This is a genomic window from Micromonospora sp. DT4, from assembly GCF_049841675.1.
Taxonomy (GTDB): Bacteria; Actinomycetota; Actinomycetes; order Mycobacteriales; family Micromonosporaceae; genus Micromonospora.
The window spans coordinates 1-47,188 of the sequence record NZ_JBNCKT010000039.1 but is presented as its reverse complement, the minus strand read 5'-3'; the positions used below and the strand labels follow the sequence as shown (position 1 = coordinate 47,188).

General features: G+C 71.5%; 43 protein-coding genes, 1 tRNA gene and 2 pseudogenes. 15 read left to right on the top strand and 31 right to left on the bottom strand.

The window, feature by feature from the left end; translation table 11 throughout:
- Positions 1 to 79: 79 nt before the first annotated feature.
- A pseudogene (locus ACLQ24_RS14055) lies at positions 80 to 160 on the bottom strand (DJ-1/PfpI family protein); the annotation flags it as partial.
- A gap of 106 nt (positions 161 to 266) precedes the next feature.
- Between ACLQ24_RS14055 and rfaE2 the strand changes: the two are divergent.
- Together rfaE2 and ACLQ24_RS14045 are read left to right on the top strand one after the other, a co-directional pair.
- Positions 267 to 2,063: a D-glycero-beta-D-manno-heptose 1-phosphate adenylyltransferase gene (gene rfaE2 / locus ACLQ24_RS14050; protein ID WP_425891830.1), complete on the top strand. Its 1,797-nt coding sequence runs from the start codon at positions 267 to 269 to the stop codon at positions 2,061 to 2,063.
- The gene (locus ACLQ24_RS14045; protein ID WP_425891829.1) at positions 2,060 to 2,935 is read left to right on the top strand and encodes a glycosyltransferase; all 876 of its coding nucleotides are present in this window, start codon (positions 2,060 to 2,062) and stop codon (positions 2,933 to 2,935) included. The genes rfaE2 and ACLQ24_RS14045 overlap by 4 nt, the downstream gene beginning before the upstream one ends.
- Here ACLQ24_RS14045 and ACLQ24_RS14040 read toward each other — a convergent pair.
- From ACLQ24_RS14040 to ACLQ24_RS14030, 3 genes are read right to left on the bottom strand one after another with little or no spacing between them, the layout of a single operon-like run.
- Entirely contained in the window at positions 2,925 to 4,031 is a 1,107-nt protein-coding gene (locus ACLQ24_RS14040; protein WP_425891828.1) for a glycosyltransferase family 9 protein, read from the bottom strand. The genes ACLQ24_RS14045 and ACLQ24_RS14040 overlap by 11 nt on opposite strands.
- 8 nt (positions 4,032 to 4,039) lie before the next feature.
- Positions 4,040 to 4,588 carry an Hsp20/alpha crystallin family protein gene (locus tag ACLQ24_RS14035; protein ID WP_425891826.1) on the bottom strand — a complete coding sequence of 183 codons (549 nt, stop codon included), beginning with the start codon at positions 4,586 to 4,588 and terminating at the stop codon, positions 4,040 to 4,042.
- Entirely contained in the window at positions 4,585 to 5,085 is a 501-nt protein-coding gene (locus ACLQ24_RS14030; RefSeq protein ID WP_425891824.1) for a DUF2231 domain-containing protein, read from the bottom strand. Before ACLQ24_RS14030 ends, ACLQ24_RS14035 begins: the two co-directional genes overlap by 4 nt.
- Before the next feature lie 165 nt (positions 5,086 to 5,250).
- Here ACLQ24_RS14030 and ACLQ24_RS14025 point away from each other — a divergent pair, with 165 nt between their 5' ends.
- Genes ACLQ24_RS14025 through ACLQ24_RS14015 form a run of 3 tightly spaced genes read left to right on the top strand, consistent with a single transcriptional unit; the run spans position 5,251 to position 6,918 of the window.
- Positions 5,251 to 5,868, top strand: a complete 618-nt coding sequence (locus ACLQ24_RS14025; RefSeq protein WP_425891823.1) for a pyridoxamine 5'-phosphate oxidase family protein — start codon at positions 5,251 to 5,253, stop codon at positions 5,866 to 5,868.
- A 58-nt stretch (positions 5,869 to 5,926) separates the two neighbouring features.
- A complete protein-coding gene (locus tag ACLQ24_RS14020; RefSeq protein WP_425891821.1) occupies positions 5,927 to 6,571 on the top strand; it encodes a class I SAM-dependent DNA methyltransferase in 645 nt (214 codons plus the stop codon).
- Between the two features lie 29 nt (positions 6,572 to 6,600).
- Complete coding sequence (locus ACLQ24_RS14015) at positions 6,601 to 6,918, top strand: hypothetical protein (protein WP_425891820.1); 318 nt, start codon at positions 6,601 to 6,603, stop codon at positions 6,916 to 6,918.
- A gap of 181 nt (positions 6,919 to 7,099) precedes the next feature.
- On the opposite strand, the pseudogene ACLQ24_RS14010 reads toward ACLQ24_RS14015, so the two are convergent.
- The 4 genes and pseudogenes from ACLQ24_RS14010 to ACLQ24_RS13995 all read right to left on the bottom strand — a co-directional run.
- Positions 7,100 to 7,198, bottom strand: a pseudogene (locus tag ACLQ24_RS14010) (hypothetical protein); the annotation flags it as partial.
- 36 nt (positions 7,199 to 7,234) lie between these two features.
- Positions 7,235 to 7,378: a hypothetical protein gene (locus ACLQ24_RS14005; protein WP_425891839.1), complete on the bottom strand. Its 144-nt coding sequence runs from the start codon at positions 7,376 to 7,378 to the stop codon at positions 7,235 to 7,237.
- A gap of 37 nt (positions 7,379 to 7,415) precedes the next feature.
- Positions 7,416 to 10,415, bottom strand: coding sequence for a DEAD/DEAH box helicase (locus ACLQ24_RS14000; protein ID WP_425891819.1), 3,000 nt, complete (start codon positions 10,413 to 10,415; stop codon positions 7,416 to 7,418).
- A 614-nt stretch (positions 10,416 to 11,029) separates the two neighbouring features.
- Positions 11,030 to 11,103, bottom strand: a tRNA-Thr gene (locus ACLQ24_RS13995).
- A 146-nt stretch (positions 11,104 to 11,249) separates the two neighbouring features.
- Here ACLQ24_RS13995 and ACLQ24_RS13990 point away from each other — a divergent pair.
- Positions 11,250 to 12,986 carry a metallophosphoesterase family protein gene (locus ACLQ24_RS13990; RefSeq protein ID WP_425891817.1) on the top strand — a complete coding sequence of 579 codons (1,737 nt, stop codon included), beginning with the start codon at positions 11,250 to 11,252 and terminating at the stop codon, positions 12,984 to 12,986.
- A 151-nt stretch (positions 12,987 to 13,137) separates the two neighbouring features.
- On the opposite strand, the gene ACLQ24_RS13985 is transcribed toward ACLQ24_RS13990, so the two are convergent.
- The 6 genes from ACLQ24_RS13985 to tmk all read right to left on the bottom strand — a co-directional run bounded on the left by ACLQ24_RS13985 (position 13,138) and on the right by tmk (position 19,179).
- A complete protein-coding gene (locus ACLQ24_RS13985; RefSeq protein WP_425891816.1) occupies positions 13,138 to 13,977 on the bottom strand; it encodes a PSP1 domain-containing protein in 840 nt (279 codons plus the stop codon).
- Positions 13,978 to 14,362: 385 nt separating this feature from the next.
- Positions 14,363 to 15,043: a hypothetical protein gene (locus ACLQ24_RS13980; RefSeq protein ID WP_425891814.1), complete on the bottom strand. Its 681-nt coding sequence runs from the start codon at positions 15,041 to 15,043 to the stop codon at positions 14,363 to 14,365.
- Positions 15,043 to 15,348, bottom strand: coding sequence for a hypothetical protein (locus ACLQ24_RS13975; protein ID WP_425891812.1), 306 nt, complete (start codon positions 15,346 to 15,348; stop codon positions 15,043 to 15,045). Before ACLQ24_RS13975 ends, ACLQ24_RS13980 begins: the two co-directional genes overlap by 1 nt.
- 1 nt (position 15,349) lies before the next feature.
- Positions 15,350 to 15,679 carry a YbaB/EbfC family nucleoid-associated protein gene (locus ACLQ24_RS13970; RefSeq protein ID WP_425891810.1) on the bottom strand — a complete coding sequence of 110 codons (330 nt, stop codon included), beginning with the start codon at positions 15,677 to 15,679 and terminating at the stop codon, positions 15,350 to 15,352.
- Between the two features lie 123 nt (positions 15,680 to 15,802).
- Positions 15,803 to 17,089 carry a DNA polymerase III subunit delta' gene (locus ACLQ24_RS13965; protein ID WP_425891808.1) on the bottom strand — a complete coding sequence of 429 codons (1,287 nt, stop codon included), beginning with the start codon at positions 17,087 to 17,089 and terminating at the stop codon, positions 15,803 to 15,805.
- Positions 17,089 to 19,179, bottom strand: coding sequence for a dTMP kinase (gene tmk, locus ACLQ24_RS13960; protein WP_425891837.1), 2,091 nt, complete (start codon positions 19,177 to 19,179; stop codon positions 17,089 to 17,091). Before tmk ends, ACLQ24_RS13965 begins: the two co-directional genes overlap by 1 nt.
- A gap of 314 nt (positions 19,180 to 19,493) precedes the next feature.
- Between tmk and ACLQ24_RS13955 the strand changes: the two genes are divergently transcribed.
- The gene (locus tag ACLQ24_RS13955) at positions 19,494 to 20,699 is read left to right on the top strand and encodes an amino acid deaminase/aldolase (RefSeq protein WP_425891807.1); all 1,206 of its coding nucleotides are present in this window, start codon (positions 19,494 to 19,496) and stop codon (positions 20,697 to 20,699) included.
- Between the two features lie 31 nt (positions 20,700 to 20,730).
- Here ACLQ24_RS13955 and ACLQ24_RS13950 read toward each other — a convergent pair whose 3' ends face one another.
- The gene (locus ACLQ24_RS13950) at positions 20,731 to 21,339 is read right to left on the bottom strand and encodes a TetR family transcriptional regulator (protein ID WP_425891836.1); all 609 of its coding nucleotides are present in this window, start codon (positions 21,337 to 21,339) and stop codon (positions 20,731 to 20,733) included.
- 226 nt (positions 21,340 to 21,565) lie between these two features.
- Here ACLQ24_RS13950 and ACLQ24_RS13945 point away from each other — a divergent pair, with 226 nt between their 5' ends.
- Complete coding sequence (locus tag ACLQ24_RS13945; protein WP_425891806.1) at positions 21,566 to 22,882, top strand: D-arabinono-1,4-lactone oxidase; 1,317 nt, start codon at positions 21,566 to 21,568, stop codon at positions 22,880 to 22,882.
- A gap of 45 nt (positions 22,883 to 22,927) precedes the next feature.
- Here the strand turns inward: ACLQ24_RS13945 and ACLQ24_RS13940 are convergent, their stop codons facing one another.
- The 7 genes from ACLQ24_RS13940 to ACLQ24_RS13910 form a co-directional block, all read right to left on the bottom strand.
- A complete protein-coding gene (locus ACLQ24_RS13940) occupies positions 22,928 to 24,154 on the bottom strand; it encodes a CapA family protein (RefSeq protein WP_425891805.1) in 1,227 nt (408 codons plus the stop codon).
- An 80-nt stretch (positions 24,155 to 24,234) separates the two neighbouring features.
- The gene (gene topA, locus ACLQ24_RS13935) at positions 24,235 to 27,117 is read right to left on the bottom strand and encodes a type I DNA topoisomerase (protein ID WP_425891804.1); all 2,883 of its coding nucleotides are present in this window, start codon (positions 27,115 to 27,117) and stop codon (positions 24,235 to 24,237) included.
- 398 nt (positions 27,118 to 27,515) lie between these two features.
- The gene (locus ACLQ24_RS13930; protein WP_425891802.1) at positions 27,516 to 28,283 is read right to left on the bottom strand and encodes a hypothetical protein; all 768 of its coding nucleotides are present in this window, start codon (positions 28,281 to 28,283) and stop codon (positions 27,516 to 27,518) included.
- The gene (locus ACLQ24_RS13925) at positions 28,274 to 28,816 is read right to left on the bottom strand and encodes a hypothetical protein (RefSeq protein WP_425891801.1); all 543 of its coding nucleotides are present in this window, start codon (positions 28,814 to 28,816) and stop codon (positions 28,274 to 28,276) included. The genes ACLQ24_RS13930 and ACLQ24_RS13925 overlap by 10 nt, the downstream gene beginning before the upstream one ends.
- Before the next feature lie 101 nt (positions 28,817 to 28,917).
- Positions 28,918 to 31,266, bottom strand: coding sequence for a sodium-translocating pyrophosphatase (locus ACLQ24_RS13920; protein ID WP_425891800.1), 2,349 nt, complete (start codon positions 31,264 to 31,266; stop codon positions 28,918 to 28,920).
- Between the two features lie 321 nt (positions 31,267 to 31,587).
- Positions 31,588 to 32,025, bottom strand: coding sequence for an ATP-binding protein (locus ACLQ24_RS13915; protein ID WP_425891799.1), 438 nt, complete (start codon positions 32,023 to 32,025; stop codon positions 31,588 to 31,590).
- A complete protein-coding gene (locus ACLQ24_RS13910) occupies positions 32,022 to 32,378 on the bottom strand; it encodes an STAS domain-containing protein (RefSeq protein WP_425891797.1) in 357 nt (118 codons plus the stop codon). Before ACLQ24_RS13910 ends, ACLQ24_RS13915 begins: the two co-directional genes overlap by 4 nt.
- A gap of 140 nt (positions 32,379 to 32,518) precedes the next feature.
- Here ACLQ24_RS13910 and ACLQ24_RS13905 point away from each other — a divergent pair, with 140 nt between their 5' ends.
- From ACLQ24_RS13905 to ACLQ24_RS13895, 3 genes are all read left to right on the top strand, one after another.
- Positions 32,519 to 34,930 (top strand): DEAD/DEAH box helicase, encoded by a 2,412-nt coding sequence (locus tag ACLQ24_RS13905; RefSeq protein ID WP_425891795.1) that lies wholly within the window; start codon positions 32,519 to 32,521, stop codon positions 34,928 to 34,930.
- Positions 34,931 to 35,032: 102 nt separating this feature from the next.
- On the top strand, positions 35,033 to 35,236 hold the full coding sequence (locus ACLQ24_RS13900; RefSeq protein ID WP_425891793.1) for a hypothetical protein: 204 nt from the start codon (positions 35,033 to 35,035) through the stop codon (positions 35,234 to 35,236).
- Positions 35,237 to 35,466: 230 nt separating this feature from the next.
- A complete protein-coding gene (locus ACLQ24_RS13895; protein WP_425891791.1) occupies positions 35,467 to 36,045 on the top strand; it encodes a hypothetical protein in 579 nt (192 codons plus the stop codon).
- Between the two features lie 356 nt (positions 36,046 to 36,401).
- Here ACLQ24_RS13895 and ACLQ24_RS13890 read toward each other — a convergent pair whose 3' ends face one another.
- From ACLQ24_RS13890 to ACLQ24_RS13855, 8 genes are all read right to left on the bottom strand, one after another.
- Positions 36,402 to 36,779: an Rv3654c family TadE-like protein gene (locus ACLQ24_RS13890; protein ID WP_425891835.1), complete on the bottom strand. Its 378-nt coding sequence runs from the start codon at positions 36,777 to 36,779 to the stop codon at positions 36,402 to 36,404.
- A 113-nt stretch (positions 36,780 to 36,892) separates the two neighbouring features.
- Positions 36,893 to 37,270, bottom strand: a complete 378-nt coding sequence (locus tag ACLQ24_RS13885) for a TadE family type IV pilus minor pilin (protein ID WP_425891833.1) — start codon at positions 37,268 to 37,270, stop codon at positions 36,893 to 36,895.
- Between the two features lie 104 nt (positions 37,271 to 37,374).
- On the bottom strand, positions 37,375 to 37,542 hold the full coding sequence (locus tag ACLQ24_RS13880) for a DUF4244 domain-containing protein (protein WP_234584142.1): 168 nt from the start codon (positions 37,540 to 37,542) through the stop codon (positions 37,375 to 37,377).
- 22 nt (positions 37,543 to 37,564) lie between these two features.
- Positions 37,565 to 38,203, bottom strand: coding sequence for a type II secretion system F family protein (locus ACLQ24_RS13875; RefSeq protein ID WP_425891788.1), 639 nt, complete (start codon positions 38,201 to 38,203; stop codon positions 37,565 to 37,567).
- Complete coding sequence (locus ACLQ24_RS13870; RefSeq protein WP_425891786.1) at positions 38,203 to 39,384, bottom strand: hypothetical protein; 1,182 nt, start codon at positions 39,382 to 39,384, stop codon at positions 38,203 to 38,205. The genes ACLQ24_RS13875 and ACLQ24_RS13870 overlap by 1 nt, the downstream gene beginning before the upstream one ends.
- A complete protein-coding gene (locus tag ACLQ24_RS13865; RefSeq protein ID WP_425891784.1) occupies positions 39,357 to 40,568 on the bottom strand; it encodes a TadA family conjugal transfer-associated ATPase in 1,212 nt (403 codons plus the stop codon). The genes ACLQ24_RS13870 and ACLQ24_RS13865 overlap by 28 nt, the downstream gene beginning before the upstream one ends.
- Positions 40,565 to 41,665 (bottom strand): septum site-determining protein Ssd, encoded by a 1,101-nt coding sequence (ssd, locus tag ACLQ24_RS13860; protein ID WP_425891782.1) that lies wholly within the window; start codon positions 41,663 to 41,665, stop codon positions 40,565 to 40,567. Before ssd ends, ACLQ24_RS13865 begins: the two co-directional genes overlap by 4 nt.
- 222 nt (positions 41,666 to 41,887) lie before the next feature.
- A complete protein-coding gene (locus ACLQ24_RS13855; protein ID WP_425891781.1) occupies positions 41,888 to 42,079 on the bottom strand; it encodes a hypothetical protein in 192 nt (63 codons plus the stop codon).
- 174 nt (positions 42,080 to 42,253) lie between these two features.
- On the opposite strand from ACLQ24_RS13855, the gene ACLQ24_RS13850 reads away from it, so the two are divergent.
- Positions 42,254 to 42,559 (top strand): helix-turn-helix domain-containing protein, encoded by a 306-nt coding sequence (locus ACLQ24_RS13850; RefSeq protein ID WP_425891779.1) that lies wholly within the window; start codon positions 42,254 to 42,256, stop codon positions 42,557 to 42,559.
- A 193-nt stretch (positions 42,560 to 42,752) separates the two neighbouring features.
- On the opposite strand, the gene ACLQ24_RS13845 is transcribed toward ACLQ24_RS13850, so the two are convergent.
- Positions 42,753 to 44,054, bottom strand: coding sequence for an IS4 family transposase (locus ACLQ24_RS13845; RefSeq protein WP_425891778.1), 1,302 nt, complete (start codon positions 44,052 to 44,054; stop codon positions 42,753 to 42,755).
- A 341-nt stretch (positions 44,055 to 44,395) separates the two neighbouring features.
- Here ACLQ24_RS13845 and ACLQ24_RS13840 point away from each other — a divergent pair, with 341 nt between their 5' ends.
- The 3 genes from ACLQ24_RS13840 to ACLQ24_RS13830 form a co-directional block, all read left to right on the top strand.
- Positions 44,396 to 44,926: a hypothetical protein gene (locus ACLQ24_RS13840; protein WP_425891776.1), complete on the top strand. Its 531-nt coding sequence runs from the start codon at positions 44,396 to 44,398 to the stop codon at positions 44,924 to 44,926.
- Between the two features lie 815 nt (positions 44,927 to 45,741).
- Positions 45,742 to 46,356, top strand: a complete 615-nt coding sequence (locus ACLQ24_RS13835; RefSeq protein WP_425891774.1) for a hypothetical protein — start codon at positions 45,742 to 45,744, stop codon at positions 46,354 to 46,356.
- Positions 46,357 to 46,481: 125 nt separating this feature from the next.
- Positions 46,482 to 47,188, top strand: a 707-nt coding sequence (locus ACLQ24_RS13830) for an IS701 family transposase (protein WP_425891831.1), incomplete at its 3' end; no start/stop codon positions are given.

Sequence of the window (47,188 nt, the reverse complement as noted above, 5' to 3'; positions counted from 1 at the left end):
CACCATCGACATCGCCACCATCAAGATCTGGCTCCGCGACCTCGCCCGCGAAACCTGATCCACAAGACACGGCCTAGGGGGTGATCCGTCGGCCACGCACCCCGTCCGCCTCGACCAGCGTCCACGGGCCGTGGCAGATCACCCCGACCGGCTTGCCGGCCAGCTCGGCTGTCGCGCCGGCACCGCCCGACCGCCCGAAACACCCCACGAAGGGCATCACGTCGAGCCCAGGTTTGGCCGGAGGGCCGCTGGGGACCCGGGGAGGCATGGCAGGAGCAGCAGCGGAACAGCGCAGGCTCGCCACCGTCGTGGAGAGCTGGCTCGGGCGTCCAGTCCTGATCGTTGGTGACGCCATGCTGGACGAGTGGCGGTTCGCCGAGTCCGACCGGCTCTGCCGGGAGGCGCCCGCCCCGGTCCTGACCCTGCGCCGACGGATCTCCGCCGCCGGTGGGGCCGCGAACACCGCAGTCAACGTCGCCACCCTCGGCGGTCGGGCCGTACTGGTGGCGCCGGTCGGCGCCGACGTCGCCGGGGACGAACTGCACGACTGTCTGGACCGGGCCGGCGTCTGGGACCGTACCGTCAACCAACCCGGCAGACCCACCCCCGTGAAGCGGCGGATGCTGGCCGGCAACCAGATCCTGCTCCGAGAGGATTCCGGCGACCCGGACGACGCGCTCGACCCGGACGGCGTCACCCGGCTGCTCACGGCGCTGGAGTGCGCCACCGAGGAACTGCGCGCCGCCGCCGGCGGCGAGGCGCCGACGCTGGTGGTCTGCGACTACGGCCTGGGGGCGCTGCCCGCACCGGTCCGCGCGTGGCTGGTCGAGAACCGCGAGCGGTACGCCACAGTAGCGCTGGACGCCCACGACCTCGCCGACTGGCGGGGGCTCGCGCCGACCGTCGTCACCCCGAGCTTCGCCGAGGCCACCCGGCTGCTGGCCCGCGCCGGTGGCGTGACCCGCCCGACGTCCGGCGCCGACCTGCACCTGGAACACCCCGACAACGATCCGGCCGACGGGCCGTCCGAGCTGAGCGTCGGCGCCGCCCCGGGCGGGGCCCGCGCCGACGACCGACCCGGTCCGGTCGGGGAGCCCACCCCGGGCGAGGGTCGGGTGGCCCTCACCGGCGACGGCCTCAGCGTCACCGGCACCGGCGTCACCGTGAACACCGAGGCCGGAGCGGGCGTGGACCGGGCCGTGCTGGCCGAGTCGCGGCTGGCCGAGTTGCACGCCCACACCGGAGCCGACGTCGTCGCGGTGACCCTGGACACCGACGGCGCGGTGGTCGGCGGCGCGGACGGCGAGCGGCGGCGCAGCCACAGCACCCCGGTCCCGGCGAGCCACGCCGTGGGAGCGGGAGACGCGTACCTGGCGGCGATGACCCTGGCCCTGGCCGCCGCCGCGCCACTGCCCACCGCCGCGCAGCTCGCCCAGCTCGCGGCCACCATCACCGTGTCCGACACCGGCACCTGCGTGTGTCTGCGCGACGACCTGTTCGCCGCCCTCGACATGCCGCCGGAGGCCACCGGGCACCCGGCCGTGGTCGGCACCGAGGAGTTGGACGCGATCGTCGCCGAACACCGCGAGGCGGGACGGTCGGTGGTGTTCACCAACGGCTGCTTCGACGTGCTGCACCCCGGGCACGTGAGCTACCTGGAGCAGGCCCGCGCCCTGGGTGACCTGCTCATCGTGGCGGTCAATTCGGACGGCAGCGTACGCCGGCTCAAGGGTCCGGACCGGCCGGTCAACCCGGTAGAGGACCGTGGCGCCCTGCTCGCCGCGCTGTCCTGCGTGGACCACGTGGTGGTGTTCGAGGAGGACTCGCCCGCCGCCCTGATCGAGGCGGTCCGGCCGGACGTCTACGTCAAGGGCGGGGACTACCCGCCGGAGCTGGTCCCGGAAGCGCCGCTGGTGCGGCGGCTGGGGGGCCAGGTGCGCACCCTCGGGTACGTGCCGGACCGGTCCACCTCCGCGATCATCGAGCGGATCCGGTCACACGGTCAGGACCCGTCGTCGTACGCCTCCGACCCGTCGCTGAGCACCCGTACCCAGTCGTCGTGAACCGGCCCCTCACCCTCGGCACCCCGGCGGAGTTCCGTGCCGACCGGCTGGTCGACGTGCTGATCCCGACCCGTAACCGGCCCACCGAGCTGGCGGTCACCCTGGCCGGGCTCGCCGCCCAGGACGGGGTGCCCGGCTTCGGCGTGGTGGTCAGTGACCAGTCCGACGGCGACCCGGCGTACGCCCACCCCGCCGCGGCCACCATGGTCCGGGCGCTGCGGCACGCCGGCCACCCGGTGCTGCTGACCCGTCGGCTGCCGCGCCGGGGCCTGGCCGAGCACCGCGCTTACCTGCTCGCCGCGTCGGCCGCCCGGTACGTGCTCAACCTCGACGACGACGTCTGGCTGGAGCCCGGGGCGCTGCGCCGGCTGGTCACCGCGATCGACGAGCTGGGCTGCGGGTTCGTCGGCAACGGTGTGCACGGCCTGTCGTACACCGATGACGTACGGCCGGACACGCACGGGCACTACGAGGAGTGGACCGGGCCGCCCGTCCCGGAGCGGGTCCGCCCGGGCACCCTCGAATGGGATCGCGCGCGGATCCACTCGGCGGCCAACCTGCTGCACGTCACCGCCGAGGTGGAACTGCCGCCGGGTGGGTGGCGGGCGTACAAGGTGTCCTGGATCGGCGGGTGCGTGCTCTACGACCGGGCCAAGCTCCTCGACTCCGGTGGGTTCGACTTCTGGCGGCGGGTGCAGGAGAGGCACCAGGGCGAGGACGTGGCCGCCCAACTCGCGGTGCTGGCCCGTCACGGCGGGGCGGGCATCCTGCCCAGCGGTGCCTACCACCTGGAGACGCCCACCACTGTCACCGAGCGGGACGTGGAGGCGTGGGAGGTCGTCCTCGCCGACGAGAGCGCCCCTACGGGTTGAGCAGTTCGCGAGCCGCCTCCCGTACCTCGGCCACCGGCACGTCGGTGACGAACGAGTCGCGGTGCGGGCACTCGCCGTCGCCCGGCCGGTGCGGATAGATGCCCGGCGTGCAGTCCACGCCGCAGACCGGGCAGTGCACCGTCCAGGAGCTGATCGGCCGGTGCCGGCCCCGCAACGGCGTCGCCGTGTTGATCAGGTTGCCGACCCAGAAGATGCCCACCGTCGGGGTGCCCACCGCGGCGGCCAGGTGCAGTGGGCCGGTGTCGTTCGAGACGACAAGCGCGCAGTCGGCGTAGCAGCCGGCCAGGCCGCCGAGGCTGAGCGTGCCCACCTGCGGCCGGACCGGCACCCCCGCCGCCGCGACCACCCGGTCCACCACCTCCCGCTCGGAGGGCGTACCGGTCACCAGCACCTCGTAGCCGTCGTCGTGCAGCGCACGGGCTACCTCGGCGAACCGCTCGGCCGGCCAGCGACGCCGGGTGTCGCTGGCCCCGGGATGCAACGCCACCCGGGGTCGGTCCCCCGGACCGAGCACCTGCTCCGCCTCGGCCCGGTCCCCGTCGGTGACCGCCAGCGTCGGCACGATCGTGGTCGCCGGAGCGCCCACCAGGGCCACCGTCTCCAGATAGCGGATCACCTCGTGCTGGTAGTACACGTAACGGAGCCACCGGTCCAGCGGCGGCGCGTCCTCGGCGCGCAACCCGACAGTCACCCGGGCACCGAGGCGACTGATCAACGGGTTGGAGTTGGCGCCACCACCGTGAATCTGCACCGCCAGGTCGAAGCCCTCGTCACGGGCCGCCGCCGTGAAATCGTCCATCGTCGACGCCGACTCGTCTGCCTCCGACTCGCGGATGCCCGGGCCCGGCGGCACCACCAGCACCCGGTCCACCGGGCCGGGCCGGTCGCGCCAGAGCTTCGCGTGCCACGGCGCGCCGAGCAGCACGATCTCCGCCGAGGGGTACGCGGCACGCAGCGCGTCCAACGCCGGTAGCACGAAGATGAAGTCGCCGAGGGCGTTGGCGCGCAGCACCGCGATCCGCCGTACGTCGTCGACTCGCCCGCCCGTCGGGCCGAGCAGGGACGGGGTGACCACGCGGCCCGCTACGGCCGGTCGATCTCGCCGGCGGTGTCCGGGTGGTGCAGCTCCCGGTCCGCGGCGGGGTCGGCCGGCACCGGCGTACCCCCGGACAGGCCGCCGGAACGCGGCCCGGTGCGGCCGACGGTGATGGTGCGCGGCGCGGGTCGCGCCGCCCGGGGAAGCTGGACCCGCAGCAGCCCGTGGTCCATCACCGCGTCGATGCCCTCCGGGTCGACCCGCGACGGCAGGTCGACGCGGTACTCGAAACCGCGCGTCTCGAAACCGCCGGGGATGCCCTGGTCGGCGTTGACCTCCGCCTCGGAGCGTGCCCGCACGCACAGCTCACGATCGTCCAGCTCGACGGCGACCTCCTCCGGCGCGACGCCGGGCAGCCGCACGACGACCTGCCAGCCGTCGGCGGTCTCGGTCAGCTCGACGTCGGACGCCCCGGCCCGGCCGCCGACCAACCGGCTCAGCTCGGCGCGCAGCGACTGCAACTCGCCCATCGGGTCCCAGCCCTGCTGCCGGCTGCGCCATCCCCGGCCAAAACCGCCGGCCTGCTGCTCGCTCATCGCACGTCTCCGATCCGCCGGGTGGTGGGTCGCAGTGAGCTGGGCGCGTTGAGATCGGCGTCGCGGTCGACGCCCACACCGAGCCGGTCGACCAGCTCGCCACCGAGCCAGGCGCTGATGCCGAGAATCGCCACCGCAACGATCTCGATGGCGATCAGCGCGCCACCGGCGGCCCGCGAGTCCGCGTTGAGCCGGACCACCCACACGGCGGCGAAGAGCAGGATCACCACGAGGTTCGCGCCCGCGTGCAGCAGACCCACCCGCTTCGCACGGGTGCCGGTGGGAATCGCCAGCAGGTCGAACGAGCCGGCCGCCGCGGCGAGCAGGCCGCCGATCAACCCGACGGTGATGTTCCAGTACGCGACCTCGCCGAGGAAGTCGGGCCCGCCCACCGTGTCGATGATGTCGAAGAGCACGGCGGTGACCAGCAGCGCGACCGGGAACATGACCAGCATCGGATGGACTGGGTGACCCAGCACCTTGATTCGGCTCTCCATCTCCCGGCCTCCACTGGTCGGCGCTTCTGCGGACGGTACGTGCGGCGGGCGTGTCGGGTGAGGCCGTACCCCCGGCGGCCAGGGGCAAACCTCGATGGACACGCGGGCCTAGGCTGGCGACGGTGGCGCGCCCGCCACCCTGGTCAACGGCTCAGGGAGGATCACGTGACGGTGGAGATCACCACGCACGAGGAACTGCGGGAGCTACTCGGGACGCCGCACCCCCGGGCCGCCAACAAGGACCGCCCCCGCCTGCACGAGCGGGACCGGCAGTGGCTCGCCGCCGCGCCGTTCTGCCTGATGGCGACGGCCGGCGCGGACGGCAGTTGCGACGTCTCGCCCAAGGGCGACCCGGCCGGGTTCGCGCTGGTGCTCGACGACACGACCATCGCGCTGCCGGAGCGGCCGGGCAACAGGCGCGCGGACGGGTACCGCAACATCCTGGACAACCCGCACGTCGGGCTGCTCTTCCTGATTCCGGGCCGCACCGACACGCTGCGCATCAACGGGCGGGCCCGCCTGGTACGTGACGCGCCCTGGTTCGACGACATGGTGGTCAAGGGACACCGGCCGGTGCTGGCCGTCGTGGTGGAGATCGAGCAGATCTTCTACCACTGCGCGAAGGCATTCCTGCGATCCGCGCTGTGGCAGCCGGAGACCTGGCAGCCCGAGGTCCTGCCGTCCCGCGCCCGCCTGATCAAGGAGGTCGAGGCGCCCGCCGAGAGCCTGGAGGACCTGGAGAGGCACTACGGCCCGGAGTACGCCACGAAGATCTACGTCTAGACGGTCAGCTCGACCAGCCGGCCGGATTCGCGCTCATCGCAGCGTCTAACCTTCCCGCATGGACGCGGACGGCTGGGTGGCAGACACGCGCACTTCGTACGACACGGTGGCGGTCAGTTACGCGGACCTCGTCCGCGACTTTCTGGCGACCGCGCCCTATGAGCGGGCGGCGTTGGCGTTGTTCGCCGACCTGGTGCGCGCGGCGGGCGACGGTCCGGTCGTGGATGTGGGCTGCGGAACGGGCCGGATCACCGCGCACCTGCACGACCTGGGCCTCGCGGTCTTCGGGATCGATCTGTCTCCCGGAATGCTGGCGGTGGCGCGGCGCGATCACCCCCACCTCAGGTTCGAGGTCGGCTCGATGACCGACCTCGACCTGGCCGACGGCTCGGTGGCCGGCCTGATCGCCTGGTACTCGCTCATCCACATTCCCGACCAGCGGCTCGGTCAGGTTCTCGCGCACTTCCGTCGGGTGGTACGCCCGGGCGGCCCGCTGCTGGTCGGCTTCCACGTGGGTGACGGGACGACACTCAAGACCCAGGGGTACGGCGGGCATCCGATGAAGCTCCACGTGCATCGTCGCCGACCGGCCGAGGTCGCAGCCTGGCTGCGCGACAACGGATTCGCGGTCGAGGCCGAGATGACCGTGACCTCGCCCGAGAGCAAGCTCGGCGGAATCATCTTCGGCCGGCGGGAGCCCTGAGCCGACGCACTCGTTGGCGCGCGGACGCGGTGCTCTTCGGCACGAGCGCCGGCGCCGTGGTGGGCGCCCAGATCGCCAGCGGGACACCCCTGTCCGAGCTGTACGAGCGCCAGCGACAGGGCGTGCCCCACGAGACCGCACCCGCGCTGGGCGTGCTCAGCCTCCTGTGGCTCGCCCGGGCACAGATGTTCGCCCGCAGCCCCGAGCAGGCCGCCCGCCGCCTCGGCCGACTCGCCCTCTCGGCGCACATCGACGACCCGTCGCGGCAACGCCGGATCGCGGAGGCCCGGCGGGCTCACCATCAACGCGTGATCGCCGCCCCCGATCAGATTAGCGGCCGTGGATAGAATCGAGCCGTGGCTCGGGAATTCGATACTCAGCTCGCTGAGGAACTCGCCGACCCCACCGACCGTCGCACCTCGGCAAGCTGGGCACGGCCGTGGGGGCCGGCGCGCGTACCCTCAGCCGGCTGTTCCGGGAGCAGACCGGAATGTCGTTCCCGCACTGGCGGACGCAACTGCGGTTACATCACTCGCCGACGGTGCGGGCAGCTGCGGCCAGGGCCCGCCGCGAGCCGACGAGAACGACGAGCTTCTTAGCCCTGGTGATGGCGGTGTAGAGCAGGTTCACGGTCGTAGGTGGGCTCGCCGCCGGGTTGCAGCTTCAGCACGTCAGCGCCAACCGGACGGCCTGCTGCTGCTCCGGCGCCAGGTCGGTGCCGGTACGCGCCTTCAACCAGGTCAGTGCTCTGCCCCAGTCGACTTCGCGGAACTGCGCCATCCGGTCCGCACGATCGCCGAGCAGCATGCGGGGACGGGCGGGACGAGACAGCCATGGGCACGAGTCAGTCGAGCAGGCTGCGGATGTCGGCGGCGGTCAGTTCGGCGGAGGCGAACTCTCCGCCGTCGAGGACGCTGCTGAACAACTCGGCCTTCCTGGCTTGTAGCGCCATGACCTTCTCCTCAATGGTGTCCTTGGCGACCAGGCGGTAGACCATGACCTTCCGCGTCTGGCCAATGCGGTGAACACGGTCGACCGCCTGAGCTTCGGTCGCCGGGTTCCACCACGGGTCCAGCAGGATGCAGTAGTCGGCCTCGGTCAGGTTCAGCCCGAAGCCGCCCGACTTGAGGCTGACCAGAAAAGCCGGCGCCGTCCCGTTCTTGAAGTCGGCGATGACCTCCGCCCGCCGCCGTGTCTTGCCGTCGAGATAGCAGCAGGCGACACCGGCCTCATCGAGGCGTTGCCGGGCGGTGGTCAGGAAACGGGTGAACTGGCTGAAGATGAGAACCCGGTGCCCCTCGGCGGCGAGATTGGTCACCTGGTCGCAGAGCGCGTCGAGTTTCGTCGACGCGATGGCGTGGTGCTTCGGATCGACCAGGGTCAGGTCGAGGCTGGCCTGGCGCAGCAGAGTCAGCGAGCGGAAAATTTCAAAGCGGTTCTTCTGCATGTCGCCGAGCAGGCCGAGGACTTTCTGCCGTTCCCGCTGCAGATAGGTCTGGTACATCCGGCGATGCTTGGGGTTCAGATCCAGTTCGATGATCTGTTCCTGCTTGGCCGGCAGTTCGGTGACCACCTCAGCCTTGCGGCGGCGCAGCATGAGCGGGCGGATCCGGCGACGTAGTTGCGCGAGCCGCTCCTCGTCGTGTTCCTTCTCGATCGGCCGGCGGTAGTAGTCGGTGAAACGGTCGAGCCGGGGCAGCAGGCCGGGCGCGGTGATGGAGAGCAGGGCCCAGAGCTCAGCCAGGTTGTTCTCCATCGGTGTGCCGGTGATCGCGAGCTTGAAGGCTGCCGGCAACTGCTTCGCGCACCGGTACGTCTGCGACGCAGGGTTCTTGACGAACTGCGCCTCGTCGAGGATCAGTCCGGTCCACGGCAACGCCGTATAGTCGTCGTACTCGAGCCGGAGCAGGTTGTACGACGTGACCACGACGTGCGATCCGGTGATCGTTTGTTCCAGCGTGCCGGCCCGGCGCGCGCCGGTCTGACCGATGGCGGTGACGGTGAGATGCGGGGCGAAGCGCGCCGCCTCGTGAGCCCAGTTGCTGACGACACTGGCGGGGGCGACCACCAGGAACGGGGCACCGGCAGGCGCCTGTTCGACGGCGTGGCAGATCAGAGCCAACGCCTGCAACGTCTTACCCAGTCCCATGTCGTCGGCCAGCACGCCGCCGAGATCATGCCGGTGCAGGGTGGCGAGCCATCGGAAGCCTTCCAGCTGGTACGGCCGGAGAGTAGCGTCCAGCCCCACCGGTGGCGGGTCGGCGGGACCAGCCTTCGCGTCGCTGAGCGCGCGCACGGACTCCTGCCAGACCGCCGCCTGACCGGTGACCTCGCCCAGCTCAGACAACTCCTGCCACAGCCCCGCCTGAAAGCGTCCGACCCGCACCACACCGGGCGGGGCATCCTCCAACTCACGGGACTCCGCTATCAGGTCGCGCAGCTGCCGGAACTCTGGCTGCTCAAGCCGGAAATAGCGACCGCTGGGCAGAATCATGAACTCTTGTTCGGCGGCGAGCGCGAGGAACAGCCCTTCGAAGCCGACCTCCTCACCATCGACCGTGACCCGGACGGACAGGTCGAACCAGTCCTGCGTGCCGGCGCTGGCTTCGGTCGCGCTCGCAAACGAAACGACCGGGGCTTCCTGCGTCTCGACATACTCCGGGACGTCGTCATCCGTCTTGACGACCACTTCGACGCCGTCCAGCGCGCCAAGTCGGGGAAGCACGTCGCGTATGAGCCGCAGCATGGCGTCTGCGGCGACGACAGCATGCTGCAGCAGCCGCCGTCCGGCGGGGAACGGCTCGGTCAGCCCGTACGCCGGGTCCGCCAGCAGAGCGGTGACGCACTGCAGCGTCGCGGCCCGGTCGGGTTCGTGGTGCAGATCGGCGTGCAGCGGCTCCACCTGGCGTTCCGAACCGACGACGGCCACCCACTCCCAGGACAACGACATGCGGTGTTCCGGTAGCGGCCGCACCGAAAGCGTCAGCGTCGCCTTCTCGAGCTCAGGTAGACCCACCGTTTCGTCGGCCGGCACCACCTCGGCCTTACGGACGAGCCCCGGATAGTACTGCCGCAGGAAGCGGGACTCCTCGGCGGCGGGAACGACGATCGCCGGCGCAGCCAGTGCCTCCGTGTCCCGTGCGCTCAGTGGTCTCGCCAGGGGCGCGAGCCGCAGGGTACCCGGATCGGTCGAGGAACTCGGCCCCGTCGTACCCCACCAGGCAACGCCGTGCGCCGGCTGCCCGACCACGATCAGCTTTTCGGGATCGATCGTCTCCGTACCATCGGCCAGGACCGGGCGGAGCCGCAGGCCCGCAGCGACTCGATCGGCCCGCACCGAGAATCGCACCGGCCGTGCCCACATCTGAACCGGTGACGCGGACCGGCCACTCTGCACCAGGGGCAGACCCGCCTCCCGCGCCTCGGCCAGAACGTCCCATACCCGCCGGCTACGGAACTCATCCAGATACACGACGCGCTGACCCGAGCCGTAGTAGCGGTAAGCGTACGGGGCGCCCCCCTCGTCGTCCGTCAGCGCGAGCAACTCCGTCAAGAGATCCACGTGATGCTGCGTGCGCGGTGAATCCGGAACGTACCCGAAGCCGAGGGTGCCCCATGAGACACCGCTCCGGATCCAGCCCCTCTTGCCCGGCACGACCGGCCGGAGCCCAATCCGCCACTTCCCGCGGCCGTCACCGTCCTCGAGCTCGAACTGCAACGCCAGTTCCGCAGAACCTGGCACAGCGGCCGGACTGTCGACGCTGACCAGACCAGCCAACGCCGCCTCCCACGACGACGCCGGATCCGGTTCGGACGCCTCGGAGGTGCAGGCGATCAACGCCAAGGCAGCCGGATGGTCACACACCGGAGCTGCCGAGCACGTGCACGTGCCACTGACGCTCTTGAGAGCACCGTCGGCGCCGACGACGACCGACACCGTCACCCAACCAGATCTCTCGCCTCGCACGGCAGCCCGCCCACGGCCGTAACGCGGGTCCCAGCTCACCTCGACCAGAGCGCCGCTCGCCACCAGCGAGCGAGCCTGGACGAACGATCTGGTCCCGACGGCCTTACACACCGCCGCCTCATCAGCCGTCAGCACCAGCCGCCCCACAAGGAACCTCCGCCAGGTCGGTCATCGGAGACCCACGCTACCGAACGACCAGGCGCCACCGACGCAGGCACCACCCACCAAAGAAACCGGGACCACAGTCTGCGCCCGGCTGGGGAACTTCTGGTCCGGCTGAACGACGTGACCAACGGCCCTGCCCGAACTGTTGTCCGCACCTCACGCCTTCTCCGCGGTGCATCGTCACCGCTGGCCGGCCACGCCCGCACGACGGCCCGATCTGACTCCGTCCAGCCGACACCAGAGGCCATTTTCGGGGGGCGACTCACATATTCATCGATGAAAATAATGCCCTGACCTGCATTTCTGCTGGTCAGGGCATTATATCGAGCCGCCTGACGGAATCGAACCGTCGACCTACGCATTACGAGTGCGTCGCTCTAGCCGACTGAGCTAAGGCGGCAACGCTCAGCAAGTGTACGGCACCCGGCGGCCCCGGGCGGAGCGGGATACCCCTGCGGCGCTCCCGTCAGCACCAAACGGACAACCGCCGCCATCCGGCTAATTACCGGACAGCGCTGCACGGAGACCGGTACTACGCTGCGGCGGGTGACTGACGAACGCGACGATCACCCGGCACCAGCGGAGGAGCAACCCGCCGGGGAGCCAGCCCCCCGTCGCCCACGCTCCACCGATCCACTGGAACTGGGCTTCACCCCGCGCAAGCCGGTGCCGTGGCTGGCCCCGTTCCTGCTGATCAGCACCGGCATCCGTACGTTGCTGGCGATCCTCTTCGGCGCGTACCTCGACAAGCGTGAGCTGCAGAACGCCTTCGGCGACGGCATCTTCCGCCAGGTGGGGCCGGACGGCGGTCTCTGGCTCGACTACGTGGCCGACCTCGGCGACGGCTTCCACGCCACCTACTCCGTCGCGTACCTGCTGGCGCAGCCGGAGCTGACCGTGGACGGGCACCGGCTGCCCCGCGCGCAGACCCTGGTGATGGGCGGCGACCAGGTGTACCCGTCGGCGGCCTACGCGGAGTACGAGAACCGCTGCAAGGGCCCCTACCAGGCCGCGCTGCCGGCGACGCCGCCCGACCGTCCCACGCTGTTCGCGGTGCCGGGCAACCATGACTGGTACGACGGCCTGACCGCCTTCCTGCGGCTGTTCGTCCGCTCCCGGGACCGTAACTTCGCCGGCTGGCGTACCGGGCAGTCGCGGTCGTACTTCGCCGTGGAGTTGCCGGCCGGCTGGTGGCTGCTCGGCGTCGACGACCAGTCCGGCTCGTACCTGGACGACCCGCAGTTGGCCTACTTCGACGAGGTGGCCCGGCGGCTCACTCCGGAGTCGAAGGTGATCATCGCAACGCCGTCGCCGACGTGGGTCAAGGCCGCTGACATCCCGACGGCGTACGACTCGATCGACTACTTCGTCCGGACGATCATCGACCCGACCGGGGCGCGGGTACGGCTGCTGCTCTCCGGGGACCTGCACCACTACGCCCGCTATGCCGGCCCGGACCGGCAGTTGATCACTTGCGGCGGCGGCGGGGCGTACCTGTACCCGACGCACAAGCTGCCCGAGCGCATCGAGGTGCCACCGCGCGACACGCTGGCCCGGCGGGCCAGCCGCACCCAGCCGTACGACCTGGTGGCCCGCTATCCGGACGCGGCCCGCTCGCGCCGCTACGGCTGGGGCATCTTCGCTCGACTGCCGTTCCGCAACCCCGGCTTCACCACACTGCTCGGCACCCTGCACACCCTGCTGATGCTGGCCATGGCGGGCGCGACGGCGAACTGGGCCGACAGCAGCGACCAGCGGCTGTTCAGCGTCCCGCTGGTGTTGATGGTGCTCGTGACGGTGATCGCGGCGGTCCTGTTCGCCAAGCCGCCGAGCGCCAGCGGCAAACGGCACGCGCGACACTGGCTTCTCGGTGTCGGCCACGGTGTGGCCCATGTTGCCCTCGCCGCCGGCGGCGCCTGGGTCTGGTTGGCCCTGCCGTTCTACGACTGGCCGTGGCCGCTACCGGCGGTCGCCGCAGTGGTGCTGTACGGCCCGGTCGTCGGCCTGGTGGCGAGCCAACTGGTGGCGGCGTACCTGCTGGTGGCGGGTGCGTTCGGGGTGAACGTCAACGAACTGTTCGCCGGCCAGGGCATCGAGGACTCGAAGTCGTTCCTACGGCTGCGCATCGACCCGGACGGCACGTTGACGGTGTACGCGATCGGCATCGACCGGGTCTCCCGCGACTGGCAGGTCAACCCCGACCAGTCCCCGACGGCAAGCTGGCTGACCCCCAAAACTCCCCTAACCCCCCACCTGACGGAACCTCCCACAGTCCTCACCTGATCGCCCCAACCCGCCTCGTCGATCATGAGGTTATTGCCCCGACACGCCGACAGCGGTGGCAATAACCTCATGATCAACCGGGGCGGGGGGCGGGGGCGGGGCCGGGCGGGGGCGGGGGCGGGGGGGGAGGCAGTGGGGGCGGGAGGTTGGGTTAGGGGGTGTAGTGCTGGTCGTGGGCTTGGCGGGGGGCGCAGACGGAGGCGCGGGAGCAGGAGCAGCGGGAGCCGTCGGCGTCGAGGCGGACGGTCACCGCGTCTCTCGGGACGCTGTGGCCGACCACCCGACCGTCGCCCTCGGGCGTCGTCACCCGACTGCCGACGGCGGGCGCGGTCTCCTGGAAGCGCTGGTACAACGGGTGTTCGTACTTGAGGCAGCACATCAACCGACCGCATGCTCCCGAAATACGCAACGGGTTCAGCGGCAGGTCCTGGTCCTTGGCCATCCGGATCGTCACCGGCTCGAAGTCGGTGAGGAACGTCGCGCAGCACAGGTCCCGACCGCACGACCCGATGCCGCCCTGGACACGAGCCGAGTCGCGCGCCGAGAGCTGGCGCAGCTCGACCCGGCAGTGCAGGGTGGCGCCCAGGTCGCGGACCAGCGAACGGAAGTCCACGCGGTGCGGGGCGGTGAAGTAGACGGTGCTGCGCTCCCCGCCACCGTCGGCGGAGCCGAGCACGTGGTCGACGGCCACCACCTTCATCGGGAGGCCGTGCGCGCGGATCAGCCGCTTCGCCGCCACCTTCGCCTCGGCCTTGCGGCGGCGCAGCGCCTCGTCGCGGCGCAGGTCGTCGTCGCCGGCCAAGCCCACGAGCCGGGGGAAGCCGTCGGTCTCCTCGCTCACCCACTGAGCGGCCCAGACGCACTCGGCCACCTCGGGCCCGTCGTCGGTCGGCACGAGCACCCGGTCACCCACCTGCGGATGCAACTCGCCGGGGTCGAGGTAGTAGAGGCGCCCGTACCGGTTGAAGCTGACCGCGCAGAGCATGCCCATCCCCCCACCCTACGGCGGATCACTGCAAAGAACGCAGCGGCCGAGACCTCCACCGCCATTCATGACCGTCGACTCGACCGATTGCCGGGCCACCCCTCGTGCCGATGACCCTCGCCCGGACGGTTGAATCCGCGCTCGGGAAGGGGACAAACGCTCCCGGGCGGCGTTGAGTGGAGGCAGACCTGCGGGGGATGCAGGGGAAGACCACGGCGTCGCCGTGGGCGCCGAATCTGCTCGGGCGTCCGCGAGCGACGCCGTGGCCTGTCCGCGAGCAACGCGGCGGCCGAAGCACGAGCAACGCCACGGTCGGACCGCGAGCAACGCGGCGGCCGAAGCACGAGCAACGCTGCGGTCGGACCGCGAGCAACGCGGCGGCCGGACCGGGCTACCAGCCGACCCGGGTGGGCTGGTCGTAGCGGGGACGGTCCTGGGTCGGCGGCCGCCAGGTGGACTCGGCCAGGCTCGGCGCCCACTGGCGCAGCAGGGTCTCGGCACCGTCGTACGCGACGCAGAGCACCGCCAGCACCCGCGCGGCGATCTCGGCCGCGTCGGCGACACCCGGCCCGACCGGCGTCAGGCGGGTCGGCGGACCCGCAGCGGTGGCGGCGACCACGGCCACCGCTTCGGCCGAGCGCAGCACGTCGGCCATCGTCCGGGCGAGGGCGAGACGGCTGCCGTCCACCCAGTCGGCGAGCGCGTCCGCGTACCCGGCGGTGGATTCCATCCGGCCGACCAGGCTCTCCGGGCCTTCGTCCAGGTGGCGCAGCAGCGCGGCACGCTCCTGCCCGTACGCCGAGGCGGCCGGCCCCGACCAGAGCACGGGGTCGGTGAGCGCGGCGCCGACGTCGTCGTACCCCCGGACCAGCCGGCGCACGGCGTGCCCGGCGCTGGCGAGCGGCGCCGGGTGCAGGTCGAGGAAGCCCCGGACCGCATCACCCGGCAGCACCTGCATCCGGCGTAGCAGCGGCCAGACCCGGTGGCCCTCGGGGACGCCGGCCGCGAGCAACGCGTCCACCCGGCGAAGCAGATCGAGGCCGGGTTCGGCGAGCCGGTCCAGTGGATCCATCACGGCTCTCCGGTGATCCGACGGCGGGCCGCGCGGTCGACCTCGCCGTACCGGTCGGCGGCCTCGCGGACCGCCGAGGCGGCGGCGGCGAGCCGGCCGGCGGCGGCGCGCGCCTCGCGGGCCCGGTCGTCGGTGGCGGCGGCCCACTGGCGGTGCAGCGCGCGACCGATCTCGCCGGGGCGGCCCGGGGCGTCCGTGCCGAACGCGGCCTGGGCCGGATCGCTGGCGGTGACGGTGTGGGACAGGGTGGTGAGCGTGGCGCTCGCCTCGTCCAGTCGGGCAGCGAGCGCGCGCAGTGTGTCCATCTCAGGCCCCCGCGAGCGGTCGATAGGCGGCGAACGTCTCGTTGTGCAGCTTCTCCCGGGCCCACTCGGCGGCGTCTGCCGCCGCGGTGACGGCAGCCTGCACCGAGCTGGCCACGTCGCGCGGACTGCGGGCGTGCAGTGGCCTCAGGAACCGGACGTCGGTGATCCGCCCACCGGCGGTGACCACCACCTCGACCAACCCGTCCGGGGATCGGACGGTGACCTCGACCGTCGACACGGCTTGGTCGAACTCGGCCTGCAACGACTCGATACGGCGGTAGCGCCGCACCGCCTCCTCGATCCAGGCCTCGTCGATCTCCCCCCGCGGCATCGGCGACTCCTCCCGGATGGGCCATCACTGAGCGTGCCGTAACCGTCACCACGGCACACCGGACCGTACCGCACAGCAATCGCGCGTGTCGATGGCTGTGGACAATCGGACGGGAGCTGCGGCTCAGCCCTTCCAGAGGGCGAGCATCATCGCCTCGACCGCGATGCGCGGCTTGACGTTCGCCTCGATCGCCGCCCGGCAGGCGAGCACGGCCTCCAGCCTGCGCAGCGACCCCTCGGCGTCCCACTTCTGGGCTCCCGCGCCAGCGAGCGCGGCGGTGTCGGTGTGCACCGGGTCGACCGGGGCGCGCAGCGCCATGGTGAGCGCGTCGCGGTAGAAGCCGGCCAGGTCGACGAGCGCCCGGTCCAGCGCGTCGCGCTGGGCGCGGGTGGCCCGCGACTTCTGCCGCTTCTCCAGCTCCTTGAGCTGCCCGGCGGCGCCCCGGATCGCGCCGGCCGCGCCCCGGCCGGTGCCGCCCGCGCCGAGCGCTGTCTCCAGCGCCGCCCGTTCCGCCGTGTCGGCCTCGGCGACCGACGCCTCGGCCTCCGCCTCGGCGGCCTCGATCAGCGCGGACGCCGCGTCGAACGCCGCGCCCACGCCGGTCAGCCGGCGCGGCACGGCCAGCACCGCCTCACGCCGCTTGCGGGCCTCCGGGTCGCGGGCCAGCCGACGGGCCCGACCCACGTGCCCCTGCGCGGCCGACGCCGCCCACTGCGCCACGTCGGGCGCGATGCCGTCCCGCCGGACCAGCACCTCGGCCACCGCGGTGGCCGGCGGCTGCCGCAGGGGTACGACCCGGCAGCGCGACCGGATGGTCACCGAGATGTCGTCCGGGTGGGTGGACGGGGCGCAGAGCAGGAAGACCGTCCGCGGTGGCGGCTCCTCGATGGCCTTGAGCAGCGCGTTGCCAGCGGCCTCGGTGAGCCGGTCGGCGTCCTCGATGACCACCACCTGCCAGCGCCCGCCGGACGGGGTGCTGGCCGCGCGCAGCACCAGCGCGCGCATCTCGCCGACGCCGATGGAGAGCCCCTCCGGCACGACCATCCGGACGTCGGCGTTGGTGCCGCCCATCGTGGTGTGGCACCCGGGGCATTCGCCGCAGCCGGTGCCGTACGCGCACTGGAGGGCTGCGGCGAAGGCCCGGGCGGCGACCGAGCGGCCGGAACCGGGCGGCCCGGTGAAGATCCAGGCGTGCGTCATCCCGCTGGACGGGTCCAGCACGCCGGGCTCGGTGTCACCGGCCTCGGGAGCGGCCTCGGGAGCGGCCTCGCTGGACGGGCCGACGGCGACCAGCGCGGGCGCACGGTCGACGGCACCGGCGGCCAGCACGGCCGCCGCCGCGCCGGCGGCCCGGCGCAGTTCGGCAACGGCCTCGGCCTGGCCGACCAGGTCGGCGAAGACGTCCGGCATCAGGTCTTGTGCTCCATCGTCACCAGCTCCGCGTCGGATAACTCCGGCTGCACCGAGGTGTCTGGGCCCTGCGCGGGCCGGGGGTGCACGATGCCGCCCGGCTTGCCGAGCATCTCCTGCACGCGCCGGACCACCAGCTGAGTGATCTCGTCGGCCGGCCGGGACGCGTCGAGCACCAGGTAGCGCTTCGGGTCGGCGGCGGCGAGGTCCAGGAATGCGTAACGGACGCGCTCGTGGAAGGCGATCGACTCCGCCTCGAGCCGGTCGGTGCCCGCGTTGCGCGAGGCCACCCGGGACAGGCCGGTCTGCGGCTCGACGTCGAGCAGCACCACCAGGTCCGGCTTGAGGCCCCCGGTGGCCCAGGAGGAGAGCCAGGAGACCTCGTCGACCGGAAGCGTCCGCCCGGCGCCCTGGTACGCGAGCGACGAGTCGACGTACCGGTCACTGATCACCACACCGCCACGGACCAGCGCGGGCCGGACCACGGCGGCCACGTGGTGCGCCCGGTCGGCGGCATAGAGCAGCGCCTCGGCGCGCGGAGAGGGCGCCTCGTCGCCGGAGGTGTCCAGCACCAGCGACCGGATCCGCTGACCGACGGCCGTGGCCCCGGGCTCGCGGGTGACCAGGACGTCGCGCCCCTGGCCGCGTAGGCGCTCGGCGAGCGCGGCGAGCTGGGTGGACTTCCCGGCGCCCTCGCCGCCCTCGAACACCACGAAGAGCCCGGCGGAGACGAACGGCTCGGAGGGCATCAGTGGGCGACCCCGGATCGAGCCCCACAGGTCGGCGAGGACGGGGACGCCCTTCTTGTCGTCCATCTGGCCGAACGCGCTGATCCCGGCGAAGATGCCGGCGGCACCGGCGGCGAGCAGCAGCAGGCGGGTGGAGGAGACGGAGATGCCGAGGTCGGCGATGGTCAGTTTGCGGGAGCCGCCGACGCCGACCAGCACGCTGCTCAGCCCGATGGCCAGGATCAGTACCAGCCGGGTGCCGATCTGCACCACCGCGAAGACCCGGCCGCGTACCTCGTCGGCCACCTCGCCGCCCAGCAGCGTGGTGCCGGCCAGGAAGGCCATCCCGGCGCCGGCGCCGACCAGGACCGCGCCGACGATCGCCATGGACAGGTGGATGGCGAAGGCGAGGGTCATCACGGCGGCGCTGGCCAGCACGATGCTCATGCCGAACCACCGGCGCCGGGACATGTCCTTGACGATCATCGGACCGAGACCGATGCCGAGGGCCAGACCGGCGAACATGGCGCCGAAGAGCAGTGAGAACGCGGCGTCGCCGGCGCCGAGCGAGTTGGCGAAGAACTTGGCCGTGCCGACCACGATGCCGCCACCGGCGAACGCGCCGAAGATGCCCAGCACCAGGCCACGCACCAGCGGGGTCTTGCCGATGTACTTCCAACCCTCGGAGAACTGCCGGAACATGCTCTGCTCGGCACGCTCGACCTCACCACGTTGCGCCTCGCTGATCTCCTTGATCCCGAATGCCACCACCAGTGCGGTGGCGAGCCGGGACAGGGAGTTGATCCAGAGCGCGAGCTGGGCCGGCTCAGCCCAGGAGGGCAGGTCGCCGCCGACGGCGCCACGGACGCCCCGGTCGAGCACGGCCAGGCCGACGGCGGCGGCGATCGGGGTGAGGCCGTACGTGGTGATCAGGGTGAGCTGGTTGGCCGCCTCCAGCCGGGCCCGCGGGATGAGGTTGGGGACCGCGGCCTCCTTGGCCGGGATCCAGAGCAGGGTGATCGACTCGATCAGGAAGGTGGCGATCAGCGCCCAGCCGACCACCAGGCCGCCCGCAGCGCCGCTGAGGGCGTAGAGCGGGATGGACGCGAAGAGCACGAAGCGCAGCAGGTCACAGATGACCATCGTCCAGCGTCTGTCGAACCGGTCGGCGAAGACGCCGGCCACCGGGCCGAGCACCAGCGCGGGGAGCAGGCGGATGGCGGTGACCCCGCCGAACGCGGCGCCCTTTGCAGTGTTGCCCTGCACCTGGGAGGCGGCGAAGAGAGCGGTGGCCAGCAGACCGAGCCAGTCGCCGAAGGAGGCCGCGCCGAGCACGATCCAGAGCCGTCGGAACGGCCTGATCCGCAGAACCGAGCGGATCGCGGCGTAGCCGGACGGATCGACCTGACCGGAGCTGGACTGGTTGGCGGCGCTGCCCGACTGGTCACCCGCGCGCGACACGCCGGGCGACTCGCCGCTGTTCTGGCTTTCGATGGCCGTACCTCCACGTGCCGGCCCATCGCTGGGCACCCCGGTGGAACACTCTAGACCCGGTGGGCCGCCCCACCGGCGACATTCTCCTGCTCGCTGAGCCTAGGCCGCCGAAGGCGTCGACCGCAGCCCAGGACGTATGCGAGGGTGTTTCGCATTCATCGTCGGACAGTTAGCGTGCACACGTGGCCATCGAAAGCGACAAACTGCGCGAGCGCCTGGACCGGGCGACCGCCCATCTCGACCCCCCGTACGCCGTGGTGGATCTCACCGCCTTCGACAGCAACGCGGCGGCCCTGGCCGACCGCGCCGCCGGCAAGCCGATCCGGCTGGCCAGCAAGTCGGTGCGCAGCCGGGACCTGATCGACCGGGCACTCGCCCGAGAAGGTTGGCGGGGTGTCATGGCGTTCACCCTGCCCGAGGCGATCTGGCTGGTCCGGGCCGGCCTCAGCGACGACGTGCTGGTGGCGTACCCGAGCGCCGACCGGGCGGCGCTCGCCGAGCTGGCCGCCGACCCGACGCTCGCCGCCGCGATCACACTGATGATCGACGGCACCGGCCAGCTCGACTTCGTCGACGCCGTCCGCCCGCCCGGGGAACGCGCCGAACTGCGCCTCTGCCTGGACCTGGACGCCTCCTGGCGACCGCTGCGCGGGGTGCACGTCGGCGTCCGCCGCTCACCGGTGCACAGCGCCCGAGCGGCCGGCGCGCTCGCCGCCACCATCGCTGGCCGCGCCGGCTTCCGGCTGGTCGGGCTCATGTCGTACGAGGCGCAGATCGCCGGCCTGGGCGACGCGCCGCCGGGGCGGGCGCTGCTGGCCGGCGCGATCAGGCTGGCCCAGCGAGGCTCCTACCGCGAGCTGCTGGCCCGCCGTGGCGCGGCGGTGGCGGCGGTACGCGAGCACGCCGACCTGGAGTTCGTCAACGGCGGCGGCACCGGCAGCGTGGCGGCGACCAGCGCCGATCCCGCGGTCACCGAGGTCACTGCGGGATCGGGCCTGTACGGGCCGACGCTGTTCGACGCGTACCGCGCCTGGCGGCCCACCCCGGCGGCGTTCTTCGCCTGCGCAGTGGTCCGCCGACCGACGCCGGAGCTGGCGACGGTGCTCGGCGGGGGCTGGATCGCCTCCGGCCAGGCCGCCGACAGCCGGCTGCCCCGACCGTGGCTGCCGGCCGGCCTGAAGCTCGTCGGCACCGAGGGTGCCGGCGAGGTGCAGACGCCGCTCTCCGGCGCGGCGGCGGCCACCCTGCGCGTCGGCGACCGGGTGTGGTTCCGGCACGCCAAGGCCGGTGAGCTGTGCGAACGGGTCAACGAGCTGCACCTGGTCGAGGGGGACGCGATCGTCGCGACCGTGCCCACCTACCGGGGCGAGGGCCACGCGTTCCTCTAAAGGCGGGCCCGCCCAGCCGGCCACCGCCAGGTCAGGCGGGCTGGGCGGCCTCGGTGGCCCCGGCGGCCCCGGCGGACTGCTCGCTGTCGCATCCGTCGACCTGCCGATGCAGGTACTCCCGGATCAGCGCCTTCGCCTCGAGCAGGACCCGCTCGTCACCGTCGGACTTCCGCCGGAACGCGAGCTTGATCAACGCGTCGGCGGCCTCCACCGCGATCTCCAGGACGAAGCGCAGCTTCGGCACGTCGGTCAGCCCGAACCGCTCGGTGAGCACCCGCGCCAACTGGTCGGCGATGACGCCGTTGTTGTCGCGCTGCTCGTCGAGCAGGTGCAGGTCGACCACGTCGCCGAAGTGCAGGGTACGGAAGCCGGGAACGGTGCGGTGCATCGTGATGTACTCGTCGATCCCCGCGTCGACGCCGTCCCACCAGTGGGTCATCTCGTCGGAGGCGAAGCGCTCGTCGAGCCGCTGAAGGTAGGACTCCATCGTGCGCAGGGTCAACGCCTGCACGATCGCCCGCTTGTCCGGGAAGAACTGGTAGACCGACCCGATCGCCACTTCGGCGCGCTCCGCGAGCAGCGTCGTGGTCAGCCCCTCGTACCCCACCTCGTCGACGAGTTCGGCGCAGGCGTCCAACATGCGCTGTACCCGCGCGACACTTCGACCCTGCACCGGTACGCGGCGCAGCGGCCCGGTCGTGGCGGCTGGTGTGGACACTCAGCGCCACCCCCCTTCGACGGATGAACATATCTACACGTCACGAGTCCGTGACTACCGGTACAACGAGCGGACTGCAATTGCGGTATTTACCAGGGACAACGTTCCTGATATGAAGTCAGTTCATATTCATGAATGAGGAGCGCGCATGGTCGGCACCGCACCGCTCACCGCTCGCTGGTCCAACTGGGCAGGCAACCAGCGTGGCAGCGCCACCGCCATCCTGCGCCCCGGCTCGCCGGACGACGTCGCCGAAGCCGTCCGGGACGCCGCCGCCACCGGAGGCCGGATTCGCGTCGCCGGCAGCGGCCACTCGTTCACCGCCGTCGCCCTCGCCGACGACCGGCGGATGGAGTTGTCCGAGTTGGAGACCAACGTCAGCGTCGATGTCGCGCGCCGACAGGTCACCGTACCGGCGGGAATGACCCTGCACACGCTCAACGGGCTACTCGCCCGGCACGGTCTCGCGCTGCCCAACCTGGGCGACATCGACGCGCAGACCGTCGCCGGCGCCATCTCCACCGGCACCCACGGAACCGGCGCCGGCTACGGCTGCCTCTCCACCTTCGTCGAGGCTCTCACCCTGATCACCGGCACCGGCGAGGTGGTGCGCTGCTCCGCCGAGGACCACCCGGACGTCTTCGCCGCCGCCCGGGTCTCGCTCGGCGCGCTCGGCGTCCTGCTCGAGGTGACCCTGCGCTGCGTGGACGCCTTCGTCCTGCACGCCCACGAACGCCCCACCGCCCTGGCCGACGTGCTCGGCGACCTTCCCGCGCTGATCGGCCGGCACGACCACGTCGAGTTCTACTGGTTCCCGTACACGTCCCGGGTCCAGGTCAAGGCCAACGACCGGGTGCCCGCCGACGACCGGCCGCTGTCCCGCTGGCGCGGCTGGCTGGACGACGACTTCCTGTCCAACAGGGTCTTCGCCGGCGCCTGCCGCCTCGGCCGCGCCGTGCCCGCCCTGGCACCCGGCATCAGCGCCGTCTCCGCCCGCGCGCTCACCGAACGGCGATACACCGGACGCTCCGACCGGGTGTTCTGCACCCCGCGCCGGGTCCGCTTCGTCGAGATGGAGTACGGCCTCCCCCGCGAGGCGCTACCCGAGGCGCTCACCGCGCTGCGACGGATCGTGGACGGACTGCCGTTCAAGATCCTCTTCCCGGTCGAGGTGCGCTTCACCGCTGCCGACGACATCTGGCTGTCCCACGGCTACGGGCGGCACAACGCGTACGTCGCCGTGCACCAGTACGTCGGCATGCCGTACGAGCCGTACTTCCAGGCCTTCGAGAAGGTCGCCGCCGCACTGGGCGGTCGCCCGCATTGGGGCAAGCTGCACTACCGCGACGCGGCGTCACTCGCCGAGGCGTACCCCCGCTTCGCCGACTTCCAGTCGGTCCGCGACCGCCTGGACCCGAACCGCGTCTTCAGCAGCCCCCACCTGACCCACGTCCTCGGGGCCTGACGGCGCGCTGAAGCGCGAGGGCATCCAGATCCACGGCGGCGGCGCTCAGCCGCCCGACGCCACCACCTGGTCCGCGCCGGCACCCAGGGCCCGGACATAGCCGAGCACCCGCTGGTACGCCGCCCGGTAGTCGCCCCGCAGACCTGGCGGGGTGCCCGGGTCGGCAAGCGCTGCGGTCAGGTCAACCAGCCGGAGGGCCGGTACCAGGTCGGTCCAGGTTGGCAGTGCCTCCATCCGGGTCACCATCCAGCGCCCCGGGGCGGCCTCGGTAAAGGTCGCCCGGGCCATCACACCCTCGCGGTTGTCGTCGATCGGCTCCTCGTGCCGGGCCAGTTCGTTGCCCATGCCGAAGACCACCCACTTGTCCCCGAAGCGCTGGAACGGCTGCACCGCGTGGGCGTGATGGCCCAGGATGAGGTCCACGTCGGGCGAAGAGATCAGCTGCCGGGCCCAGGCCCGCTGGTCGGCGTCCGGCAGGTGCTGATACTCCGTACCCCAGTGCAGACTGAGCACGACGATGTCGGCGCCGGCGGCGCGCGCTTTGTGGGCGGCGGCGAGGATCTCGGGCGGATCGATCAGGTTGGCCAGCCACGGCTGGCCCGCGGGGCGGCTCAGCCCGTTGAAGTTCAGGCTGTACGCCAGGTGGGCGACGCGGACGTCGCCGACCTGGTAGATCCGGGGCCTGGCCGCTTCGGCCGCGCTGCGGGCGCTGCCGGTGTGCCCCAGCCCGGCGGCGTCGAGTGCGCGGATTGTCCGGGCCACCCCGTCGGCGCCCTGGTCGAGGGTGTGGTTGGAGGCGGTCGAGCAGCCGTCGAATCCGGTGGCGCGCAGCCCGTCGAGCACCTGCGGGGGCGCGTTGAACGACGGATAGCCGGCGAACGGGCCGGCGGAATCGGCCAGTGGCGTCTCGAGGTGGCACAGCGCCAGGTCCGCGCCGCGGATCGCGGGGGCGACCCCGGCGAATATCGGGGCGAAATCCATGCCGCCGGCACGGGCACCGTCCCGACGTGCCTGCTCGGTCACCGCTGGATGGATCAGAACGTCACCCGCGGCGACGAGCCGCACGGTCCGCCGGTTGGCGGGATCCCGGGTCGGCCCGGTGGACGACCCGGGGGCGACGGTCTGCGGGGAAGCGTGCGACGCGGTGGCGCCGGCCGGCGCGGGGCTGTCCGCGTCCATCGCCCTGATACCGACCGCGGCCACGGCGAGCAGGAGCACAGCCGCCGCAGCGCCGACGAGCACGCGGCGGCGCGGGACAGGGACTGCGAACATCCCCTCACGTTAGGCAGTCCACACCAGAACCCCGCCACTGAATTGGACATTTAACCCATTAGGGGCATTGCGGACTGGCGTCACTCCTCGACAGGGCTGACGGCGGCCTTCTTCGGGGCGGCCTTCTTCGCCGGAGCCCTCTTCGCCGCCTTGGCGGTCGTCGCCTTGGCCGTCGTCGCCTTGGCCGTCGTCGCCTTGGCCGTCGTCGTCTTCTTCGCGGCCGTGGACTTGCTGGCGGCAGCCGTCTTCTTGGTGGCCGTGGCCTTCTTCGCGGGCGCCTTCTTCGCGGGCGCCTTCTTGCGCGGCGCCGGACCCTTGGCCCGCTTGTCGGCCAGCATCTCGGAGGCTTCCTCGAGGCTCAACGCCTCCGGGGTCTGCCCGCGCCGCAGGGATGCGTTGACCTCGCCGTCGGTGACGTACGGGCCGAAACGCCCGTCCTTGATCACCAGCGGCTTCTCGGTCAGCGGGTCGACGCCCATCTCGCGCAGGGGCGGCGCGGCGGCCCGCCGGCCACGGGTCTTCGGGGCGGCCAGCAGCGTCAGCGCCTCGTCCAGGGTGACCGTGAACATCTGCTCTTCGGACTCCAGCGAGCGGAACTCCTCGCCGCGCTTCACGTACGGGCCGTAGCGACCGTTGTTGGCGAACACCTCGACGCCGTCGGGCGCGACGCCCACCAGCCGGGGCAGGCTCAGCAGCCGCAGCGCCTCCTCCAGGGAGAGCGAGTCCGGCGTCTGCGAGCGCAGCAGCGAGGACTTGCGCTCGCCGCTGGAGACGTACGGGCCGAAGCGGCCGGACTTGAGCACGATCGGCTCGCCGGTGGCCGGGTCGTCGCCGAGCTTGCGCTCGCCGCTGCCGCCGAGGAAGAGCTCGTGCACCTTCTCCGGGGTCAGCTCGTCCGGGGCGAGGCCCTCGGGGATCGGCGCCCGGTCGCCCTGGGGGCCGCTCTCCTCGCCGTCACCCGTGGCGGCCGGCGCCGGCTGCTCACCGCCGGGCAGCTCACGCTGGAGGTACGGCCCGTACCGGCCGACCCGGACGACTACCTCGCGGCCGTCCTCGTCGGTGAAGAGCGGGATCGAGTTGACGCTGCGCGCGTCGATCTCACTGAGATTCTCGGTGACCAGCTTCTTCAACCCGCCGGAGCGGGCGATGTCCTGGTCGCCGGCACCGTTGGAGCTGCCGAAGTAGAACGCCGTGAGGAAGTCGACAGCGGCGTGGTCACCGCCGGCGATCTCGTCCAGCTCGTTCTCCATGCTGGCGGTGAAGTCGTAGTCGATGAGGCGGGGATAGTGCCGTTCCATCAGCCCGATCACCGCGAAGGCCAGGAACGTGGGGATCATCGCCTGGCCGCGCTTGGTGACGTACCCCCGGTCCTGGATCGTCTGCATGATCGACGCGTAGGTCGACGGGCGGCCGATGCCCAACTCCTCGAGGGCCTTGACCAGCGACGCCTCGGTGTAGCGCGACGGCGGCTGGGTGTGGTGGCCCTGCGCGGCCAGCTCGTCGGCAGTCAGCGGCTGGTCCTTGACCAGGGTCGGCAGCCGACGCTCGGCGTCCTCGGCCTCGGCGTTCTCGTCGTCGCTGGACTCGACGTACGCGCGCAGGAAGCCCGGGTCGGTGATGGTCTTGCCGGTCGCGCCGAAGTCGGCCTCCTCCTGCGAGGTGGAGACCGCCCGGATGCGCACCGACACGCTGGAACCGACCGCGTCGGTCATCTGCGAGGCGATGGTGCGCCGCCAGATCAGCTCGTAGAGCTTGAACTCCTCGGCGGACAGCTCCTTGGCCACCTCGCCCGGGGTACGGAAGTTCTCCCCCGCCGGGCGGATCGCCTCGTGTGCCTCCTGCGCGTTCTTCACCTTGCCGGTGTAGCGGCGCGGCTCCGGCGGAACGCTGCGCTCGCCGTACAGCTCGACGATCTGCCGGCGGGCCGCCGAGATGGCGGTCTCCGACAGGTTCACCGAGTCGGTACGCATATAGGTGATGTAGCCGTTCTCGTAGAGCCGCTGCGCGGTACGCATCGTCTGCTGCGAGGACAGGCGCAGCTTGCGGGCCGCCTCCTGCTGGAGCGTCGAGGTGATGAACGGCGCGTACGGGCGGCGGCGGTAGGGCTTCTCCTCGACGCGGGTGACGGTGAACGGCCGCCCCTCAAGGCGGGCCGCGAGCCCTCGGGCGCCGCCCTCGTCGAGGTGGACGACCCCCGCGCCGGCCCGGACCCGACCGGTGGTGGGCTCGAAGTCCTTGCCCGTGGCGATCCGGTCGCCGTTCAACGCGATCAGGGTGGCGTTGAAGGCCCGGGGCCCCTCACCGGCGTTCGCCACGGCGAGGGTGGCCAGGATGTCCCAGTATTCAGCGGTGCGGAAGGCCATCCGCTGCCGCTCCCGCTCGACCACGATCCGGGTCGCCACGGACTGCACCCGGCCGGCCGAGAGCTTCGGCATGACCTTCTTCCACAGCACCGGGGAGACCTCGTAGCCGTAGAGGCGGTCGAGGATGCGTCGGGCCTCCTGGGCGTCCACCAGGTCGCGGTCGATCTCGCGGGGGTTGGCCACGGCGGCCTGGATCGCCGGCTTGGTGATCTCGTGGAAGACCATCCGCTTGACCGGCACCTTGGGCTTGAGGGTCTCGACCAGGTGCCAGGCGATCGCCTCGCCCTCGCGGTCCTCATCCGTGGCCAGGAAGATCTCGTCGACCTCCTTGGCGAGCTTCACCAGCTTGCTGATCTGCTGCCGGCGGTCGGCCGAGACGACGTAGAGGGCGTGGAAGCCGTTGTCCACGTCCACCCCGAGGCGGGCCCACGACTCGCCCTTGTACTTGGCCGGTACGTCGGCGGCGTTGCGCGGCAGGTCGCGGACGTGACCGAAGCTGGCCTCCACGACGTACCCCGGGCCGAGGTAGCCCGAGATCGTCTTGGCCTTCGCCGGTGACTCGACGATGACCAGACGGGTGGTTCCAGCTTTGCTCGGCACGTCTCTCCCCGACCTCACTCCTGCTCGTGGCCCGCCGGCGCCTACGACAGCGACCGCTCTCGACCCCGCCGTGGCACCGGCGGTCCGGATGTCCAACGTAACGCGCCGTCCGCGTTTCGGGTTTCGCGGGCGGCAATCCGCTGCGGCGCGGCGGTCGGCTTCCGCCCGCCGTGCTCGGCACTGCCGGACGGCGCCACCGTACACCGTGGGTAGGGCTCGAAGCGGGTCACTGTGACGATGGCGGACCCCCAACCGGCCCGTCCAAGCCCAGCTGTCCAACACCAGACACCCCACCCCCGCCACCCCCGCCCCACCCCTACCCGCGTCGATCATGGGGGTGTGGTGGGCGTCCACCACCACAACTTCATGATCGACGCCAACGAGCGGCGGGGCCATGGTCAGGGCCACGCGTGGTGGGGTGCCGCCGTCGGCGGTCCGCCGACCAGTTCGGCGAGCCGCGCCAGGCGGCGTCGACCGGTGATCCGGAACGCCGGGCCGCCCTCGTCGGGGCCGAGCAGCGTGCCGGCCAGGCCGGCGGCGGTGAGCGCAGCGCCGACCGCGTCCCACGACTCCTGGTCGTCCTCCGCGCCGAGCCCCAACAGGAAGCCGCTGGGCGGCTCCGGCGTCCCGGCGGCGGCGACCCACAGCCGCAGCCGTCGGCCGGTCAGGTGGAAGGCCGCCGGAGGACGCTTCGCCGGACCGTTCAGCCAGGCGACCGCGAGCGGCTTCAACAGCCGGGTGTACGACGTCCGCACGGCGTGTCGCTGGTCCTCGGTCGGCGCCCAGCTCGCGGCCAGCCCGCGCAGCGCCAGCTCGGCGACGAGCACGTGCACCCGCCAGGCGGCGTCCACCCGCACCGCGAGACGGGCGGTGCCGCCCATCCGGACGACCTCGCCGGGCCCGGCGAGCAGCCCGGCCAGATCGGCGACCACCGGTTCGGCGGCATCCGCGCCGAAGAAGACCAGTTGCCGCCCGGCGTCGTCGGCCCGGGGTTGCGGTGGGTGGTTCGACTCCGACCGGTCAGGGCCGCCGCGCCGCAGGCTGGGGCCGGTCCGCGCCGGGCCGGTGTCCGACGGATCGGCGCGCGACGGATCGGGCTCAGGTACGGGGAACAGCGCCGGCAGCGACTGCGCGGCCGGCGTGTCACCGAGCCCGTTCAGCGACACTCCGGCACCTCGTCGAAGGCCTTCTTCAGCTCCTCGGAGTTGAGCTTGCTGGTGTCCAGCGCGCTGGCGTCGTACTCCTTGTTCAGGGTGTCGACGGCGGCCCGCACGCCGTCGTAGAAGGCGATGGGCTCGCCGGTGCCCAACCCCTCGATGGTGTCCCGGGCCCGGCCGTAGGCGTTCCGCATCTTCTCCAGCGACCCACGGAAACCGGCGGAGATGGCCTCGCCGTTGTCGGTCTCCGGGATACCGGCCTGCTCGACCTTGCGACGCGCGGTCTCGCTGGCCTGTTCCGCGCCACCGAAGAGCCGCACCAGGTTCTCCTTGGCCTGCGCCGGAGTGGTCTGCGCCGTCATCTGCTGGTCGGTGCTGCTGGTCAACTTGCTGATCTCGGAGCGCCACGGGGTGAGCGCACCGCAGACCGAGGCCGCCCAGGCCCGGGGGCTGGGCCCACCACCGCAGTCGGCGAGGACGACGACGAGCGTGGCCAGGACAACCGTGAGCTTTCCGGCGGCAGACGCCCGGCACGTACGCATGCGTTGCAGCGTACGACTTTCGGCCAGGTGTGGCACCGGTCCGGACGGCCGGGGTCCCCGCCCGACGGGTGCGTCGAGCGGGGACCCCGGTGCCGCTGGTGTCAGGCGTTGACCGTCTCCGGCCGGTGGTCGGCGCTCCCCGCGCCGGTGTCGGAGTCGTCCATCGCGATGCCCTTGCGCTTGCTGAAGACCACCGAGGCCACGATGATCAGCGTCGCGACCAGCGCGATGCCCACCCGCAGGCCGACGTTGCGGTCGTCGCCGACGCTGTACGCCACCACAGCGGGCGCGATCAGCAGCGAGACCAGGTTCATCACCTTGATGAGCGGGTTGATCGCCGGGCCGGCGGTGTCCTTGAACGGGTCACCGACGGTGTCACCGATGACCGTGGCGGAGTGCGCCTCGGAGCCCTTGCCGCCGTACGCGCCGTCCTCGACGAGCTTCTTGGCGTTGTCCCAGGCACCGCCGGAGTTGGCCAGGAAGACCGCCATCAGCGTGCCCGCGCCGATCGCGCCGGCCAGGTAGGAGGCCAGCGCGCCCGGGCCGAGGCCGAAGCCGACCGCGATCGGTGCCAGGATGGCGAGCAGGCCGGGGGTCATCAGCTCGCGCTGCGCGTCCCGGGTGCAGATGTCGACGACCTTGCCGTACTCGGGGCGCTGGGTGCGGTCCATGATGCCGGGCAGCTCACGGAACTGCCGGCGAACCTCCATCACGACCGCGCCCGCCGAGCGGGACACCGCGTTGATGGCCAGCCCGGAGAAGAGGAAGACGACCGCCGCACCGATGATCAACCCGACCAGGTTGCGCGGGTTGGCCACGTTCAGCGAGTTGAGGATCTCGGTCCCGACGTCGCCCACACCGGCGTCCGCGTACGCGGTGCGCAGAGTGTCCGTGTACGAGCCGAACAGCGCGGTCGCCGCCAGCACCGCCGTGGCGATCGCGATGCCCTTGGTGATCGCCTTGGTGGTGTTGCCGACCGCGTCCAGCTCGGTGAGCGTCCTCGCGCCGTGCTCGTCGATGTCACCGGACATCTCCGCCACGCCCTGGGCGTTGTCGGAGATCGGCCCGAAGGTGTCCATGGCGACGATGACGCCGACGGTGGTGAGCAGGCCGGTGCCGGCCAGTGCCACCGCGAACAGCGACAGCGTGATCGAGCTGCCGCCGAGCAGGAACGCCCCGAAGACGCCGGCGCCGATCAGCAGCGCCGAGTAGACCGCCGACTCCAGGCCGATGCTGATGCCGGCGAGGATCACCGTGGCGGCGCCGGTCTGGGAGCTCTTGCCGATGTCCTGCACCGGCCGGCGGTTGGTCTCGGTGAAGTACCCGGTCAGCGCCTGGATCGCCGCGGCCAGCACGATGCCGATCACCACCGCGCCGATGGCCACCAGTCGCGGGTTGCGGTCGACGTCGGTGAGGCCACCCTCCAACTCGGCGAAGGTCGCCGGCAGGTACGCGTAGGCGGCGATCGCCACCAGCACCGCGGAGATCACGGCGGAGATGTAGAACGCCCGGTTGATCGCGGTGAGGCCGTTGCGGTCGGAAGCGCGCAGCCGGGTGATGAAGACGCCGACGATGGCGACCAGCACGCCGATGGTGGAGATGATCAGCGGGAAGACCAGACCGTCCTCGCCGAAGGCGGCCCGCCCGAGGATCAGCGCGGCCACCAGCGTCACCGCGTACGACTCGAACAGGTCGGCGGCCATGCCGGCGCAGTCACCGACGTTGTCGCCCACGTTGTCGGCGATGGTGGCGGCGTTGCGCGGGTCGTCCTCGGGGATGCCCTGCTCGACCTTGCCGACCAGGTCGGCGCCGACGTCGGCGGCCTTGGTGAAGATGCCGCCGCCGACCCGCATGAACATCGCCAGCAGGGCGGCGCCGAAGCCGAAGCCCTCCAGCACCGTCGGCGCGTCGCCCCGGTAGACCAGGACGACGAGCGCGGCGCCGAAGAGACCGAGGCCGACGGTGAGGAAGCCGACCACGCCGCCGGTCCGGAAGGCGATTTTCATGGCCGCCTCGCGGCCACCCTGTCGCTCCCGGGCGGCGGCGGCCACGCGCAGGTTGGCGCGGGTCGCCAGCCACATGCCGGCGCCACCGATGGACGCGCTGAACACGGCGCCCACCACGAAGAAGAGCGAGCGGCCGAGCTTCACGGCCATCTCGCTGCCGTCGGTGTCGTGCACCGGCAGCAGGAAGAGCAGCACCACGGCGACGACGACGAAGATCGCCAAGGTGCGGAACTGGCGGAGCAGGTAGGCCGAGGCGCCCTCCTGGACCGCCCCCGAGATCTCCTGCATGTTTGTGGTGCCCTTGCCGGCTGCCAGCACCGTCTTCGTCAGCGCGGCCGCGAAGACGAGCGCCACCAACGCGACGACCGCGGCGATGACGACGTACGTGACATTGCTTCCGGTAAGGGAAAGCCCGCCGCCATCGACGGCCAAGGTCTCGGACATCTGTGTCCTCCTGTTACCGAACACTCGCGTCGACGGGTGGAGACGCACCGGTCGACGCCTGGATGCGGACTCGCAAGCGCGCGCCAACCCACCCCAGCGGACCAGCGATAACCACCCATACCCGCTGGCTGCGGGTTGGATCACTTGCTGACAACCCGGGTACTGTAGCCCTCCACAGTGTTCGAGGTCACACGGAGGGGGCACCGTGTCTCGATGATCTTCGTCGCTGTGTTATGAAACGAAATCTGATATAGGGCCCGATCCATGACGACAAGGCCGCATCCCCGTGGGGACGCGGCCTTGTCAGCAGTTGTTCTGGGATCAGCGCCCGACGGGCCACACCATCCGCACCTCGGTGCCGATGCCCTCGTCGACCGGGCGCACCTGTAGGTCCTCGACGAAGCCCGCGAGCAGGGCGAACCCGACGCCTGTGGTCAGCGCCTCGTCGGTCAGCGCCTCGTCGGCCAGCTCGTCCGGCGGCAGCGCCGCCAGCCCGATACCGGCCTCGATCGGCGCCCGGTCCACGACCCGCACCGCGTAGGTGCCGCCGTCGGACATCTCCACCAACACCGGATCGGCCAGGCCGTACTGCCGGTGCAGGGCGACCGCCCGGGTGCACGCCTCACCGATGGCCAGGCGCACCTCGTCCAGCAGGTCCTCACGGACACCGGCCCGCCGGGCGACGGCCACGCCGACCAGTCGGGCGGTGCGCACGTGCACCGGCGCCGGAGAGAAGGAGAGCCGGACCGTCGCCATCACGCGTTGGCGCCGCTCGAGCCCGCACCGACCGCTGCCTCGACCGTGGCGTGCAGCGGGAACACCTGGTCCAGCGCCGTGATCCGGAAGATCTTGAGCAGCGGCTCCTTGTCACAGACCAGGGCGAACGAACCGCCGGCCGCCCGCAGCCGCTTGTGCGCGCCCACCAGCACGCCCAGCCCGGTCGAGTCGAGGAAGTCCACCCGCCCGAGGTCCACGACCACGTGCCGGGCACCGCCGTCGATCAGCTCGAGGAGACGTTCGCGGAGCCGGGGCGCGGTGTAGACGTCCACCTCACCGCCGACCTCGAGCACCGTGTGCTCGCCCACGGTGCGCGTCGCCAGCGACAGCTCCATCGGTCCTCCTCGCCAGAGCCGTAAACTCTCCTGGGCATCTAACCACTACCGCCGGGACACCCTGCGGTCACCGGCGGAGGCTTCCCCTTACCCCCGGGCCCGACTTTTCATCTCCGAACACCAGTGCGAGAGTGCAGGACGTGACTTCCGACGGCGTCAGCTCCGCGCGCGTACCTGCGCGTGTCGACCTGGAGCCGTCGGCGCGAACCGTCCCCCTGGGCTCCCCGCCCGTGGACCTGCTGCGCCGGCTGCGCGCCCGGGGCGCCGGCGACCCGGTCACCCACGTCGAGCGGGTGCCGGCCCGCGTCGGGGTGCCCGCCCCCTGGCCGGACTGGGCACAGCCGGAACTACGGGCGGCGTTCGCCCGCCGCGGCGTGGTCGCGCCCTGGCAGCACCAGGCCGAGGCGGCCACCCTGGTGTACGGGGGCGGCCACGTGATCGTCGCCACCGGCACCGCGTCCGGTAAGTCTCTGGCGTACCAACTCCCGGCGCTGGCCACCCTGCTCGCCGACCCCCGGGCGACCGTGCTCTACCTGGCGCCGACCAAGGCCCTCGCCGCCGACCAGTTGCGGGCCGTCGTGGGCCTGGAGCTGGAGGGAGTACGCCCCGCCTGCTACGACGGGGACACACCGCGCGCCGAACGGGAGTGGATCCGCCGGCACTCCCGCTTCGTGCTGACCAACCCGGACATGCTGCACCACGGCATCCTGCCCGGCCACGCCCAGTGGTCCGGTTTCCTGCGCCGCCTGGCGTACGTGGTGATCGACGAGTGTCACACCTACCGAGGCGTGTTCGGCTCGCACGTGGCGCACGTGCTGCGCAGGTTGCGGCGGCAGTGTGCCCGCTTCGGGGCCGGTCCAGTGTTCGTCCTCGCCTCGGCCACCTCAGGTGACCCTGCGACCGCCGCCGGCCGGCTCACCGGCCTGCCGGTGACCGCGGTCACCGAGGACACCTCACCGCGCGGCGGGGTGACCTTCGCACTCTGGGAGCCGCCGCTGCTCCCACCCGACTCATCAGCGCCCGCGGTGCCCACGCAGGCGGCCGGCGACCACGACGCCATGACCGACCTCGTCCAGGTCCGCCGGTCGGCGCTGCGGGAGACGGCGGACCTGCTCGCCGACACGGTCGCCGAGGGCGTACGCACACTCGCGTTCGTCCGTTCCCGCAAGGGCGCCGAGGTGGTGGCGGCCAACGCGCGCCGGGCACTCGACGACGCCGTGCCCGGGCTCGGCGACCGGGTGGCCGCCTACCGGGGCGGCTACCTGCGCGAGGAGCGGCGCGAGCTGGAACGCGCGCTGCTGCACGGCGACCTGCTGGGCCTGGCCTCCACCAACGCGCTGGAGCTGGGCGTGGACCTGGTGGGGCTGGACGCGGTGCTGATTTGCGGCTATCCGGGCACCCGGGCGTCGCTGTGGCAGCAGGCGGGCCGCGCCGGGCGCTCCGGCCAGGAAGCCCTCGCGGTGCTGGTGGCCCGCGACGACCCACTGGACACCTACCTGGTCCACCACCCGGAGGCGATCTTCGGTGCGCCCGTCGAGGCGACGGTGCTCGACCCGGCCAACCCGTACGTGCTGGCCCCGCAGCTGGCCTGCGCCGCCGCCGAGGCACCGCTCACCCCGGCCGACCTGGCGCTCTTCGGCGACGGGACGAAGGAGGCCATCGACCAGTTGGTCGAGGCCGGTGCGCTGCGGCAGCGGCCCACCGGCTGGTACTGGCGGCACCGCGAGCGCCCCGAGGTGGACCTGCGCGGCGAGGGTGGCGCCCCGGTCTGCGTGGTGGAGGCGGCCACCGGCCGGCTGCTCGGCACGGTCGACGGCAGCTCGTCCCATTTCCTGCTCCACCCCGGCGCGGTCTACCTGCACCAGGGCGTCTCGTACGTGGTCGACGACCTGGATCTCGCCGACGGCTGCGCGCTGGTGCACGTCGAGGAGCCGGACTGGTCCACCCACGCCCGGGACGTCACGGACCTGTCCGTGGTGTCGGTGCGCTCCTACGTCGACGCCGGCCCGGTCGGGATGTTCCTCGGCGAGGTGGACGTCACCAGCCAGGTGGTGTCGTACCAGCGGCGCAGGATCGCCACCGGCGAGGTGATCGACACCCGGCCACTGGACCTGCCCATCCGGGAGCTGCGCACGGTGGCGGTGTGGTTCACGCTGTCCGAGCGGTCGATGGCGTCCGCCGGGGTGCAGACGGCCGACGTGCCGGGTGCGCTGCACGCCGCCGAGCACGCCGCGATCGGCCTGCTTCCACTGATGGCGACGTGCGACCGGTGGGACATCGGCGGCCTCTCCACCGCCCTGCACCCGGACACCGAGGCACCGACGGTCTTCGTCTACGACGGGCACCCGGGCGGCGCGGGCTTCGCGGAGCGGGCCTACGGGACGGCGTCGGCATGGCTGCGGGCCACCCGGGACGCGATCGCCGAGTGCGGCTGCGAGACCGGCTGCCCGTCCTGCGTGCAGTCACCGAAGTGCGGCAACGGCAACAACCCGCTCTCCAAGCCGGACGCGATCCGGGTCCTCGACGTGGTGCTGGAGAATCTGCCCGCCTGAGGCACCTTGCATGAACCCCGCCCGCACTGGGCACAATGATGTGGGAGCGCTTCCATCGATGCTTGTGTTGTAGTAGTTCGCCCCCGTGCCCGAGGAGAAGCCGTGGCCGACACGATCGCCGAGACCGTCGACCTGCTCTACACCATCGACCAGGAACACCTCACCCTCGACCAGCAGATCGCGCTCGGGTCCGCGCTGGCCGCGCTGGCCCAGGCAGAGCGGCTGGAGCAGATCAACGAGCGGCCGCGCGGCATCCACCAGGTGCTCAACACTTGGTCGTTGCGCTCGACGGTGGACGGCCGCTAAGGCCGTGCGTGACCGGTCCGGCCGGGCGGACCGGTCAGCTCAGCTGATCAGGGTGGACTGGGCTGGTTGAGCGCCTCGGGTGAGCTGGTCGGGACGGGCCGGTGAGCATGGGTCAGCCGCAGTGGCACGGGCAGAACGGGATGGCCGGTGGGTTTGTCGGTCGGGGCACGGGCCCACGCTGGTTGCCTGGCTGTGCGAGACTCCGGCGCGACACCCCCTGAGGAGATCAGATGCAGCTCGACAACTTGCAGACCCTGCAGCAGTTCCACATCCGCCAGCGACTGCGGATGATGGTCAACCAGTACGAGGTCCGGGCGGTCGCACCGGACGGCAGCGAAGGCGAGCTGCTGGCGTTCGCGCAGCAGAAGCGGCTCGCTTTCAAGGAGCAGGTGACGATCTACACCGATGACTCCAAGCAGCAGCCCCTGCTCGGCTTCAAGGCCCGCCAGCGCCTCGACCTCGGTGCCACGTACGACGTCACCGACGCGGCCGGCAACCCGATCGGCCTGTTCCGCAAGGACTTCGCCCAGTCCCTGCTCCGCTCCACCTGGCACGTCGAGCAGGCCGGCCTGCCGCAGGTGACGGGTCAGGAGCGCAGCCTGCCGGTGGCACTGCTGCGCCGGTTCGTCGACTCGCTGTCCTGGCTGCCGTACCACTTCGACTTCACCGCCGGCGGCCAGCCCGTCTTCTCGGTGGTCAAGAAGTGGGGCCTGCGCGACAAGTACGTGGTCGAGGTGCAGAACCCGCAGATCGACCGCCGCCTCGTCATCGCCATGGCCGTCGCTCTCGACGCGCTCCAGGCTCGCTGACACACCCCGGCTGGCATTTCGCCAACCGCCTTCGGCTCCGCTGGCCGGGGCAGCGGCCCACGGCCCCGCCCCGGCCCGCAGGCTGCCGCCCGGTTCGATCCGGCACCCTTCGGTCAACTTGGCTGCCCCGCTCACCCTGACTGCCCCGCTCAGCCTGGACGCACCGCTCAGCCTGCCTGCCTGCCCCGGTCAACCTGACTGCCCCGGTCAACGTGGCTGCCCCGCTCAGCGTGACTGCCCCGGTCAACCTGACTGCCTCGGTCAACGTGGCTGCCCCGGTCGACGTGGACGCACCGCTCAACGTGGCTGATCCGGTCGACCTGGACGCGCCGCTCGGCCCGGCCGCGCCCTGCCCTTCAGCCGCGCACCGGGCCGGCGCGGGCCGTCGATGTGGCGACCCGGTTCAGACCCGGCATCGGCGTGAACGCCACCTCGACGGTCACCAGCACGTCGAGTCCGTCAACGACACAGTCGATCATTCGACCCGCGTCGCGCTGGGCGATGTCCGACGCGGACGCGCACGCCACCGCGTCACCGTCGAGCGCTCGGGCAGCCCCGGCCAGCGCGCCGAGATCCGCGGCCACCGCCGCCCGCTGGGTCGCCATTCCGGCAGCCGCGACGGCGGCGCCGAATGTCCCTACCAGCACGAACACGAGCCCCAAGGCGAGCAGCAGAACGGTCGCGCCGCCCCGCTCCGCGTCTGCTCGGCCGTCGTCGCGTCGCTCGACGTCCAGGCTGCGGCCGCGACTCTGGCCGTGGCCGCGGCCGCGGCTTTGACCGTTGTCGCGGCTTTGACCGTTGTCGCGGCTTTGACCGTTGTCGGGCGACCGGACGTCCGGATGGGGCATCACCGATTCGCCCCGTCAGCGCCGGGTTCCACGGCTGCGACGGCGGTGGCGACCACGGTGATCCGTGGTAGCCGGCCGCCCAGCGCGCGGACGGGTGCACGGACCGTGGCCTGCACCCGATCTCCGTCGATCGACACCGTCACCTCTGCCCCCGGCGGCGCGGCCCGTTGCCCGTCCTCGCTGCCGGCGCCTCGGGCGGCAGCCAACGCGGCTTCTCGTGCCGTGTGCAGGCAACTCGCCTGGGTGCTGACGGCGTTGGTCGCGGCCAGACCGGCGAGCAGGAGCAGGAGGAGCGCCGGCAGGCCGGCCGCCAGTTCGGCGGTGAAGGATCCCCGGTCGCCGTCGGCGATGTAGCCCCACCGGTTGCCGCCGGCGATGTAGCCCCACCGGTTGCCGCCGGCGATGTAGCCCCACCGGTCGCCGTCAGGATCCCGCCCGGGAACGTCCGCCTTCCGTGCGCGGTCGACCTGCCGGCGCCCGGTCACTTGAGCGCCCGGTCGATGACCGCGGTCAGCGCCGACTGGACGTTGCCGGAGGTCAGCACCTTCAACAGGATCCCGGCGAAGGCCACCGCGGCGAGCGTGCCGACGGCGTACTCGGCGGTGTTCATCCCGTCGTCGCCGCGCAGCCGGGCGATGAGTTTGCGCATGGGTCTTCCCTTTCTCGATGGGTCAGAGCACGTCGCCGAGGACGGCGACGATCACCGGCACCAGACCGGCGAGAATGAACGCGGGCAGGAAACAGAGCCCCAGTGGCAGCACGATGAGTACGCCCGCCCGGCGTGCCGACGCCTCGGCGGCGGTGGCCCGGTCCGCCCGCAGGTCGTCGGCGAGACGGGTCAGCGCACCGGCCAGCGCCGCGCCGCTGTTGGCCGAGCGGAACGCCGCTGCGGCCATCCGATCCGCTCCCGGCACACCGTCCAACGCCGACCACGCCTCTGTCGGGCCGCCACCGAGGAGCAGCGTGCGGCCCACCCGGGCCAGTCGAGTGGCCAGCGGGCCGTCCAACGCCTCGGCCACCGCCAGGACCGATCTGTCCACCGGAGCGCCCGCCCGCATCGCCGCTGCCAAGAGGTCAGCGGCGAGTGGCAGGTCGGCGGCCTCCCGGAGCCGCTGGTTGCGAACGGCGGGAGACTCGATCCGCCGCAGCAGCACGTCCAGCAGGACCGCGGTCGGGATCGCGCCGATCAGCCCGAACCAGCCCCCGACAACCACGGCCACGGCAAGCCCGGCCATACCTGCCGCGAGCCGGATCGCATCCGGTCGTCGGCGTTTGTCCGCCTCGCCGCCAGCGAGCAGCGCCGGGGACATCAGGCGGCCCGCCCCGGCGCACTGCCCAGCCGCTCGGCCCAGAACAGGCCGACGACCTGCAGGGCGACGGCGAGGACCGCGCAGACCCCACCGACCGTGCTGTGTAGGAGCACGGTCAAGGGATCGACCCCAATCCCGTACCCGAGCCCGATCCCGCCGACCGGCAGGGCCGCCAGCAACCAGGCCGTGGCGCGTGCGCCTGCCGCCTGTGCCGCTGCGGCGGCCAGTCCGCGGTCGGTCGCCCGGGCGTCCGCCTCGATCCGCTCGATCAGCTCCGCCAGCGGCGCGCCGGTCCGATCCGCCAGGCGCACGGCCGCCGAGGTCAGGTCGCGTAGCCGGTCGGTGCCGGCCGTTGCCTCGACGGCGGCGATCTCAAGAGTCGACGGCACGGGCAGGCCCGCCCGGAGGTCCGCCGCCAGACCACAGAGCAGGTCGAGGGCGTGCCGTCGAATCACCTCGGCCTGCCGATTCGCCCTCCAACGCAGCAGCGCCCGCGTGGCGAGCGTGCCGTAGCTGGCCACCGCCACCGCGGCCACCGGCCCGGCAGCCACAGCACCGACACCCGCCCCCACCAGACCAACCAGCAGCAACACACGACGCGGCGACCGTCGGGCGCGTACCGGAAGATTCGCGAGCGGCCCGCCGGACTTCTGGCCCGGCGGCTCCGCGAGCAGCCCGCCGGTATCGCGGACCGGTAGGTGGTCCCGGTGCTCGACGGCCTCCAGGGTCTCCGGCCGGGCGGTGGCAGCCGGGCGGCGAGAGTCCCGGCGGGCCGGCGGACGTGCCGGGCCGGCCGGCCGGGTAGGCCCCTCCGGTCCACCGGTCGCCCACGAACGGCCCGGCGCGTCGTCGAGGTCCCGAGTGGACCAGGCGACAGCCGTCCGCCCGCTGCTGATCGCCGACGCCGCCGTCGGCTGAGCGAGTACGTCCGGGTGAACCGAGACCGGCACGCCGCCGAACTCATCGGTCGATCCGTCCCGGCCACGGGCGAGATCCCTGATCCACTCGATCAGGGCGTCGTCCGGGTTGGCGCCGGTGGCACCCCGGGACGACCCCAGCACCCGGCGGCGACGGGCTCGGATGCGCTGCGCCGGCCAGACCACCAGGATCGCGACGACCAGCAGCAGCGCCACCACCAGCATCGTCGTGCCGTTCATTCCGGGCCCGCCGATCCGGGCCACGGCTCGCCGAGGATCGGCGGAACCGCCACGCCCCGGTCCCGCAGCAGCGCGCCGAACGTTCGGGCGGCCAGGCCCAGCCCGCGTCCACGTACCCAGGCGGGCACCACGGTGGCCAACCGTTCCGGCCCCTCGGGGAGCAGCAGACAGATCGATTCCAGGACTCGACCCTGGTCACCGCGACGTACCTGAAGCAGCACCTGAAGCGCGGCGACCACCTGCGCGTGCAACGCGGCGCGGGGCAGCCCGCCCAGCATGCCGAGCGCCTCCAGCCGGGCCGGTACGTCGGACGGGGTGTTGGCGTGCAGCGTGCCGGCACCACCGTCGTGGCCGGTGTTCAGCGCGGCCAGCAGGTCGACCACCTCCGCGCCCCGGCACTCCCCGACCACCAACCGGTCCGGGCGCATCCGCAACGCCTGCCGGACCAGGTCGCCGAGGCTGACCACGCCCGTCCCCTCGACGTTGGCGGTACGCGCCTGGAGCCCGACCACGTGCGGGTGCCCCGGTTGCAGCTCCGCCGCGTCCTCCACCAGGACGATCCGCTCGGTGGCGGGCACCAACCCGAGCAGCGTGTTGAGCAGGGTGGTCTTGCCCGAGCCCGTGCCGCCGGTGACCAGGTACGCCAACCGCGCCGCGACGACGGCGGCGAGCAGCGGTGCCACCGATCGCGGGACCGTCCCCTGACGCACCAGCTCGTCGAGGGTGAACGGGCGGTGCCGGAACGTCCGCAGGGACAGGTAGGGGCCCTCCGTCGCCACCGGCGGCAGCACGGCGTGCAGGCGGGTGCCGTCGGGGAGTCGAGCGTCCGCGTACGGGGAGCCGTCGTCGAGCCGCCGGCCCGCGCTGGCGATCAGTCGCTGTGCCAACCGACGGACATCCTCGACCGAGCCCACCGGGACCGCCACCTGGTGCAGCCCGGCACCCCGGTCGACCCAGACACGGACACCGTTGACCAGGACGTCGGTGACCTCCGGGTCGGCCAGCAGCGAGGCCAGCGGCCCTGCGCCGACGAGGTCGTCGTGCACCCGATCGGCGATCCGCAGCACGGCGGTGTCGCCCAGCACCGCCGCGGTGGGCTCGGCGCGTACGGCGGACACGATCGCCGCCGGGGTGAGCGGATCGGTGGTGGCGACGATCCGCTGTCGCACCCGGGCGGCGAACGTGGCGTCCTCCGGCCGGCCGCTCATGCCGCACCGGTCGTGGCGCCGGTGAGGTCCGCGACGATCTGCTGACACAGGGCGGCGAGCGGACCCTTGCCGGCCGCCGCCGGGGCCTCGCCGCGTTCGAGGCCACGGCAGAGGCCGGGCTCGGGACGCAGCGTGCCCGCGAGGGGAAGCCCGAGGGCCCGTGCCACCTCGGTCGCGCGCAGGCGGCCCGGGGCGGGCCCGCGCACCACCACCGAGAGCGCGCCGCAGTGTGGTGCGGCCACGGCCACCACCCGAGCGGCTGCCGCGGTGGCACGCAGCTCCGCCGGCACGACGACGAACGCCTGGTCGGCCGCCTGCAACGCGACCACGGCGGCGTCGTCGAGCTGCCGGGGCAGGTCGATCACAACAAAGTCCCGCCCACGGTGGGCGGCGTCGACGGTCGCCGCCATCGCGGCGGCGGGGAGTGCCAGCATCTCGCCGCGATCCCAGGAGAGCACGACCAGGTCGCCCCGGCTGGGCAGGGCCTGGACCAGAGCCGGCGCGTCCACCCGCCCGTCCGCGCTGGTGAGCGACGGCCAGCGCAGCCCTTCCAATTGCTCCCAGCCGAGTACGAGGTCCAGCCCACCGCCGAGCGGGTCGGCGTCGATGAGCAGGGTGCGCAGTCGGGCCCGCGCGGCGGTCACGGCGAGCCCGCCCGCGAGCACGCTCGCCCCTGCGCCGCCTCTGCCCCCGAACAGCGCGACGACCCGCGCACCCGGGCCGTCCGGCTGGTCGGGGCCGTGCTCGGCCAGGCGGTCCACGAGCCACGGCTCGGCGGCGGGCAGCGCGGCGACGTGTTCGGCACCGATCAGCTCGGCGATCTGCCAGCCGGGGTCGATCTGACCGGTCCTGCCGACCAGCACCAGCCTGGGCCGCTTCGGTAGTCGGGCCCGCAGGCACGCCTGGGCCTGGTCGACGCCGAGCAGCACCAGCGGCGCGGGACCCCAACGGGTGCGCGCCGCAGCGGGGTCGGCGGCCAGCTCCACCTCGGTGCCGGCGGCGGCGGCGAGCCGGAGCAGTTCGTCGAGCAGGTCGCCGTCCGCCGTGACGACCAGCGGGAGCCGTCGGATCGGCGGAACGGAGGTACGGGGTGCCATCGCGGCCTCCAGCGGTCGGGATCGGATGCACCGCCGACCCTGCTCGCGATGGACCCCGCGCAGCGCCCCCGACCTCATCGCCTGTGGATAACTCCGGGGCCTGTGGACAACGCCCGCCGAAACGGTTGATCTGCTATGCGTACGGGCTTTCGTGCAGCTAGCAGCGTTGGCTGGAAAACACCGTGGGGCCGCTCCCGAGAGAGCGGCCCCAGAAAACGCCGGTCAGCCGACGCGGTCGGTCCAGGAGGTATCGAGGATCATCTGGTACGCGCTGAGCCGTACCGGCGTGAGCGTCAGCATCTCGTGGGCGAGCAGACCGCCCGTGTTCGCGTCGAAGATCAGCAGGAACTGGGCGTCGTGTTCGCGGTCGTCGAAGGTGACCGCCGCACCGGCTCGACCCGCGTGGTCGGTCACCTGCTAAGGATCCAGGGCACGTTTGGCAAGTCGCCCCGCTGAGGCGAGTCCAAGATGTGACGCGAGGGATCGGCCAAAGCTATCGCAACCCTCTCAAGATCCGGCTGGCATCGGGAGTAACCGATAGGGCTCGACATTCGTTGTGAGGTTACGGTCAGTGACGGTAGAGCAACTATGAGCGGGGCCGTGAATCCGGACATGTCGGCCACACCGTTTGACAGCTCTGTCTTTGAGGACGATTTCGCTACTTATGTCGCGACTGCCACTCAGAATCCGGAAGTCCGCGCCGCATACGAGGACGCCCAGGAGACGCACCGAATCTTGGATAGTCTCGTCGGTCTGCGTCGTGCGCTGCGGCTCACTCAGACGGCTGTTGCTCGCCGAATGGGAATTAAGCAGCCTGCGCTGTCGGAGTTTGAAAACGAGGCAAGCGATCCTCGACTCTCCACTCTTCACCCAATGCCACGTAGCTTAAGTTGATCATGTTGTGTGGGGTTGAAGACGGTAGATGTGAACGGTGGCTGGGTCTGGGTGGCGGATGCTGGCCGGCTCGTCGCGATTCTTGACGCGGTAGCTGTTGTGGCGGGCTCGTTTGACGGCGCGGGGGCAGGTGCGTTCCCGGCGTTCGGGGATCAGCAGGGCGGCGAGGCCGGCGAGGTGGGCCGGTAGTTGGTCAGTCCAGTCTTGAGGGGGGAATGTCCGCCGTTCCGGTGGCGGTGCGGCGGATCATGCGTAGGGCCTTGGTGAAGGAGATCTGATCTGGATCGAGGTCGGCGGCGGCGGACGCTTTGGCGGTCAGTGCGCTGATCGCGTGGTGGACGATCAGGTAGGCCCAGATCTCCTGATGTGCCAGGTCCGGCAGGCGGGACCGCAGAACCTTCCCTGGACCGCGGAGGTGGGTTTTGAGCTGGTCGTTGGCGGTTTCTTCCTCCCAGCGCTCGTGGTACGCGGCGGCCAGTTCGTCGGCGCGGGCGTCGGCGGGGTCGGTGATGGTGGTGATCAGGGTGATCAGTTCCCCCGTGCCGTTGCCGACGCGGTCGGACACGTCGTACTCGAGCACCCGGGCGAGATGAACCACAGGCAGGCCCCGGTCGTCGAACGCGTCGGGAACAGTGTTGATGTCACCGAGGTCGGCCCCGGCGCGGGCGGCTGCCAGCAGCCGCTCCCGCCGTCCGCCACGGATCGTTGGCTTGATCAGGACGGTGAGCCAGGTGCCGTCGGACAGGACACGCACGACGGGCAGGTTGAGCTGGGTAGGGGCCCGCCACAGCAGCGCCGCCCCGGTGGCCTGGGCGGCATCCCACGCCTGCCAGGAGTAGAAGCCCCGGTCAGCGGTGAGCAGTTCGTCGCCGCGAAGCCGCGGATACAGGCGCTGCGCGAGGGTCTTCTCACCCACGGCGTAGGCGTCGATCTCGGCGGCGACGAAGGCGTGGGTGCCGCACTCCGCGAGGGCCACGACCCGGGCCTTCGGGAATGCCGAACGGTTTTCCCCGGATCCGGCGTAGCCGAACTCGGCCGCGTTCTCCACGCTGTCAGGCAGGTCGACCTCGAACCCGTCGATCGCCAGCAGCCGCCACCGGCGCAGGAACGACCCCCGCGCGGTACCCAACGCGCCCATCGCAGCGGTCGGGCCCGCCACGCCCGCGACCGGCCCGCACGTACGCTCGAACACCTCGGCGAACACCCGACGGCCCAACCGTTTCCGCGCCTGCGTGATGGCGCTGGACGTCGGCACGCTCCAGGCCGCATTCCAGCACCCGAACCGGTCCAACGACCCCGTTACCTTGGTCGCGACTTCGGTGTAGTCATCGTCGGCGAACAACGCCAGCCCCAACGTCAGATACGCGGTCACGTGCGCCGGCAGTTTCCCGTCCGACCGCTTCTCCCGCACCCCGCACACCTCGACCGCGGCGTCGACCTCCTCCCGCGACACCTGCGAGATCAACACCCCCAACGTCACCTGATCCGGGCGCACGACCGGACGATCCACCACAGCCACCGACATGACCCGTGATCAAAACAGCCCGCCCGGTAGCGGCCGCCACGCCACGCCGCACATCCCACGAGTCCATACAGAACCGCAGGTCAACCCAAGATCAACTTAGGCTACGTGGCATTGACTCTTCACCGGTATGCGCGGGCGGTTGAGGGCCGCATCAGAATCGCCCTGGAAATGCCTGCTGATTGTGACTGGGTCTCGCCGAGTGTTTCGGCCTACAGCGCGGAGAAGCCCGCCTTGGCCGACTCCAATGTGCCCGTGAAGCGCAGCACCATGGCACGCGCGTGGCGCTCCAAGTCCGAGTGGGACCTGACTGCATGAAGATTTCCAGCGACATCGATTTGTTCGCTGCACAGCAGGCAGCAGCGCGGGTAGCCGCAAGGGCTGAGATCCGCGACGTTAGATTGTTCAGCTCGACCGTGGAGCTGGACAACTTTCCGTCGACAGGGAGCAGGCTTAAATGGTCCTTGGACACTGATGTTGCCGTGGAACGCGAAGAGGATGATTCTGCCTTCATCCTGAGAAGCAAATACACCCTTGCAGTTTTCGAGGCTAGTGAAACTAGCCCGGAGTCTGACATTGACTCTAATAGCGATAGCGGCGGAAATAGCGATGAAGAAGGATGCGTTGCCGACCTCTCCTTCGAGTTTGCCGCATTGTTCAACCTCGAAATGTGCAGCGGCGACGAGCCGGTGATTGATAGCGAACTCCAAGCCTACGCCTTCACGACGGGTCAGTTTGCGATATACCCCTTTGCACGCGAGTACATTTACGACGTGACTGGGAGGCTAGGTCTTCCGCCGTTGACTGTGGGTGTATTGCAGTTTCCTGTGCGACGCGACTCATAGCTCTCAACGGATTCCTGCCATCCCCGTCTGCCGTCGACCCGCCCTCTTGGGGAGCGGGCCGCCGCCCGGCCCGCCACGTCAAGATGGCCTTGACGCACGGTCGGACGCTGGCGGGTCGGGCGGTGGTCTGCTCGGCTTGCCCGGGTCGATGGCAGGCGTGATGGCCTACCTCAACCACCCACGGACCGCGAGCCGCCGACGGTTCTCCGACCATCCCGGAGCCCGAGCGCCCCGCCGGAGGCGCAGTTACCGCAACCCTGCTAACGGCCGCCAGTTCACCGACGCGGCCAGCGGGCGCTCCCCTGCGTCAGGCGCGCTCGTGGCCGCGCGGCCTGGCCGGCTGCCGGCCCACCATCACCCGGTCAACGCTGCTGTCGTGCTGCGGCGGCCGCTTGGGCTTCCCGCCTTCGCGCCAGCCGCCGGGCGTGTTGCGTGGCCGGAATCATCATGGTCGCCGGCCAGAAGGTCGCCCTCGGCCGGCTGCACCGGCACCAGACCGTCACCGTGACAGTCTCCGAACGACCCTGGCCATCGAACTCACCGACGGCGACACCAAGGTCATCCGACGCACGACCACCCAGCCAGTCTGTAGCATCAAAGGCCAGCGACCGCGGATCGCTACCCAAGTTTCCTAGACCACCCGTCGCGCATCACCTGGCGGAGCTACGTCGCACATCAACTGTCGGATCACATGCTGGCAGTCCGATGTCCGATCTCGGCAGCTGCATGACCGATCGGTATCAGGGCCTGCGTGACACTGCGTCTGTTCGCGTAATGGGGAGGACGACCGTAGGCCTGCCTGGCAGGGTGAACTGGTGCCGGATATTGACCCCACTGAGGCGGAGTACCTCCGCCAAATTGAGCTTCTTGCCCATGACGTCGCCAATCGGGCGCTCGACGAGGGCTGGCTGAGCTTTCATCCCGATCCTGACGATGCGACTCCCCTGCAGCGTGCCGTCAACGCGCTGGCACGCCAGCTGCGGCACCACCACTTCGACGATGACGGCTGCGTTGACCCGGACGCCCCCCTTGTCGGCCTAGCCGGAGCGCTCCTGGTTCGTCCCACCCGCGTTATGACCGAGCAGGAGTACATCGACATCTGCGAGCGGCTGGGCGTTGAGGCACGGCCGCAGGGGTGGGCGTTGTGGCACACCTGGGACCAGCAGGGCCGACGAATCACCATGGTCACCACCAGGATCAGCACAACTGAAGGAATGCTGCTGACCTGGTCGAAAGGCCGCCATATGATGCCCGTCAAACCGCCACGCGCCGCGGTGGCAGCCACTGTCAAGGGATGGCTTGGACCGGCGGTCCGATCTCCCGGATATGCCGCCGAGACGGGAGTATCGGAAGCCGCCGTCGCTGCTTCGGAGTCACCATGCTCGACAGATGGGTCTAGTACGGCAGCCGTACTTCGTGATCATGGCTGAGGCGGGCGGGAACAGGACGGCCGCCGCGTGATCTTGAGTCTGTTGTGGACAAAACTTCAGATCTTGCGGTGGCCGTAGGTCACAGCGTAGACCCGCAGCGGTGGCAGCGGGTCAGTGACCAGGTGATCGGAGCGTTCGCGGGCCGGTTCGCCCGGGTGGAACCGCGGCGGGCTGCGGCCGGGTTTGTCACCGGGCTGCTCGCGGGCCTGGAGATCAAGACGAGCTGGCAGTTGGCCGAGCAGGCCGGGCATACCCGGCCGGACACGATGCAACGGCTGCTCTATCGGGCGAGATGGGACGCCGATGCCGTGCGGGACGACGTGCGGCAGGTCGTCGTGGACCGGCTCGGTGACCCCGACGGGGTCCTCGTGGTCGACGAGACCGGTGACCTGAAGAAGGGAAAGCACACCGTCGGGGTCCAGCGCCAGTACACCGGGACCGCGGGCCGGATCGAAAACGCCCAGGTCGGGGTGTTCCTGACGTACGCGAGCCGGCACGGGCACACCCTGATCGACCGCCGGGTGTACCTGCCCGAGTCCTGGACGAGCGACCGTCAGCGGTGCGAGCAGGCCGGCGTCCCGGACGACATCGCGTTCGCCACCCGCTCGCAGTTGGCCGAGGACATGATCACCGCAGCGGTCGCAGCGCACGTCCCGGCGAGGTGGGCGGCCGCGGACGAGGCCTACGGCAACAACAGCCACCTGCGCCGCGAATTGCGGAAACTACGTCTCGGGTACGTGCTGGCCGTCTCCCGCGACCGTCTGCTGCCGCTGGATGGCGGTAAGACCCGCCGCCGCGCTGACCTGATCGCTGCCGACCTGCCGGTCACGGC

Bases quoted from the DNA above. Each gene is read 5' to 3' on its own strand.
- rfaE2 (WP_425891830.1), top strand. From the start codon at position 267: ATGGCAGGAGCAGCAGCGGAACAGCGCAGGCTCGCCACCGTCGTGGAG.
- ACLQ24_RS14035 (WP_425891826.1), bottom strand. From the start codon at position 4,588: ATGAGCGAGCAGCAGGCCGGCGGTTTTGGCCGGGGATGGCGCAGCCGG.
- ACLQ24_RS14030 (WP_425891824.1), bottom strand. From the start codon at position 5,085: ATGGAGAGCCGAATCAAGGTGCTGGGTCACCCAGTCCATCCGATGCTG.
- ACLQ24_RS14020 (WP_425891821.1), top strand. From the start codon at position 5,927: ATGGACGCGGACGGCTGGGTGGCAGACACGCGCACTTCGTACGACACG.
- ACLQ24_RS14005 (WP_425891839.1), bottom strand. From the start codon at position 7,378: ATGCTGCTCGGCGATCGTGCGGACCGGATGGCGCAGTTCCGCGAAGTC.
- ACLQ24_RS13985 (WP_425891816.1), bottom strand. From the start codon at position 13,977: ATGGGCATGCTCTGCGCGGTCAGCTTCAACCGGTACGGGCGCCTCTAC.
- ACLQ24_RS13980 (WP_425891814.1), bottom strand. From the start codon at position 15,043: ATGGATCCACTGGACCGGCTCGCCGAACCCGGCCTCGATCTGCTTCGC.
- ACLQ24_RS13975 (WP_425891812.1), bottom strand. From the start codon at position 15,348: ATGGACACACTGCGCGCGCTCGCTGCCCGACTGGACGAGGCGAGCGCC.
- ACLQ24_RS13970 (WP_425891810.1), bottom strand. From the start codon at position 15,679: ATGCCGCGGGGGGAGATCGACGAGGCCTGGATCGAGGAGGCGGTGCGG.
- ACLQ24_RS13965 (WP_425891808.1), bottom strand. From the start codon at position 17,089: ATGCCGGACGTCTTCGCCGACCTGGTCGGCCAGGCCGAGGCCGTTGCC.
- ACLQ24_RS13950 (WP_425891836.1), bottom strand. From the start codon at position 21,339: ATGTTGGACGCCTGCGCCGAACTCGTCGACGAGGTGGGGTACGAGGGG.
- ACLQ24_RS13945 (WP_425891806.1), top strand. From the start codon at position 21,566: ATGGTCGGCACCGCACCGCTCACCGCTCGCTGGTCCAACTGGGCAGGC.
- ACLQ24_RS13940 (WP_425891805.1), bottom strand. From the start codon at position 24,154: ATGTTCGCAGTCCCTGTCCCGCGCCGCCGCGTGCTCGTCGGCGCTGCG.
- ACLQ24_RS13925 (WP_425891801.1), bottom strand. From the start codon at position 28,816: ATGCGTACGTGCCGGGCGTCTGCCGCCGGAAAGCTCACGGTTGTCCTG.
- ACLQ24_RS13920 (WP_425891800.1), bottom strand. From the start codon at position 31,266: ATGTCCGAGACCTTGGCCGTCGATGGCGGCGGGCTTTCCCTTACCGGA.
- ACLQ24_RS13910 (WP_425891797.1), bottom strand. From the start codon at position 32,378: ATGGAGCTGTCGCTGGCGACGCGCACCGTGGGCGAGCACACGGTGCTC.
- ACLQ24_RS13895 (WP_425891791.1), top strand. From the start codon at position 35,467: ATGCAGCTCGACAACTTGCAGACCCTGCAGCAGTTCCACATCCGCCAG.
- ACLQ24_RS13880 (WP_234584142.1), bottom strand. From the start codon at position 37,542: ATGCGCAAACTCATCGCCCGGCTGCGCGGCGACGACGGGATGAACACC.
- ACLQ24_RS13875 (WP_425891788.1), bottom strand. From the start codon at position 38,203: ATGTCCCCGGCGCTGCTCGCTGGCGGCGAGGCGGACAAACGCCGACGA.
- ACLQ24_RS13865 (WP_425891784.1), bottom strand. From the start codon at position 40,568: ATGAGCGGCCGGCCGGAGGACGCCACGTTCGCCGCCCGGGTGCGACAG.
- ssd (WP_425891782.1), bottom strand. From the start codon at position 41,665: ATGGCACCCCGTACCTCCGTTCCGCCGATCCGACGGCTCCCGCTGGTC.
- ACLQ24_RS13850 (WP_425891779.1), top strand. From the start codon at position 42,254: ATGAGCGGGGCCGTGAATCCGGACATGTCGGCCACACCGTTTGACAGC.
- ACLQ24_RS13840 (WP_425891776.1), top strand. From the start codon at position 44,396: ATGAAGATTTCCAGCGACATCGATTTGTTCGCTGCACAGCAGGCAGCA.